Origin of the sequence: Pseudoalteromonas sp. HM-SA03 (assembly GCF_002289345.1) — a bacterium.
Lineage (GTDB): Bacteria > Pseudomonadota > Gammaproteobacteria > Enterobacterales > Alteromonadaceae > Pseudoalteromonas.
Map to the genome: position 1 here is coordinate 1 of NZ_NSDG01000014.1, position 45,520 is coordinate 45,520.

41 protein-coding genes, 1 tRNA gene and 2 pseudogenes are annotated in these 45,520 nt (G+C 43.6%); 20 read left to right on the plus strand and 24 right to left on the minus strand.

What is annotated here, in order from left to right; genetic code table 11:
- The first annotated feature begins 78 nt into the window (after positions 1 to 78).
- Positions 79 to 154 (plus strand) — tRNA-Val (locus CKO50_RS01985).
- Positions 155 to 508: 354 nt separating this feature from the next.
- Positions 509 to 2,140, plus strand: a complete 1,632-nt coding sequence (locus CKO50_RS01990) for a tetratricopeptide repeat-containing response regulator (protein WP_095726787.1) — start codon at positions 509 to 511, stop codon at positions 2,138 to 2,140.
- Positions 2,141 to 2,162: 22 nt separating this feature from the next.
- On the opposite strand, the gene msrB is transcribed toward CKO50_RS01990, so the two are convergent.
- The 6 genes from msrB to CKO50_RS02020 all read right to left on the minus strand — a co-directional run bounded on the left by msrB (position 2,163) and on the right by CKO50_RS02020 (position 10,142).
- Positions 2,163 to 2,603, minus strand: coding sequence for a peptide-methionine (R)-S-oxide reductase MsrB (gene msrB, locus CKO50_RS01995; protein ID WP_095726788.1), 441 nt, complete (start codon positions 2,601 to 2,603; stop codon positions 2,163 to 2,165).
- A 1-nt stretch (position 2,604) separates the two neighbouring features.
- A complete protein-coding gene (locus tag CKO50_RS02000) occupies positions 2,605 to 3,117 on the minus strand; it encodes a DUF2919 domain-containing protein (RefSeq protein ID WP_095726789.1) in 513 nt (170 codons plus the stop codon).
- A 4-nt stretch (positions 3,118 to 3,121) separates the two neighbouring features.
- Positions 3,122 to 5,140 (minus strand): NAD-dependent DNA ligase LigA, encoded by a 2,019-nt coding sequence (ligA, locus tag CKO50_RS02005; protein ID WP_095726790.1) that lies wholly within the window; start codon positions 5,138 to 5,140, stop codon positions 3,122 to 3,124.
- Between the two features lie 66 nt (positions 5,141 to 5,206).
- Positions 5,207 to 5,935, minus strand: a complete 729-nt coding sequence (gene zipA / locus CKO50_RS02010) for a cell division protein ZipA (protein WP_095726791.1) — start codon at positions 5,933 to 5,935, stop codon at positions 5,207 to 5,209.
- 18 nt (positions 5,936 to 5,953) lie between these two features.
- Positions 5,954 to 9,343 carry an AAA family ATPase gene (locus CKO50_RS02015; RefSeq protein ID WP_095726792.1) on the minus strand — a complete coding sequence of 1,130 codons (3,390 nt, stop codon included), beginning with the start codon at positions 9,341 to 9,343 and terminating at the stop codon, positions 5,954 to 5,956.
- A gap of 64 nt (positions 9,344 to 9,407) precedes the next feature.
- Positions 9,408 to 10,142 (minus strand): RNA methyltransferase, encoded by a 735-nt coding sequence (locus tag CKO50_RS02020; RefSeq protein ID WP_176474595.1) that lies wholly within the window; start codon positions 10,140 to 10,142, stop codon positions 9,408 to 9,410.
- A gap of 176 nt (positions 10,143 to 10,318) precedes the next feature.
- Here CKO50_RS02020 and CKO50_RS02025 point away from each other — a divergent pair, with 176 nt between their 5' ends.
- Positions 10,319 to 10,615: a hypothetical protein gene (locus CKO50_RS02025; protein WP_095726794.1), complete on the plus strand. Its 297-nt coding sequence runs from the start codon at positions 10,319 to 10,321 to the stop codon at positions 10,613 to 10,615.
- Between the two features lie 32 nt (positions 10,616 to 10,647).
- On the opposite strand, the gene gpsA is transcribed toward CKO50_RS02025, so the two are convergent.
- The 4 genes from gpsA to CKO50_RS02045 all read right to left on the minus strand — a co-directional run bounded on the left by gpsA (position 10,648) and on the right by CKO50_RS02045 (position 12,932).
- Positions 10,648 to 11,655 (minus strand): NAD(P)H-dependent glycerol-3-phosphate dehydrogenase, encoded by a 1,008-nt coding sequence (gene gpsA, locus CKO50_RS02030; protein ID WP_095726795.1) that lies wholly within the window; start codon positions 11,653 to 11,655, stop codon positions 10,648 to 10,650.
- 3 nt (positions 11,656 to 11,658) lie between these two features.
- Entirely contained in the window at positions 11,659 to 12,147 is a 489-nt protein-coding gene (gene secB, locus CKO50_RS02035) for a protein-export chaperone SecB (RefSeq protein ID WP_095726796.1), read from the minus strand.
- Between the two features lie 83 nt (positions 12,148 to 12,230).
- Positions 12,231 to 12,488, minus strand: coding sequence for a glutaredoxin 3 (grxC, locus tag CKO50_RS02040; RefSeq protein WP_176474596.1), 258 nt, complete (start codon positions 12,486 to 12,488; stop codon positions 12,231 to 12,233).
- Between the two features lie 12 nt (positions 12,489 to 12,500).
- Positions 12,501 to 12,932, minus strand: a complete 432-nt coding sequence (locus tag CKO50_RS02045) for a rhodanese-like domain-containing protein (protein ID WP_010378806.1) — start codon at positions 12,930 to 12,932, stop codon at positions 12,501 to 12,503.
- 277 nt (positions 12,933 to 13,209) lie between these two features.
- On the opposite strand from CKO50_RS02045, the pseudogene gpmM reads away from it, so the two are divergent.
- The 5 genes and pseudogenes from gpmM (at position 13,210) to CKO50_RS02070 (ending at position 18,463) form a co-directional block, all read left to right on the plus strand.
- Positions 13,210 to 14,747: pseudogene (gpmM, locus tag CKO50_RS02050) on the plus strand (2,3-bisphosphoglycerate-independent phosphoglycerate mutase).
- 12 nt (positions 14,748 to 14,759) lie between these two features.
- The gene (locus CKO50_RS02055; RefSeq protein ID WP_095726798.1) at positions 14,760 to 15,905 is read left to right on the plus strand and encodes a murein hydrolase activator EnvC; all 1,146 of its coding nucleotides are present in this window, start codon (positions 14,760 to 14,762) and stop codon (positions 15,903 to 15,905) included.
- Positions 15,906 to 15,943: 38 nt separating this feature from the next.
- The gene (locus CKO50_RS02060; protein ID WP_095726799.1) at positions 15,944 to 17,155 is read left to right on the plus strand and encodes a S41 family peptidase; all 1,212 of its coding nucleotides are present in this window, start codon (positions 15,944 to 15,946) and stop codon (positions 17,153 to 17,155) included.
- Between the two features lie 81 nt (positions 17,156 to 17,236).
- Positions 17,237 to 17,980, plus strand: coding sequence for a divergent polysaccharide deacetylase family protein (locus CKO50_RS02065; protein ID WP_095726800.1), 744 nt, complete (start codon positions 17,237 to 17,239; stop codon positions 17,978 to 17,980).
- A 9-nt stretch (positions 17,981 to 17,989) separates the two neighbouring features.
- The gene (locus tag CKO50_RS02070) at positions 17,990 to 18,463 is read left to right on the plus strand and encodes a GNAT family N-acetyltransferase (protein WP_095726801.1); all 474 of its coding nucleotides are present in this window, start codon (positions 17,990 to 17,992) and stop codon (positions 18,461 to 18,463) included.
- Between the two features lie 21 nt (positions 18,464 to 18,484).
- Here the strand turns inward: CKO50_RS02070 and CKO50_RS02075 are convergent, their stop codons facing one another.
- Positions 18,485 to 19,138, minus strand: coding sequence for a DUF2987 domain-containing protein (locus tag CKO50_RS02075; RefSeq protein ID WP_095726802.1), 654 nt, complete (start codon positions 19,136 to 19,138; stop codon positions 18,485 to 18,487).
- Between the two features lie 137 nt (positions 19,139 to 19,275).
- On the opposite strand from CKO50_RS02075, the gene CKO50_RS02080 reads away from it, so the two are divergent.
- On the plus strand, positions 19,276 to 19,695 hold the full coding sequence (locus CKO50_RS02080) for an HPP family protein (protein ID WP_095726803.1): 420 nt from the start codon (positions 19,276 to 19,278) through the stop codon (positions 19,693 to 19,695).
- Positions 19,696 to 19,748: 53 nt separating this feature from the next.
- Here the strand turns inward: CKO50_RS02080 and pepB are convergent, their stop codons facing one another.
- Entirely contained in the window at positions 19,749 to 21,044 is a 1,296-nt protein-coding gene (gene pepB / locus CKO50_RS02085) for an aminopeptidase PepB (protein WP_095726804.1), read from the minus strand.
- 76 nt (positions 21,045 to 21,120) lie between these two features.
- On the opposite strand from pepB, the gene sfsA reads away from it, so the two are divergent.
- The 10 genes from sfsA to CKO50_RS02140 all read left to right on the plus strand — a co-directional run bounded on the left by sfsA (position 21,121) and on the right by CKO50_RS02140 (position 29,323).
- Positions 21,121 to 21,840, plus strand: a complete 720-nt coding sequence (sfsA, locus tag CKO50_RS02090) for a DNA/RNA nuclease SfsA (RefSeq protein WP_095726805.1) — start codon at positions 21,121 to 21,123, stop codon at positions 21,838 to 21,840.
- 174 nt (positions 21,841 to 22,014) lie between these two features.
- Positions 22,015 to 22,458 carry an RNA polymerase-binding protein DksA gene (gene dksA / locus CKO50_RS02095; RefSeq protein ID WP_017216564.1) on the plus strand — a complete coding sequence of 148 codons (444 nt, stop codon included), beginning with the start codon at positions 22,015 to 22,017 and terminating at the stop codon, positions 22,456 to 22,458.
- 10 nt (positions 22,459 to 22,468) lie between these two features.
- Positions 22,469 to 23,416 (plus strand): tRNA glutamyl-Q(34) synthetase GluQRS, encoded by a 948-nt coding sequence (gene gluQRS, locus CKO50_RS02100; RefSeq protein ID WP_095726806.1) that lies wholly within the window; start codon positions 22,469 to 22,471, stop codon positions 23,414 to 23,416.
- 173 nt (positions 23,417 to 23,589) lie between these two features.
- Entirely contained in the window at positions 23,590 to 24,906 is a 1,317-nt protein-coding gene (gene pcnB / locus CKO50_RS02105) for a polynucleotide adenylyltransferase PcnB (RefSeq protein WP_029215927.1), read from the plus strand.
- Entirely contained in the window at positions 24,907 to 25,389 is a 483-nt protein-coding gene (gene folK, locus CKO50_RS02110; RefSeq protein WP_095726807.1) for a 2-amino-4-hydroxy-6-hydroxymethyldihydropteridine diphosphokinase, read from the plus strand.
- 21 nt (positions 25,390 to 25,410) lie between these two features.
- The gene (gene panB / locus CKO50_RS02115; RefSeq protein WP_095726808.1) at positions 25,411 to 26,205 is read left to right on the plus strand and encodes a 3-methyl-2-oxobutanoate hydroxymethyltransferase; all 795 of its coding nucleotides are present in this window, start codon (positions 25,411 to 25,413) and stop codon (positions 26,203 to 26,205) included.
- A gap of 85 nt (positions 26,206 to 26,290) precedes the next feature.
- Complete coding sequence (panC, locus tag CKO50_RS02120) at positions 26,291 to 27,139, plus strand: pantoate--beta-alanine ligase (protein WP_095726809.1); 849 nt, start codon at positions 26,291 to 26,293, stop codon at positions 27,137 to 27,139.
- A gap of 9 nt (positions 27,140 to 27,148) precedes the next feature.
- Positions 27,149 to 27,379 carry a hypothetical protein gene (locus CKO50_RS02125; RefSeq protein WP_095726810.1) on the plus strand — a complete coding sequence of 77 codons (231 nt, stop codon included), beginning with the start codon at positions 27,149 to 27,151 and terminating at the stop codon, positions 27,377 to 27,379.
- A gap of 331 nt (positions 27,380 to 27,710) precedes the next feature.
- Positions 27,711 to 28,904, plus strand: coding sequence for a porin (locus CKO50_RS02135; RefSeq protein ID WP_095726812.1), 1,194 nt, complete (start codon positions 27,711 to 27,713; stop codon positions 28,902 to 28,904).
- Between the two features lie 11 nt (positions 28,905 to 28,915).
- Positions 28,916 to 29,323 (plus strand): phosphate ABC transporter substrate-binding protein, encoded by a 408-nt coding sequence (locus CKO50_RS02140; RefSeq protein WP_095726813.1) that lies wholly within the window; start codon positions 28,916 to 28,918, stop codon positions 29,321 to 29,323.
- A 72-nt stretch (positions 29,324 to 29,395) separates the two neighbouring features.
- Here the strand turns inward: CKO50_RS02140 and CKO50_RS02145 are convergent, their stop codons facing one another.
- From CKO50_RS02145 to CKO50_RS02205, 12 genes are all read right to left on the minus strand, one after another.
- Positions 29,396 to 31,018, minus strand: coding sequence for a methyl-accepting chemotaxis protein (locus CKO50_RS02145; protein WP_095726814.1), 1,623 nt, complete (start codon positions 31,016 to 31,018; stop codon positions 29,396 to 29,398).
- A 209-nt stretch (positions 31,019 to 31,227) separates the two neighbouring features.
- On the minus strand, positions 31,228 to 32,196 hold the full coding sequence (locus CKO50_RS02150; RefSeq protein WP_017216573.1) for a PstS family phosphate ABC transporter substrate-binding protein: 969 nt from the start codon (positions 32,194 to 32,196) through the stop codon (positions 31,228 to 31,230).
- 77 nt (positions 32,197 to 32,273) lie between these two features.
- On the minus strand, positions 32,274 to 33,602 hold the full coding sequence (phoR, locus tag CKO50_RS02155; RefSeq protein ID WP_095726815.1) for a phosphate regulon sensor histidine kinase PhoR: 1,329 nt from the start codon (positions 33,600 to 33,602) through the stop codon (positions 32,274 to 32,276).
- Between the two features lie 51 nt (positions 33,603 to 33,653).
- Positions 33,654 to 34,343 (minus strand): phosphate regulon transcriptional regulator PhoB, encoded by a 690-nt coding sequence (gene phoB, locus CKO50_RS02160; protein WP_010378755.1) that lies wholly within the window; start codon positions 34,341 to 34,343, stop codon positions 33,654 to 33,656.
- Positions 34,344 to 34,644: 301 nt separating this feature from the next.
- Positions 34,645 to 35,601 carry a porin gene (locus CKO50_RS02165; RefSeq protein ID WP_095726816.1) on the minus strand — a complete coding sequence of 319 codons (957 nt, stop codon included), beginning with the start codon at positions 35,599 to 35,601 and terminating at the stop codon, positions 34,645 to 34,647.
- Between the two features lie 519 nt (positions 35,602 to 36,120).
- The gene (gene fba, locus CKO50_RS02175) at positions 36,121 to 37,185 is read right to left on the minus strand and encodes a class II fructose-bisphosphate aldolase (RefSeq protein WP_010607559.1); all 1,065 of its coding nucleotides are present in this window, start codon (positions 37,183 to 37,185) and stop codon (positions 36,121 to 36,123) included.
- A 194-nt stretch (positions 37,186 to 37,379) separates the two neighbouring features.
- On the minus strand, positions 37,380 to 38,558 hold the full coding sequence (locus CKO50_RS02180) for a phosphoglycerate kinase (RefSeq protein ID WP_095726817.1): 1,179 nt from the start codon (positions 38,556 to 38,558) through the stop codon (positions 37,380 to 37,382).
- A gap of 127 nt (positions 38,559 to 38,685) precedes the next feature.
- Positions 38,686 to 39,696: an erythrose-4-phosphate dehydrogenase gene (gene epd / locus CKO50_RS02185; protein WP_010607557.1), complete on the minus strand. Its 1,011-nt coding sequence runs from the start codon at positions 39,694 to 39,696 to the stop codon at positions 38,686 to 38,688.
- Between the two features lie 109 nt (positions 39,697 to 39,805).
- The gene (locus CKO50_RS02190; protein ID WP_095726818.1) at positions 39,806 to 40,423 is read right to left on the minus strand and encodes a 3'-5' exonuclease; all 618 of its coding nucleotides are present in this window, start codon (positions 40,421 to 40,423) and stop codon (positions 39,806 to 39,808) included.
- 3 nt (positions 40,424 to 40,426) lie between these two features.
- Complete coding sequence (locus CKO50_RS02195) at positions 40,427 to 42,265, minus strand: DUF294 nucleotidyltransferase-like domain-containing protein (RefSeq protein ID WP_095726819.1); 1,839 nt, start codon at positions 42,263 to 42,265, stop codon at positions 40,427 to 40,429.
- A gap of 90 nt (positions 42,266 to 42,355) precedes the next feature.
- On the minus strand, positions 42,356 to 44,080 hold the full coding sequence (locus CKO50_RS02200) for a sodium:solute symporter family protein (RefSeq protein ID WP_010607554.1): 1,725 nt from the start codon (positions 44,078 to 44,080) through the stop codon (positions 42,356 to 42,358).
- A gap of 11 nt (positions 44,081 to 44,091) precedes the next feature.
- Positions 44,092 to 44,355 (minus strand): DUF4212 domain-containing protein, encoded by a 264-nt coding sequence (locus tag CKO50_RS02205; protein WP_010607553.1) that lies wholly within the window; start codon positions 44,353 to 44,355, stop codon positions 44,092 to 44,094.
- A gap of 410 nt (positions 44,356 to 44,765) precedes the next feature.
- Between CKO50_RS02205 and CKO50_RS02210 the strand changes: the two are divergent.
- Positions 44,766 to 45,520 (plus strand): annotated as a pseudogene (locus CKO50_RS02210) (hybrid sensor histidine kinase/response regulator); the annotation flags it as partial.

Here is a 45,520-nt window from a genome sequence, read left to right on the forward strand (position 1 = left end):
GTACAACCCACCACTTCTACTCTTAGATTAGACTTGGACATTAAACTCGATTCAAGAGTATAAATTGAAATACAATTCGGGTTGTTAGCTCAGTTGGGAGAGCATCGCCCTTACAAGGCGAGGGTCACTGGTTCAAGTCCAGTACAACCCACCACTTTATTCTTTATTAGATAGAGTGGCCGATGCAAAGCATCGCACTAAGTCTAAAGTCACAGCTTTAAATCCATTACACCACATCACATACTCAAACAACACATCAAACTGAATAAACTTAAACCTGCCATAAAGTCCATAGAAATAAACTCGTTTTTCTCATTTATTAACTAATTAGTTACTCAACTAAGCCTCCCAAATTTTGGTTATACCCTTAACTATTTTGATACTAACTTCAGTAAATAGTTGGGATAAGCTAAATAGACTAACCTACTAAAAATGAGTTAATTTTTGTTTTCAAAACTACACCTAAGTACTAGACTAGAAGCAAAGCCATTGTCTAAAAATTGTTTCTATGTCAGCTCCATCTATTCAAAATGCCAAAATGTTAATCGTTGAAGATCAACCATTAGCATTGAGCTATATGAAACAATCTTTAGAACAGTTAGATTTCAGAAATTTAAAATTTGCAGAGAGTGCAGACAGTGCAAAAGATCTTTGTACCATCAATAAGTTTGATCTCATCGTATGCTCTTTTGGTTTAGCAAAAAAGCAAAATGGCTATCAATTTTACGAAGAGCTACGCTCCAAACAGTTAATTCGCTCAAGTACCGCTTTTATTTTTATTTCTTCTGAAACTAGCCCCGAGTTAGTCCATAGTATTATCGAACTTCAACCTGATGACTTTTTAGTTAAGCCCTTTTCAATAAAAGAACTACAAAACCGTATAGAACGAGTTTTAAAGCGTAAACAGGCTCTAAGGCATATAAACTTGCTTGTAGACGATAAGAACTACTCAAAGGCATTGAAAGCGCTAGATTTAGAACTAGACAACAAAGATCATAACTACACTTCCCTGCTTCTAAAGCTAAAAGGAGAACTTCTACTCAGGCTCAATCGATTAGAGGAAGCAAAGTCTTTTTACAAATCGGTTTTGGCTCTGCAAAAGTTTACATGGGCAAAGCTAGGCTTGGTCGAGACGCTCATTACCAACAATGAAGATGTTATCGCTCAAAAGATGTTGAAAACTTTAATAGAGCGACCGGAAACTCGTCTTCCCGCGCTCGATTTATTGAGCAAACTCGAAATAAAGCTTAACCAATATGAGAATGCCCAACAATTGTTAGAGCAAGCGATTGAGATGGCACCCAGAAACATAAATAGGCAACAGTCACTTGGTCGAGTTGCGCAAATCAATCACGACTATGAGGCCAGCTATAAAGCGCATAAAGATATAGCAAGTTTCGCGCGCTACTCGATCCATGACAAACCAGAGGTATATTTGAATGCAGCACGTGCTGGGATAGACTTTGCTCTGAGTACCGATCAATCAGACCAAGTCTCTCGTCTCACAAGGCAAACGCAACAATATCTGAATGATTTAAAACAGCAATTTCCAAACGCACAAACCCAAACGCAAATCGATGTCCTCAACGCCCGCGTCCATTATCTAAAAGATGAGCATAAAAACGCGAAACAACTGCTAGAACAATTAGAAGATGAACCAGTTATTCGCTCGGTAGATTCCACTTTAGACAAAGCAAAAGCACTACATGAGGTGGGATTAAACCACAAGGCTCAAGAGCTATTTAGTCAAGTTATTGCACACTGTGAACGCCATAACTCAAGCGCAGATCCCGTCACAATGCACTACCTTTATCAGCAGCAACAAGAGAAAAAAGAGATCACTATGGGCCCACGGGAGCTCAATAACCATGCGGTCACACAGTTTAACAAAGGACAATATGAAACCGCTTTGGAGGCATTCACTCAAGCATTTAGAATTATGCCTAAAAACTCAGGAATAGCCCTAAATTTACTGCAATGTATGAGTGATAGTTGCGCTAAGTCAGGAAGTACTTTTAATTCCAATTTAGCAAAGCGTTGTACTACCTTGCTAAATCAGTCTGAGTTGGATAGTGAACAGCAGATCCGCTACGGTAAACTCAAAGCTAAACTAAATGAAATGAAACTCGACTTTGAGTAATCACTTGTTTATCGCAATTGAACTATTTCTTTTCCATTGCAAGGGCATTAACACAATAACGCAGTCCACTTGGCTCAGGGCCGTCGGGGAATACGTGACCTAAATGGCTATCACACACGTTACAAGTGATTTCGACGCGCGTCATTCCATGACTCTTATCGCCATGATACGCCACCGCTTCCACTGCTGCAGGCTGTGTAAACGAGGGCCAACCAGAGCCACTATCAAACTTTTCTTCGGCATCGAATAACAGCTCGCCACAGCATACACAGGAGTATTTACCAGGTTCAAAAAGCTGACAACTTTGTGAGCTAAACGGTTGCTCTGTCCCCTTTTTCCTGGTGATCATGTAAGTTTCTGGAGCAAGCTCTGATTGCCATTGCTGGTCCGATTTTTCAACTCTGCGAGGAGCAACAGGATTACCATTTCTGGCAAAGTTTAGTATATCTAACCACTTTAACATCTCAATTCTCTCTCTTGTTTACTTCTGTCTTTTGCTCTTCAACAGGAAGTGGCCAATCGCCAAAAAAGCAGCTTAGATAGCGACTTTTAATTAAATATAAAAGTACCCAACTCACCAATACCATTTGTACGGCAATATAAGGAGAAAAACTATAATGGGTTTTCCCTGCTTGCAGGATCAACCACGCTAAATCGAGTACCGCTGTTAATATAAGTGGCAAACGCATATAACGCCAGACGGCTGCAAGCTTTGGAGAGCTTGTTGGCCGTCGAAGAGAAAACACAACGGTTGGTATGAGCGCGATACAAGCGATCCCTGTCGCGACAAAAAAATGAAACTTAGACTCAAAGAATAGCGACATCAAATCCAAGTCAGGGCGTCTCGCAAGTGCGGAAAACACCCAAATAAGCAACGGGCGGAGCAACACAACCAGCGCTAAATTAAAAGCGATTGGCGTACGATAAACGCCATATTTATCCCAGTATTCAGGGCCGTATCGTGTTACTGATTTCATTTTACTACTCGTATTTGTTTAACAGTGCGATCAGCGCCTCTTCATCGAACACCTCAACACCTAGCTCTTGTGCCTTAGTGAGCTTAGAGCCTGCTTTTTCGCCGGCATAAACTGCATCCGTATTTTTCGACACACTACCCGCGACCTTAGCGCCAAGCGCTTGCAATCTCGCTTTAGCATCGCTGCGGTTCAGTTGGCTCAAGGTTCCAGTCAACACATAAGTTAGCCCTGCTAAAGGCTGTGCATCCTCTGACGGTGCTGCCACATCTTGCCAAGTTACACCCACTTCAATCAATGCAGTTACCACCTCTTGATTGTGCTGCTCGGCAAAAAAGCTATGAATGTGCTGCGCAACAACAACACCAACATCACTTACTTGCTGTAGAGTATCAATGGAGGCGGCCATCACTTTTTCAAGCGTCAGGAAGTGATTTGCCAAGTTTTGTGCTGTCGCTTCACCGACTTCTCTGATCCCAAGCGAATACAAAAATTTGGCTAACGTTGTTTGCTTTGCTTCTTCAAGCGCCGCGACCAAGTTTTTAGCAGACTTTGGTCCCATACGTTCAAGAGACTCAAAATGCCCTTGTCTTAGGATAAACAGATCGGCAGGGGTTTTGATAAGCTCTCGCTCAACTAACTGCTCAACTATTTTGTCGCCAAGGCCATCTATGTCGAGGGCCTTTCTCGATGCAAAGTGCTTAATAGCTTCTTTACGTTGTGCACGGCACACTAACCCGCCTGTACAACGCGCAACCGCCTCCCCTTCAACACGTTCAACATGAGAATCACACACCGGGCAAAGATCTGGGAACTCAACTTCTTTGGCACCGTCAGGACGCCTATCTAACACGACCTGAGTTACCTGAGGGATCACATCCCCAGCTCGGCGTACAATAACGGTATCACCTATCTTTACACCTAAACGCGCAATTTCATCACCATTATGAAGCGTGGCATTCGATACCGTAACACCACCGACAAAAACAGGCTCTAAGCGTGCAACCGGCGTAATTGCACCAGTACGACCAACCTGAAATTCAACATCAAGCAGCTGAGTGATCTCTTCTTGCGCAGGGAACTTAAATGCAATCGCCCAGCGCGGCGCGCGAGCAACAAAGCCAAGCTGTTCTTGCTGCGCTTTATCATTCACTTTGATCACTACGCCGTCAATTTCATAGGGAAGCTCAGCACGGCGCGTCATGATATCTTGATAATAAGCCAAAGCTTGCTGTGCATTATCAACAAGCTTTGTTTCAGGGCTCATTGGCAAGCCCCAACCTTGTAATTGCTGTAGCTGCGCATAATGCTCGTTGGCCAGTTCACCGCCTTCAACCAAGCCCATAGAATAAGCATAAAACATCAACGGACGCTTAGCAGTGATCTTCGAGTCTAATTGGCGCAAACTTCCCGCTGCCGCATTTCTTGGGTTTGCAAAGGTCTTATCACCTTTAGCTTGTGCCGTTTCATTTAACTTAATGAAACCCGCAGTATCCATAAAGACTTCACCACGCACTTCTACTTCATGCGGAATATGTTCTCCACGTAGTTTCAGCGGAATATTGCGAATGGTTTTGACATTCTCAGTGATGTTTTCCCCAACTTGCCCGTCTCCCCTTGTCGCCGCTTGAACGAGCACACCATCACGATACAAAATAGATACGGCCAAGCCATCTAACTTTGGTTCACAGCAAAAAGTAACATCTTTGCTTGTCAGTAGGCGCTCTTTTAAACGGCGATTAAATGCCGTAAATTCACTTTCGTCGAAGGCATTATCGAGCGACAACATAGGTACTCTGTGTGTTACTTGCTCAAACTTGCTAAGCGCCTCCCCCCCCACTTTCTGCGATGGGGAATCCGGACTTTGTAACTCAGGATGCTGCTGCTCAAGCACCATCAACTGGCGCATTACACGATCATATTCCGCATCAGGCACACTTGGGTTATCTAGAACATAATATTGGTAATTGTAATCTTCGAGTTGCTGCCTAAGAGCTGCAACTTGGCTTTCAATGTTGTCTGACATTTAAACCTCTAAACGTAAAAAGCCACCAGCGGATGCCAGTGGCTTAAAAATAATTCTAAGTAGCGATTAAGCGGCGAATTCACGCACTTTTTCAACATAACCACGCACGGCTTCAACCGTTAACGGCTCGCGGTCTTTATCAAGTACGGTTGCGCCAAACTCTTCAGCTAGTTTTTTCGATGCACTGTGAAGCATATTAAATGCAGCCAAGTTATCGCCTTCACAAGGTAAGGTCATAAATAGGCTAATGCCAGCGGTGCTAAATTGTTCCATGTTATCGATATCAAACGTACCTGGGTTGTACATGTTTACCAATCTAAATAACACAGGACCGTTTCCGGACGGCTCTAAATGGCGATTAAAGAAGCCCTCATCAGAATATTTAAACCCAAGGCTTAACACGGTTGGTAACAACCTAGAACCTGCCATTTTCAGGCCTTCAGGCATATCAACGTGAAGAATAATAAAGTCTTGTGGCTCTACTAATGCACTCTCTTCAGGCTCAGCCTCTTCAGAGCCACAGCTCTCGGTTTGCGCCTCAGTTTCAGGCTCTTCCGTCGCTATAATACCCTCAGTCGCAGGCTCGTCATCCACCGCACTAAAGGTCATCTCTCCAATTTCAGGTTCGTCAGGCTCTTTATCATGATTCGGCGTTTGCTCTTTGAGTTCATTGGGCTCCTTTTTAGAAGCTTTATCGCTGCTCTTCTTACGAACAGACCAAAGTCCATGTATGAGTAACCCGCCTATGACCAACGCACTGATCACGATTAATGCCCATCTTAACTCTGTGGCCATTGCTCACCTTTTTTGTTGTTATGCCTGTGCCATTTGCACCGCTTGTTCTATATCTACGGCAACCATGCGCGATACCCCGGGTTCTGCCATGGTTACCCCCGTCAGTCTACCCGCCATTTCCATAGCGACCTTATTATGACTGATATAAATAAATTGCACTGTTTGCGACATTTCTTCAACCAAACGACAAAATCGTCCTACGTTTGCGTCATCAAGCGGTGCATCTACTTCATCCAGCATACAGAATGGGGCTGGATTAAGCCTGAATATTGAAAACACCAATGATAATGCGGTCAGCGCTTTTTCTCCACCACTTAACAGATGAATTGTCGAGTTTTTCTTACCAGGCGGCCTTGCCATGATAGAAACACCACTTTCAAGCAGGTCATCGCTAGTCAATTCTAGATATGCATTCCCCCCACCAAACACTTTAGGAAACAACTCGGCTAAATCTTCATTCACTTGATTAAAGGTGGCACTAAAGCGGGTTTTGGTCTCTTTATCAATTTTTCTGATCACCGCTTCTAACGTTTCTAGCGCATTAGTGAGATCATCCAGTTGTGTATCTAAATAGGTTTTACGTGCCTTCGCTTCTTCAAACTCTTCAATTGCCGCTAAGTTTACAGCCCCTAACTTGCCAAGATCATTACTGACTCGATTCAAATTGGCTTGATACTGCCCCAAATTTGCATCCTCAGGTAATTGTGCCAGCTCCGCTTTTAGCGTCCGACCAAGCTCCTGTAAGGGTTCAAGTGCCGCTTGCGCTTTAATCATCAAGCTTTGCTCTTCAAGTTTCACTTGTTGCAAAGACTCATTGAGTTTACTCACTTCACCTTGTGCATCTTTTAATGCTGCTTGTTTTTGGAAAAGGTTTTCCTTGGCTTGGTTGAGCGTATCCAACATCGTTTGCTTTTGTGCCTTGGCTTCTAAATGTTGGGCAAGCAATAATTCAATATCTTCATGTGCCTCCGCGAGCGGCTCTTCACAAAGTACAATATCTTCTTGTGTTTGCTCGATGCGTTGGTTTATTTCATCGCGACGATGTTGTAAGTGTTCTAGCTTAGAATTGCTGAGCTGTAGTTCACTTTCTGCCTGTTGCGACGCAAGTTTTGTGGTATGAACTAATTGCTGCGCGTCTTGTAATGCGGCGCGCCGAGATTGACTATATTGTTTAAACTCGGCCAACTTAGCCTCGGCCAGTTGTTGTGTTTCTTGTACTTGCGCTAGCAACTCATCACGTTGTAATTGCTGTTCAGTATAAAGTTCAAGTTGTTCAATGACCTCGCCTCGTTCTTGAGCAATGGCATCAAGCTGTTCCTGAATTTTCTGTCCTTGCTCGCGCCAAGCGCTCAGATTCTCATCCAGCATTTCAACTTTGGTTTTATGGCTGGCGATCGCTTGTGCTTTTTCGTGAACGCATTGCTGTATTTCTAATAAGCCAGCTTGTGTGTCTTCAAGGGCAATACGTTTTTGTGCTACAACCTGCTCGGCCTCTTCGGCGAGTTGTTGCAAATGAGGAAGTTGAGTATGGCATGACTGCAATTGGGCATAGCGCTTTAACGCGCCACTCTCTTCATTGCTTTTCGCCTTGGCCTTAAAGTTATCACCTGCAATAACGCCATGGACCGTCACACCGAGAAGGAATTGTTCACACGATTTAAAGTCTGTAGATTCAGCACATAATTTTATTTTAGTTAAAAAGCTTGGGAACAGCCCTGAGCTTATTTTTGTCGCGACGGAATCAACGGGAACTTCGAGTTCGATGGGCCATAGCGTATTCATTTCGCTTTGCTCAACGACTAAATGCGTCAACCCAAGCAGTGCCGCTTCAACGCATTCTTCATACCCTGACTCAACAGCAAGCTGCGATAACATAGTCGCAGCAGAAGTCTCCGACGTTTCTTCTGCCCAGCGTGATAACGCTTTTATTTCAGATTGCACTTCTTGTAGCGCCTGAAGCGCTTTTTGAGCATGAGTCTGCGCCTGTAAGATTTCTTCTTTATTGGTTTGCTCTTGGCCTTGCAACTTACCAGCTTGGCTTTGTAATTTAGCCATCGCTTGAACCAGCTGATGATGTGCATCCTGAGCTTCAGCCAAGTCATTTTCCAACATAGATGCGTGATGCGCGTCAGCCTGTTCCAGCAGCTCAGCCTGACGCTTATCTACGTGCAGTTTAGCTTGCTGTTGTTGCGCTAATTGGCTTGCCCCTTGCTGTACCTGAGCATGTATTTGTTGATACTGCTTCTGCGCGTCATTATACTGTGCTTCTAATTGAGTTTGCTCTGTGTCACTTTGCTCATTTGTGAGTTGAATTTCTTCCAATTGCAATAGCGCAATCTCAAGTCGCTCAGAAACTTCAGCGACTTTTTCAGCACTGCTCGCCACATACTCGGCTTGCTCGTCTTGCGCCTCAATCACTTCTTGCTGTTGTGATTTCAGTATTTGGGACTGCTCAATAAGCTGACGCTTTTTTTCAGTTAGATTGACCTTCTGTTGCTCAAGCGTTGCCAACTGGGTTTCAATTCGGTGCACGCTATGTTGTGCTTGCTCATAGCCATCATTGAAATGCTTAATTTCATGTTCTAGCGTCGCCAAAATGCTGTCATGGCCACTGTGAGCTTCATTAAAAAATGCTAATTTTTCGTTGAGTTTGGCAATTTCTTTGGCTTTTATTGCCTGCTTTTGCTCAAGGCTTTGCCACTTTAAAATTGCTATCCACGACTTTAAGTCACGCTCTTGCGACTTTAAAGACTTATATTCGCTCGCCTGTTGTGCTTGAAGTGCCAGTTTATCTAGCTGACTCTGTAGCTCTTGCCTAACATCGAGCAAACGCTCCATGTTTTCGCGAGTACTCTTGATCCGAGTTTGAGTTTCTCGTCGACGCTCTTTATATTTTGAAATTCCGGCGGCTTCTTCTAAAAAAACTCTTAACTCTTGCGGCTTACTTTCGATCAAGCGAGAGATCATCCCTTGCTCGATAATTGCGTAACTGCGAGGACCTAGGCCAGTACCTAAAAAGATATCCGTGATATCGCGCTTACGGCACTTACTACCATTTAAAAAATAAAGAGATTGGCCATCTCGCGTCACTAAGCGCTTAATGGCAATTTGGTTACGATCTGCAAACGTGCCGGGCAACCGGCCTTGAGTATTATCAAAAATCAGTTCTACAGAAGCTTGCGAGATAGGTTTACGTTTGGTCGTACCGTTAAAAATAACGTCCGTCATGGCATCGCCACGGAGGTTTTTCGCGGAGCTTTCACCCAATACCCAGCGAACCGCATCAATAACATTAGACTTACCACAGCCGTTTGGCCCAACCACACATGTCATCTGGTCAGGAAACGGGATCTTGGTTGGCTCTACGAAAGATTTAAAGCCGGCCAGTTTGATGCTACTCAGTCGCATAGCTTATTATTGTTGTTCGCGGTTACTTTTGAGAATAAGACAATTCATTAGTAAGATCTATGAGTTAGCAATGACAGCGTTTGATATTATCCAAAATGATCCCGGTAGCCATCGCCACATTCAATGATTCAGCACCGCCAAACGCGGGAATAGTCACCTTTTTATTGATGTGAGCCGCTATGGTATCGCTAATACCATGAGATTCGCTGCCCATGACCAACACGGCATTACGACTAAATTGGCACTGATGCACACTCTCACCACCAAGGAATGCACCATAGCACTCGCCTTGATATTGCTTTAAAAAGGCCTCGAGATCGGTTCTCACCACATTAACACGCACAAATGAGCCCATGGTGGCACTGATCACTTTAGGGTTAAATTGATCCGCGCAGTTTTCGCTCACCACAAGCTGCGTTAATCCATACCAATCAGCAAGACGAATAATGGTACCGAGATTACCCGGGTCTGAGACCCCATCTAATGCTAACACCAACCCTGCTGTATTGATTTCTTCTGCTGGCGGCATTGCAACGACCGCTATCGCCGCATTATTTGACACCAAAGTACTCACCTTACTCAGCACATCTTCTTGTGCTTCTACACAGGCAATATTAACGAGTTTGGATTTATACTTTGTCATGAACTCATTGGTTGCGAATAACTGTTCAACGGCCAACCCAGCATCAACTAATTCAATCACATTCTTCTCGCCTTGTACTAAATACAGGCCATGTTGTTTGCGATATTTTTTTTGCCCTAAAGCACGAAGTAGTTTTTGTTGATTCTTGGAGATCATGTGCACCTCAAAAGTTGGATTCACCATTATACCTGTTCAATATCAGATAATACCAATTTTACTTAAGGCCAGCTCCATTTGAGGGAGTAAATTGGTATAAAAGTGTTTCAGCGAGGCATTAAGCTAAAAAACTATGTTATCGTGTGCCGAAGGACACACCAGGCATAGAGGTAATCATGTCACCTGAGCTAACGCTTATTTTACTCAACTTTATTCTCCTTTTTGTAGCATATGTATTCGTTTACCCAAAGTTAAAAGAGAAAAGCCTCGCCAGTATCAGCAAACAAGATTTGTTGGTTACTGCGGTTTCTTTAATCGTGTCTGGAAGTTTGTACTATGGCAAGGATATCGAATTTTCGTTAATTTTTTTTGAGAGTAACTGGGTGGTGTTTACGATTATCGCGTTTAGCGTGATTGAAATCCCATTTTTACTGTGGTTTAAACGTCGCTATAACATTAAATTTGGAGAGTAATAGAGAGGTCACAACGCCTCTCTACTCGATTATCACTCAGCTCGCTTTTCGCGACCAAGTAACGCCATTGCGGCTTCTTTCACATCTTTTTGCTCATAAAGCACTTGATAGATCTGCTCAGTGATCGGCATTTCAATACCTGTGCGTTTAGCAAGTAGATAAACTTCTTTGGTATTGCGATAACCTTCAACCACCTGACCTATACTCAACATCGCCTCTTCGACCAACTTTCCCGAGCCAAGTGCAAGACCAAAGCGGCGATTACGCGACTGGTTATCCGTACAAGTGAGAATGAGATCACCCAGTCCCGCCATACCCATAAAGGTTTCAGAACGCGCACCTAACGCACATCCTAAACGACAAAGTTCAGCGAGTCCTCGGGTGATAAGCGCTGTTCTGGCATTCGCTCCAAAACCAAAGCCGTCAGACATGCCCGCGCCAATTGCGATAACGTTTTTGACCGCGCCACCAAGCTGAATACCAATAAAGTCTTCGTTGCTATACACCCGAAACGAGCGGCCGCAATGCAACAGCTCTGCGAGCTCTTCACGAAACTTTGCACAAACCGAAGACACTGAAATAGCAGTAGGTAATCCTGCGGCCATTTCTTTTGCAAAAGTAGGTCCACTTAGCACCGCCAGCGGCACATCGTCACCTAACACATCCAGTGCTACCTCTTGCAATAGTCGCCCAGTATTTGGTTCGAGCCCCTTGGTTGCCCAAGCTACTTTTGCATTCTCAAGTAGCATAGGTTTAATCTTCTTCAAGGTGTCTGCAAACGCATGACTTGGCACAACCACCAAAATACGCTCGCTAGACTTAACAGCCGTTTCTAAATCGGCCTCAAGTTCAAGCGAGTTTGGAAACTGGATGTCAGGAAGATAACGTTGGTTTTTGCGCTCAGCTGCTAGCGCCTCAACGTGTTCGCTATTGCGGCCCCACAGTGTCACTTGGTGACCATTTCGGGCGAAACAAATAGCAAGGGCGGTGCCATAAGACCCCGCCCCCAATACAGTTACAGCTGATTTTGCTGTACTCATCAATTATGCGTCAGCAGTTTGCTCAGGCTGTGCTTGAGCCGCACGTTGCTGCATATACTGAGCGAATAATGCATCAAAGTTAACTGGCGCAAGGTTTAACTGCGGGAAAGTACCACGGTTAACTAGGCTAGCTACCGCTTCACGCGCATAAGGGAATAGGATGTTAGGGCAGAATGCACCTAGCATGTGTGCCATTTGCATTTCTTCAAGATCGGCAATTGCAAAGACACCCGCTTGTTGGATTTCACATAGGAATGCAGTTTCATCACCAATAGTTGCCGTTACCGTTAGCGCTAGAACAACTTCAAAAACGTTGTCATCAAGCTTTGCTGAACGCGTGTCCATGTCTAGCTTAACTTCTGGTGTCCACTCTTTCTGGAAGATAGCTGGTGAGTTTGGCGTTTCAAACGATACATCTTTAGTGTAGATGCGTTGAATGTTGAACTGAGCGCCTTCTTGTTGTTGTTCTGCTGCTTGGTTTTGTTCTGCCATGATAATTTCCTAAATTCTGTTGTGTTCCTGCTAGTGCCTAGCAGTCATTATAAAAAGTAAGCTGAGCCAAAGCTCAATCAATCTTATGCTTGTAATAGCTTATCGAGTTCGCCTTGCGCTTCAAGCGCCATCATATCGTCGCAACCGCCAACATGGCGCTCAGCGATAAAGATTTGTGGCACGGTATAGCCACCGTTGGCTTTTTCGATCATCTCGTCACGAAGCTCAGGCTGTGCGCCAATATCATACTCAGTGTATGTGACACCTTTTGCATCTAATAGTGCTTTTGCACGATGACAAAATGGACAATAGTCTTTGGTGTAAATTACGACTTGGCTCATCATAGACCTCAGTTATTTTCCGTTAGAGATTGGTAAACCCGCACTTTGCCATGCGCCAATACCACCTGATAATACGTACACTTGCTCGAATCCAGCTTTGTGCATGTTATCAGCAACAGCAGATGCCGTCATACCTGTGTTACAGACCAATATAATGGGCTTAGATTTATGTTTTTCAAGACCAGCAAAATCTTTTTGCTTGAGTTTTTCCGCATTCACCTGCTCAGAACCTGCAATGTGGCCTTGGTTAAACTCTTTTGCTGCACGCATATCGAGTACCTGACCATCTTGGCGGTTAACAAGCATAGTTAACTGCTGGGGATTAATTTGTCTAATTTTAGAAAACTGACTCTTAAACCAACTACTCACTAACATCGCGGCTAACACAACCCAAATGATGCTAAGTACCGGATGGTTACCTAAAAACGCAACGTATTGTTCCATTAATTTATCAACCAAAAATTATTAAACGATAAAGTGGCAGCAAGTATACCTGCTTTATTCTCGACAAAACAGACTTGTTCAACATGAGCAAATATCAATCTCAAAGTTGATAATTCATCACTGTGGGGCTGAATATTCATACAAAAACAGGTATTCTACTTATCAGCAACCAGAGCAAACTTATCGCAGCGCTGCAGCCCAAGTTAGTTAACCTAACCTTGCAGCGTTTGCTATAAGACATCAACATCGTGCCTAATTCAGGATTTCAGGAGCGCAAATGACAGCTAAGAAAAAGCCATTGGTATTAATGATTTTAGACGGTTGGGGCTATCGCGAAGAAAGCGAGAGCAATGCTATTTTAGCAGCCAATACCCCAGTATTAGATGAACTATGGCGCTCTGCTCCGCACACCTTGATTTCAGGTTCAGGCCTTGATGTTGGTCTACCAGATGGACAAATGGGGAATTCCGAAGTTGGCCACGTTAACCTCGGTGCGGGACGTGTGGTTTATCAAGACTTCACCCGGATCACTAAAGCGATTAACGATGGTGAGTTTGAGCACAATCCAGCTCTGGTTGAGAATATCGACAAAGCCGTAGCAAAGGGTAAAGCCGTTCACCTAATGGGATTATTGAGCCCAGGAGGCGTTCACAGCCATGAAGACCACATTGTTGCAGCAATTAAATTAGCAGCTGAGCGCGGTGCAACCGTTTATTTGCACGCATTTTTGGATGGCCGCGATACACCACCTCGCAGCGCACAAGCGTCAATTGAAAAAATGGAAGCCTTGATGCAGTCACTCAATTGTGGCCGACTAGCGTCTATTATTGGTCGCTACTATGCTATGGACCGTGACAATCGTTGGGACCGTGTCGAATCTGCTTATAACCTGATGGTAAGTGGCGACGCTGATTTTACTTATCGTAATGGCGTTGAAGCGCTACAAGCAGCTTACGCGCGTGATGAAAATGATGAGTTTGTTAAAGCATCAGCGATCACCGAAGCTGGGCAACCAGCCGCAACTATCAATGATGGTGATACGGTTATCTTTATGAACTTCCGTGCAGACCGAGCGCGTCAGATGACCCGTGCTTTTGTCGATGCTGACTTTAACGGCTTCGAAAAACGCAAAGCACCGGACTTAAGTGCGTTTGTTATGATGACTGAATACGCTGCCGACATTAAAGCCCCTATCGCTTTCGCGCCTGAAGCACTTGTCAATGTGCTAGGTGAATGGCTCGCTAAGCACAACAAAACTCAGCTGCGTATTTCAGAAACGGAAAAATATGCCCATGTCACTTTCTTCTTTAGCGGCGGTCGCGAAGATCTCTTTGAAGGTGAAAAACGTGAACTCATTCCTTCTCCACAAGTCGCCACTTACGACCTACAGCCAGAGATGAACTCAGAAATGCTAACTGATAAGTTAGTTGAAGCCATTCATAGCGGTGAATTTGACGTCATTATCTGTAACTACCCGAATGGTGATATGGTTGGACACTCTGGTGTATTCGAAGCCGCAGTAAAAGCATGTGAAGCCGTTGATAAGTGTATCGGNTGGTTGCAGCGTTAAAAGAAACCGGTGGTGAAGCTCTGATCACAGCAGACCACGGCAATGCTGAGCAAATGCAAAACCCGAAAACGGGCCAAGCTCACACAGCACACACTAGTGAGCCTGTACCGTTTATTTATGTAGGTCGTGATGCAGAGCCACAAGCAGGAAAAGTACTAAGCGATGTTGCACCAACAATGCTGCATTTACTTGGTATGGAGCAGCCTAGCGAGATGACTGGCACTCCAATTATGCGTTTAAAATAACGGCCTGCCTGTATGCCGTTAAAAACGACATTTCACTATGCCGCACTTCTCGGTGCGGCGTTACTCATGACAACAGCGCCCGCTGTTGCCAACGAATCTAGAACCAAACAAGACTTAAGCGAAGTTCAGCAACAGCTTAAAGCTAGCCAACAAGCATTAGAAAAGCAACGCGGTAAAATTAACAGTCACGAAGCAAAGCTCAAAGCCTTCGAACTTGATATTGCCAAAAGTGCCAAAGCAATCTCACTCACAGAAGTGGGGATAAAAGAAAACCAAACCGAGCAGGCCGAACTTAAAAAGCAAGAAAGCACGCTGTTAAACGACAAGAAGAAATTTGAAAAGATCCTTGCGGCTCAGCTAAAAAGTGCCTACATGACGGGCTCTCATGATTATTCTAGAATGTTACTTAATCAAGAGCATGCAACAAAGCTTGAGCGCACCATTGCCTATTATGATTACCTAAATAAAGCACGCATTAAACAACTTGAACAGCTCAAATCTATCGGCCAAGAATTGGCACAGACTCAAGCTGAGTTAGCAAGAACACAAGCACGCTTGAAAGCGCTACAAAACCATCAGAATGAACGCTTGGAAGTGCTCAAGAAGGCGCAGCAAGAACGTCAAAACCAGCTTGCAAACCTAAATAACAAACTCAGTGAAACACGCTCTGCTATCGCTTATTTAAAAGAAAATGAACAAACCTTAATCCAAACGTTAGAAGAGCTTGCCAAGGCACAAAGAGAAGCCGAAGTACGTTTAGATGGATTAGCCAAACTCAAAGGCAAAATGAGTTTACCAACCAAAGGTCGAATTAAGCATAAATTCGGCCAAAGCAAACATGCTGGCATGAATTGGAAGGGCGTCCTCATTGGTGCAAAAGAAGGGGCTGAAATTGCGAGTGTCGCCCCCGGTCAAGTTGTGTATGCAGATTGGTTAAATGGCTTTGGCTGGGTTATTGTGCTTGATCATGGTCATGGTTTTATGAGCCTATACGGCCATGCACAAACGCTGCTTCGCGATGTTGGCGATCAAGTTCGCAGTGGTGAAGTGATCGCTTTGGTAGGACAAAGCGGCGGACAAAGAGATCCTGGTCTATACTTTGAAATACGGCATAAGGGAAGCGCTGTAGATCCGATAAAATGGTGCAGATCCAGTTAACTGAATAACCCGTGCTGCACCTTGATGAGGAGCAGCACATGAATAGACAAACCCGTTTTTACGCGCTTGCAGCACGCTATGTTGCATTATTAGGCTTCCTACTTTTGTTAAGTTTTAGCGCTGTTAGTCACGCGTCTACACAGAAGTTTTCGGCTCAAGAAATCGATGAGATCCTCTATCATATTCACACCTATTATGTTGAAGACTTGCCTCTGAGTCGCTACAACGCAGGCAACCTCACGAGCCTCTTTGACAATTTAGATCCCTACTCTAAATACCTCAACGAGGAAGACTTGGAATCCATCTTCAGTGCAGCAAATGGGCGATACACAGGGCTTGGTATTGAAGTCGAAGAGCAAGATAATTACGTGGTTATTTTGGATACCCTGCCCAATTCACCAGCAGCCCAAGCAGGAATAGAGAGCGGTGATAAACTCCACGCAATCAATGGCGCTAATGTCGCGGGCAAATCGATAGAAGAAGTGTCTGCCCTACTCAAAGCTGCAAATAAGAATCTCATCAATTTAGTGGTATTAAGGCAAGACGAGCTGGTTGCACTTGAGCTTAAACGCCAAGAGATAGTCATTGAAAGTGTCGCCAGTAAACTGCTAAACGACGGAACCGGTTTTTTAAGCGTCAACAGTTTTAATCATCATACCTATCATGACGTTGCAAGACACATAAATCGACTACAAGTACAGTTAGGCAGTCCATTGAAAAAGTTGGTTATTGATTTACGTGACAATCCCGGTGGCACACTTAATAGTGCAGTGGCAATCTCAGATCTTTTTTTAGATAGTGGCACAATCGTCACGACCAAAGGCCGCTTCTATGACGCCAATCAGGCTTACATTGCAAAGCGGGGAGACATTCTCAATGGTGAGCCTATTTTGGTGTTAATCAACAATAATTCCGCTTCAGCGGCCGAGATTTTAGCCGCCGCACTCAAGGATAATAAACGTGCCTTAGTCGTTGGCTTACGTTCTTATGGTAAAGGCTCGGTTCAATCCTTGATCCCAATTGGCAATGGTACTACTGCATTAAAGTTAACGACAGCGAGATACTACACACCAGCAGGTACATCAATTGAAGGTAAAGGCATAGAGCCAGATGTATATTTTACCAAACAAGCGCTTTCCCTGTTGGATAAAAGCGCTATAATCACTGGTGAAGAATCAATCAAAACAACAGGTATTGAGCAGCTAGCATCGCATTGGCCTAAGGCGCTGGCGTTAGTTCAATCACAGTAAATAAAAAACAGCCCTGTAGGGCTGTAAACTATAATAATAATTTGTGTGCTAAAAAAAATAATCGGGATAATACTGGCCTGCATGACCTTTGCAGTGCCAGCAAAACAGTTTGCCATTGTTATAGACGATATTGGCAATCACCAACGTGACTTAGAGTTGCTGTCTTTACCGGGTGGGATCACCTTTTCGATCCTGCCCCATACGCCTTTTTCTCAACAATTTGCCTTTGCAGCCAGCCGCCAACAACGCGAGCTTTTATTACATGTGCCAATGCAGGCACAAGACACGGAAAAGGCCCTTGGTCCGGGCGCATTAACCACCGATATGGAAAAATGGCAGTTGCAAATGACACTTGGCAATGCACTATCAACACTGCCTCAGGTTAAAGGCGTAAACAATCACATGGGCTCAGCATTAACCGAACAAATAGAGCCAATGAAATGGACTATGGAAATACTAAAAAAGCGCGGATTATACTTTTTAGATAGCCGTACCACTAGCCACAGTCAAGCCCAATATGCGGCCAACCTTTACGGCGTAAAAAACGTCGCTCGTCAGGTCTTTCTGGACAATGACATATCCACAGATGCACTCAACAAGCAGTGGCAACATATGCTTAAGCTACTTGATAATCACGAGCATGTTATTATCATTGCGCACCCATATAAGGAAACCGCTGCATTTCTTGCAGCCAAGTTAGCTGAGCTTGAAAGTATTGATGCCAAACTGGTTCCCGTGTCTCAACTGGTTGAACAAAAATACGTACGACTTGCAGAAATTGCTGAGCAACACGCTATTTCTGGACAATTAAGACTCCAAGAATAAAGATTAACAATGATTATCATCAGACAATTTCAAAGCGGCGAAGAAGCCGTGTTACGCAAGCTTATGTTTGACACAATACGCTCGGTAAATATACAGCATTACTCCAATAGCCAAGTTAATGCATGGGCACATAGCGACGTTGCCGATAAAGGCTGGCAAGACCGATTAAGGAACAATCAGCCCCTTGTCGCCGTACTAAATGGTAAAATTGTTGGCTTTGCCGACATCCAAGCTGACGGTCTTATTGATCACTTTTTTTGCCATGCGGAACATCAAGGCCAAGGCGTAGGTAAAGCACTTATGCTCGCACTCTTAGAACACAGCAAAATAACCAACACAACGCGCTTATTTTCCCATGTTAGCAAAACGGCTAAACCTTTCTTTGAATATTTTGGTTTCCAAGTGATAAAGGAACAACAAGTGAAGGTTCGTGGCGAAGTGTTAACTAACTACCTGATGGAAAAAGACATGCCCGCCTGCTAGCAGGCATACGAACTTTCTTCCCTAATCTATGGGCGCAAACCGCGTGGGTAAGGCACTAAATTGCAAGGATGGATTTTGCTTCATCCACTTTTTCTTATTAGGGATTTGGATCTTAAACTCATTATCCGTCACAAACTTTTGGGTTTTACCTTTTGCATCCACAAACTGAATTGATGCAGGCTCGGTAAATGTAAACTCTAGTTCATCAAAGCTTGGAGCAAACCAAGACAAGCTACCAGCCATCAACTCAACAAAAGCGTCCATATCCTCTAAAAGAATAAACAAATCGCGATACATAACCCGCTGCTTAGTCAGCGGCGCTATATCCGTATTGACCATAATCGCAACGGCATCTTTTTCTTGATTGATCACTAAATTAACTTTATCAGCACGAAACTGCTGGAGAATAGGTAAATCAATATTGCCGTCTTTGTCTATGATGCCGTTGGCAATGATATTGCCATCTTGCTCCAACCAAAGTTTAACATCCTCTAGCGCGATATCAGGCTGCTTCACTTCCACTGTAAATTTAGACAAGATATATTGCGACTGCGCTTTGTTGGCGATTAAATCTAGAATTTGATTAATTTCTCCATATTCAACACTTCGCTCAGCGGCAAAAACAGAGTTGCAAAGTAAGCTCGCAACAGCACCTAACATCAGTAACTTTTTCATTGGGTTAGCCTTTCTTATTGTTATCTTCATAAGAGCAGTTCTTCGAGAAATAGTTCAAAACTTGATCTCAATTCCATACATGCCAAATAGATCAGGCTAAACTCAACATAAACATATGGAGTGAAAAGGAGTAACAGATGACCCAAACCGTAGCTGATTTAATGACCCCAGATCCTTTTGCAGTGATTGCTGAAAATACCTTGCAAGATGCGCATAATTTAATGAAAGAAAAAAACGTTCGTCACATCCCAGTAATTGACGAAGCGGGAGTCTTGGTTGGTATGCTCACGCAAAAAATTATGATCGCCAAGGTAATGGGAATAATGGCAACCTACGGCGCCAATGCGCTTGCAAGAAAAGAGAAACAAACAAAAGTACGAGATATTATGGCGACCGATTTTGCGAGCGTGCGCCCGGATCAATCATTACAAGATGTGGTGCGCTTTTTTGTCGATAATCGCCATGGCTGTATGCCTGTGGTAGACGAGCAAAACAAATTGGTTGGAATACTAACATCATCAGACTTTGTGCGACTCGCCGCGGCACTATTGTCTTAAACGTGGTAATAAACTGAGTGTATTCCGCTGAATACACTCAGCTAACTACATGATTACGCTTTTTCTTGAAGCGTTCTCGCTACGGTTCTCATACCTAACGTCGTTGCACCCGCAGCCCATTGACCACCAGCGCTATTTTGGAAAGAAGCTGCAAGGTCGATATGCACCCAACCTTGACCTTCATTTGGTACAAAGCGAGACAGGAAACCCGCTGCATTTGATGCACCACCAAAGCCGCCACCTTTTTGCGCCCGGCTGTTAGCTGTATCCGCATAAGGCGATGGACAGTTATTTTGGTGCCACTTTTCTAGAGGCAATGGCCACGCGGCTTCAAATTCGTCACTCGCGAACTGCTGTACATCACCGACAAGCGCTTTGTCTAAACCAAATAGCGCATTGTACTCTTGGCCTACAGCAACGAGCGCAGCGCCCGTTAATGTCGCGGCATCAATGATAAGCTCTGCGCCTGTTTCACCGGCAGCCATCAAGCCATCAGCAAGCACCAAGCGACCCTCTGCATCGGTATTTACGATTTCCACTGTGGTACCATTTTTGTAGGTAAGAATATCGCCTAACTTATAGGCATGGCCTGAGATAAGGTTCTCAGCACAACACAGGAATAACTTAACACGACGGTCAAAACCACGTTGAATAGCCAGCGCTAAACCAGCCGTTACGGTTGCCGCCCCGCCCATATCACACTTCATCGTAAGCATGCCTTCACTTGGCTTAATGGAGTAACCACCTGAGTCAAACGTGATCCCTTTACCCACAAGTGCCGCACTAACTGGTGCGTCATCATTACCTGTTGGGTTGTAGTCAAGCTCAAGCAACACTGGGGGGCGCTCACTGCCGCGTCCTACTTCATGGATACCAATCCATTGCTGCTCCAACAGCGCGTCGCCTTTAATGATTTGATAACTAACATGCTCAGGTGCTAATGACTGAATAAACTCAGCCGCTTTTCCTGCAAGGCTTTCAGGGTAAATGTCTTCGGCCGTCCCGTTGATCATCTGACGCATCCATGTTGCCGACGCTTTTAATGCATCAAGTTCTTTAAGACTTGACTGGTCGTTGTCAACAAACACCACGCCATCTAATGCTTTTGGTGACACAAAACCTTGATAAAAAGCCCATTGAGATTCAGTACACCACAAGTCACCTTCTAGATGCACTTGTTTAATCCCTTGTTGTGCGATGCTACGAGCCGCTTTTTGAATATTCTTCAGCGTTTCGTCTTGTTGTAAATGGATAAAAGCACCGTCCTTTTCAAACGACAATGCAGCACCAGCAGATAAATACTCTGGTTTAGCGTCTTCACTCAGTCGTACAATAAATTTCTCTGACATTCTCTTTTCACTCTTGTGCTTGTAAGTGTGGTTAAGTGTACACTAGCCACTAAATACACCCAACCTAAAGCGACCAATGAAGTTTTCTAGGCAATTACAACAAGCAACCTTGCTCAAACGATATAAACGCTTTCTTGTCGATTTACGCGCCCCAAGTGGTGACGAATTCACCGTACACTGCGCCAATACTGGTAGAATGACCAATTGTGCAGACCCGGGATTTACGGCCTATTACTCCACCAGCGATAACCCCAAACGAAAGTACATTCATTCGTTGGAGCTGACGCAAGATAATGATGGTCATTTTATTTGTGTAAATACAGCGGTGGCGAATAAAGTGTCTGTAGAGGCCATTGAGCAAGGAAGAATAACGCAACTGCAAGGCTACAAAACACTCCAAACTGAGGTGAAATACGGGGCTGAAAATAGTCGAATTGATATTTTGTTGAGCAACGTCGAAAATGGACAATCCTCGCAATTTTGCTACGTTGAAGTAAAGTCGGTGACTTTGCTTGAGCAACAGCAAGGTTTTTTCCCTGATGCAGAAACCTTAAGAGGTCAAAAACATCTTAGAGAATTAATCCACATTAAACAACAAGGTCATCGTGCGGTGTTACTGTTTGCCGCGCTCCATACAGGGATAAATTGTGTCAAACCAGCCAGCCATATCGATCAAAAATATGCAGCGTTAGTAAAAGAAGCAATTTCTCATGGAGTAGAAATCATTGCTTACCGAGCGCATATTGACGACAACCAAGTACAATTAATTGAAGAAATTCCTTTTGATTACGCTTGACTTTTTTCATGCTGCCCACATATAGCCGTGATAGTTTTCTCCCCCAAATAGTTAAACATTGAAAAAAGTGGCTGACATTTGCAGTAAAAAAGTGTTTGCTAAGGGGTAAAGATTTTGCTATTTATACCCGCCGGCGAAAGCTGGGGTTATGTATTAAGGATTTAGGAGAATGGTATGCCAGACCAGAAAAAACTAGGGTTATTGGCTCAAGCCGGTGTAGAACCTTATCAAGAAAAGCCAGGCGAAGAATACATGAATGAAGCACAACGTGCTCATTTCAAAGCGATATTAGAAGCATGGCGTGCCGATCTACGTAATGAAGTAGACCGTACTAAGACACACATGCAAGACGAAGCGGCAAACTTTCCTGATCCTGTGGACCGTGCAGCGCAAGAAGAAGAGTTTTCTCTTGAACTGCGTACTCGCGACCGCGAGCGTAAGCTAATCAAGAAAATTGAGAAAACACTTCAACTTATCGAAGATGATGACTTTGGCTTTTGTGAGTCGTGCGGTATTGAAATCGGCATTCGCCGGTTAGAAGCGCGTCCAACAGCTGATCTTTGCGTTGATTGTAAATCTCTCGCAGAAATCAAAGAAAAACAACAAGGCAGAGGATAATCTCAGCCCTGTGTCCCCAAGCTTAAAGCAAACTGGGAGCTATCGCGGTCGATTTGCTCCCTCGCCTTCCGGTCCACTTCATTTCGGCTCTCTTGTAGCCGCCCTGAGTAGCTATTTAGACGCAAAAGCTAATCAAGGTAAATGGCTCGTTCGCATCGAAGACATAGACACACCGCGTGTAGTTATGGGTGCTGCCGACAATATATTAACCACACTTGAAGCATACGGCCTTTACTGGGATGAAAAGGTTGTCTATCAATCACAGCACCATGCCCTATACCAAGCCTATTTGGCGACACTAAAATCAGACTCTCTTGTGTATGCGTGTCAATGTACAAGAAAGCAAATTAAAGTAATGGGTGGATTTTACAACAATCATTGCAGAGCCTTAGCGCTAAATTGGCAAGATAACGCTTTGCGCCTACAGCAGCGCTGTCCAGTTACTGAATTTAATGATGCAATACAAGGCATGGTTGTCATTCCCTCAGCAATTGCGCATGAAGATTACATCGTTAAACGCCGCGACGGCTTATTTGCTTATCAATTGGTGGTGGTAGTTGACGACATAGAGCAAAAGATTAGTCATATCGTGCGTGGTGCCGATCTGCTAGAACCCACAGCAAGACAAATTAGTTTATTTCGACAGCTCAATCAGCCATCACCTGAGTACGCTCACGTGCCTCTGGCTGTCGCAGAGCCCGGATTTAAGTTATCTAAGCAAAATCATGCTCCAGCTATTGATAACCGCAACCCGCTACCAACCCTTTATGCCGCGCTGCGTTATTTGCATGTGCCGGTTGATTCTCTCCATAATTATCAAGATGTTGACGCATTACTGACTCACGCTATTGATATTTTTAGTCTAGATAGCGTTCCTAAAGTACAGGAAATTCAACTAGACTCTCTAGAAAATGGCGATTTTGCTTTTCGCCCACTGTTTTCAAGTACTTCAATTTAGTCTCATTTGAGTATATGATAGCGAGCCTTAAATGCGACCTGTTTTAAGACAAAAGCAGTGGTTCACAACGACTAGAATAGAAAACTTGATTGCTCAGGAGACGAGTTATTATTTCCAAGCTTGTAAACTTTTGCCGCCAGTTTGTAACTGGAAAAGGCGATGAGACGGTGAAAATGGCCAGCCCGACACCTGCGATAATTCCTCGCAGCGAGCATGGTATATCTCGTAAACAATTTAGCCCTAACGCTATCAAAGTGCTCTATCGCTTAAAAGACGGTGGCTATGATGCCTACCTAGTTGGTGGTTGTATCCGCGATATCATGCTAGGAATAGAGCCTAAAGACTTTGACGTCGTTACCAATGCAACACCTGAACAAATCAAAAAGCTCTTCCGTAACTGTCGCTTAATAGGTCGTCGTTTCCGCCTTGCACACATTGTTTTTGGACGGGAAATTATTGAAGTTGCCACCATGCGTGGCCATCACCAAAGTGATGACTCTTGTGCCACGACAAGTCAAGCCAGCGAACACGGGCAGCTATTACGCGACAATGTTTACGGCAGTATCGAAGAAGATGCCGAGCGCCGCGACTTTACTATCAATGCGCTATACTATTCGATTAATGACTTTACCCTACGCGACTTTGCCGGTGGTGTTGCAGACATTAAAGCGCGTAAAATTGAGCTGATTGGCGATCCTGAAACTCGCTATCGCGAAGATCCGGTGCGTATGCTAAGAGCTATTCGCTTTGCAACCAAACTAGATATGGAGATTGCTACCCCGACCCGCACTCCGATTAAAGCACTAGCGCCATTACTTGGACATATCCCCGCAGCGCGTTTGTTCGAAGAAACGCTAAAACTATTTTTAAATGGTAAAGCGGAAGAGAACTTTCTTCAGATGCGTGAATACGGCTTATTTGCCCAATTATTCCCAGCGCTAGATAAAATTCTAGCACAGCCTGATAATGACTTTGAGCGTCGCTTTATTCAGCAAATGTTTGCCAATACGGACAGCCGTATCAACGCAGATAAAAAAGTAACTCCAGCATTTATCTATGCAGCACTTTTATGGTTCCCTATTTTAGCTAAAAGCGAAGCACTTGCGGCCGAAGGCATGAATGAATACGATGCCTTTATGCAAGCCATCAATCACGTTCTTGCTGAGAATGCAAAACACGTTGCTGTGCCTAAACGCTTTACTTTAGGTGCCCGAGATATCTGGCATATTCAACAACGCCTAGATAAACGTTCAGGGCAGCGTGCATATCGCCTAAGCTTGCAGCCGAGATTCAAAGCCGCATATGATTTCCTATTATTGCGTGTTGAAAGTGGTGAACAAGAGCAAGAAGAACTTGCAGCTTGGTGGACTGACTACCTCAAGAATGACGTCACCGGCCAAAAAGACATGGTTCGCAACTTAGGTAACCAAAGCAAGCCTAAGCGTCGTTATAATAGACGTAAGCCAAAAAGAAAACCAAAAGAAGATTAAATGAATATTGCGTACATTGGATTGGGTGCAAACCTATCCGAACCGATGGCACAAATACAGCGAGCACTCGATGTGCTCGCCGCCCACCCAGACCTCTCGCTTGTCCAGCACTCTAGCCTGTATGGCTCAAAACCTATGGGCCCTCAAGATCAACCTGATTATGTGAATGCCGTAGTAAAACTAGCGACATCATTAACAGCAGAATCTTTACTCGATGTGTTGCAACAAATAGAGCGTGAACATGGCCGTGTACGCAAGGCTGAACGCTGGGGACCGCGTACACTCGATTTAGATATTCTGCTTTTTAATACCGACACCATTAACAGCGATAGACTAACGGTGCCGCATTATGGCTTGAAAGAAAGAGAGTTTGTCGTCTACCCGCTGTTAGAGATAGAGCCAGAGCTCAAATTACCTGATGGCACTGAGCTTAACTCTTTAACACAAAAGTTACCACTTAACGGATTAGCAATCCTCAAATAAACCAATCCAAGGGGTTTAACCATGGCAAAAATTTCCGTCTCAACACTTGCCAAAATGAAGCGTGAAGGAACAAAAATAACCGCTCTCACCGCTTACGATGCAAGTTTTGCAAAGTTATTTCACGACAATGGCGTAGATGTCATCTTAGTGGGTGATTCTCTGGGTATGGTTTTACAAGGTGGTGAAGACACTTTAGCCGTTACCACGGATGACATTGCCTATCATACCCGCTGTGTAAGAGCTGGTAGCAAAGAGCTATTCGTTATCGCCGATATGCCTTTTATGAGCTACTCAGAACCGCAATCAGCCTGCCAGAATGCAGCTACCTTAATGCGCTCTGGTGCTAACATGGTTAAGCTTGAAGGTGGTGAATGGCTTTACGACAGCATTGCACTGCTTACTCAGCAAGGGATCCCAGTTTGTGGCCATTTAGGTTTAACACCACAATCAGTACACGTGTTTGGTGGCTTTAAAATTCAAGGTCGTGAAGAAGCTCAGGCGCAAAAAATGATAGCCGATGCACAAGCGTTAGAACGTGCTGGTGCACAAATGATTGTGATTGAATGTGTGCCTTCAGCACTGGCTAAACGCATTACCGATGCTGTGGCAATTCCGGTCATTGGTATTGGCGCAGGTAAAGAGACCGATGGCCAAATTTTGGTTATGCATGACTTGGTTGGTATTTCTGCAGGCTATATCCCTAAGTTCTCGAAGAACTTCCTGCTCGAAACTGGCAACATGCCAGAAGCGGTGAAAAAGTTTTGTGCAGACGTGCAATCAGGTGAGTTCCCGGGGCCTGATCACGAATTTAATTAAATTTGCGATGAGCGATACTTATCGCCGAGTCTGATCCAAGCATTTTGTTTGGATTAGTATTGTTATTATTGAGTTAGAGTACAACATGCAATCAGTTACTGAGATTAAATCGTTACGAAGCCAAATTAAAGCTTGGCGCCAACAAGGGTTGAGCATTGCCTTCGTACCAACGATGGGCAACCTTCACCGTGGTCATTTTTCCTTAGTAGAAAAAGCAAAAACCCTAGCGGATAAAGTCGTTGTCAGTATCTTTGTAAACCCAATGCAATTTGGTGCGAACGAAGACCTCGACAGCTACCCTCGTACGCTTGAGCAAGACAAGCAAGGCCTTGCAGAACTAGAAACCGATATTGTGTTTACGCCTACCGTTGAGACCATATATCCTAACGGCCTAAATGCACAAAGTTTTGTTGATGTGCCGGGGGTATCTGAAGGACACTGTGGTGGCACACGCCCTGGACACTTTCGTGGCGTTGCAACGGTTGTCACTAAATTGTTTAACTTAGTACAACCTGATTTTGCCTGCTTTGGTGAAAAAGACTTTCAACAGTTACAGGTTATCAAAACCATGGTCAAAGACCTGTCTATTCCTGTTGAAGTGATTGGTGTTGCGACTCAAAGAGAAGTTTCTGGACTGGCGATGAGCTCACGTAATGGTTATCTCTCAGAATCAGAAAAAGATACTGCTAAAGTACTTTTTCAAGCACTAAAAGCAGCAGCTGGCGCGATAGAGAATGGCGAAAAGGATTTTTCGAAGGTAACAAAAGATGCAACAGAAATGCTGCATAATTCGGGTTTAAAGTTGGATTATTTTAACATTTGCCAAAAAGATAGCTTGAAACCTGCTACACTCGAAGACAATCAACTCGTCATTCTTGCCGCAGCTTTCCTCGGCAAAGTCAGACTGATTGATAATATTCAAGTCACAGCCTAAGGAATAATAATGAAAATAGCGTTCGCCTTGTTAATACTTTCTACCACCCTATTGGGATGCAGTAACTCTATCTCACCTGAGTTGAATCAGTGTGCACAACAGAATTATCAATGCGAACGCAGCTGTGAGATGCAAAACACACCAGAAACAATGTCTTTACAGATATGCACTGATAAATGTATTGAGCAGCATAATGCCTGCAAAGTACAGGCTGAGGAAATTACCGAGAGCAAACGATAGCTTGCTCTTTTTAGCAAAAAGATTTCCTTAATATTCTTTTAAATACAAGTACTTTCTAACTCCCGCCGTTATTTTTTATTCACCTTTTTAGAATATTTTGCGATACAATAAACTGGTCTGATGAGATAGGCATACAACTCCAACTTAACTTGGCTCAAGACTTGGTTTCTTAAACAATGCAGGTCGTAAGCACTAACTTTGCTTAATAACTTGTTATTTCTGGTTTTTATTCTAATCTCTAAGACAAAAGTAACACTATTGTTGAGCTCAGTATCAGCGCTTTTAATGAGTGTTACAGACACGACTCTTTGCAAAGAAAATGGGGATCAGTATGAAAAAATCTGCAATTGCATTAGCGGTAGCGCTTGGGACTGTGAGTTTTCACAGTGTCGCTGAAATCAGAATTAATGGTTTTGCTTCCATTATTGGTGGTCAAACGCTAGATAGTGACGACACACTACATGGCTATGATAATGATTTTGATATGGAGAACCGCAGCTTATTCGCCCTACAACTTTCCGCCGATCTACAAGAAAGTCTAACAGCCACAGCACAAATCGTAGGTCGTGGCCAGAATGACTTTGATGCCGAATTTGAATGGGCATACTTAACTTATGCAATTTCAGATTCTTCGCAGATAAGCGCAGGTAAAATGCGAATTCCATTCTATCGCTATTCTGACTTCTTAGATGTCGGTTATGCGTACCGCTGGGTTAAACCACCTCAATCGGTATATAATCTAAGCTTTAGCACCTATAATGGATTGAGTTATATCCATAACTCGACATTAGGGGAGTGGGAAAGCACTGTACAGTTGGCACTGGGTAGCGTAGATGACGACATTGTTGCTATCACCTATTCAGATGAAGCTGAGTTAAATAACACGGTAGGTATTAACTGGACACTAAACAGAGATTGGTTCAGTGTGCGTGCAGCTTACTTTGCTACCAAGGCAAGTATTAGCGCAGCTAATAGCCCTGAATTATCTGGATTATTAGCAGGGTTGACTGGCTATGGGCTAACTCAACAAGCGGATGATATTGCAGTCGATAAAGATGATGCTTACTTTGCCGCGATTGGTATTTCCATCGACTATAACGATATCTTGTTCGATGTAGAATACACTCAGTTCGACGTGGATAACAGCATACTTGCTAAACAACAACAATACTATGCATCTCTTGGCTATCGTATTGATGCGTGGACACTCCACCTAACCTATGAACACAATGAAGATAAAAATGAGAGCGACGAGTTTAATTCTGTTCCACTCACGATCACCGCTCCAAATGGTGTAACCATTCCGGTCACGACCGATCCAACCAATCCCAATGCACCTTATTTAAGAACACTTGTTAATAGTACACTCGCGAACGCACGTGCAGAATCAGAAACTTGGAGTATTGGTGCACGTTATGACTTCCATCCGTCAGCTGCATTCAAAATTGAACTAAACCAATTCGATAACACGCTAACAGATCAAAAAGTTGAGCTGTTGAGCTTTGGTATCGATTTAGTATTCTAATGGAGGCTAATATGATTAAAAAACTTATGACCTTAGGGCTACTGTTAGCCAGCCATGCAACTTTGGCAGATATTGCTGTTATCGTGAATTCAGCAAATGCATCTGCAGTAGATGATGGTACTATCAAAAAGTTATTCCTAGGCAAAAGCAAATCATTTGCCGATGGTAGTAGTGCAGCCCCTGTGAATCAGGATGGTAATGCGGTGTTTGACGAGTTTAACGACAAAGTGATTGGCAAATCTAGCTCTCAGCTAAATGCACATTGGTCTAAATTAGTATTCACCGGTAAAGGAACACCTCCGAAGAAGCTGGATAGCGACCAAGCGGTAATCGATTTTGTTTCGAGCAATGCAGACGCAATTGGTTATATTGATGCAAGTAAAGTAACCGATGCCGTCAAAGTGATAGGTAAATACTAATTAATATTCCTTATCAAATAAAAACAGCCACTTAATGTGGCTGTTTTTATTTATCGTTTAAAAATTAAAGCATTAGACTCTAAATTTTGAGGTTGCATCTTTCAAGTTGTCGGACAGTACATGGAGATTCTCAGCAACGTCTTGTACTTCATTCAACGCTTGCATTGTGTCTTGGAAAGACTGATGCATAGATGTCACATTGTTTACTACCATAGCGGCTACCGAGGTCTGCTCCTCCGTTGCCGCAGCAATTTGACCATTCATGCTATTTATTGACAAGATTTGTGCTGCTATCTGCTCAATCGACTGCCCAGTTTGTGCTGCAGCTTCAGCATTATTAATTGCCATACTGCTTGCACTTGTCATTGCTTTCACCGCTTGATTTGCCGCTTCTGTTAGCACATTTAAAAGTTCTCTTATCTCATTGGTCGACTTTGCTGTTCTTGAGGCTAATTCGCGGACTTCATCAGCAACCACCGCAAAACCTCGACCTTGCTCACCAGCACGAGCTGCCTCAATCGCAGCATTCAAGGCTAGTAAATTGGTTTGCTCTGCGATTGATGTGATCACATTTAAGATTTGCGTCACGTTCTGCGTATCATCAGCTAGCTTATTGATCGTCTCTGCTGCATGATTAATTTCTTCACTTAACGCTTGTGACTCGTTAACTGACACCTGAATTTGGCGCTTACTCTGCTCAACTTCTTGTTCGGCCAGCTGAGCAGCATCAGAAGCTTGTGACGCTGAATGAGAGATATCACCCACACTTAACCGCATTTCTTCCATAGATTGACGTACTACTTCCGCATCATGCGTTTGTTGATTAGTTGCCCCCTCAGCTTTTTCCATCCCCTGAACAAGACGACTTGAGTCTTTCATCAAAGGTTCAACGACACTCATCACTTCAACAACCGCCCCTTTTAGTAACGCGACAAATTCATTAAAATTTATGGATACTTGGCCAATTTCATCGTGAGAGCGCACATTGAGCGTGGTGGACAAAGAACCCTGCCCTTGCGCTAATAGTTTCAGGTTTTGCGCCGCATCCTTAGCAGAGTTACCAATACCTCTTGCAATCACAACTGCTAAGAAAACCAGCACGAGTAAAGAAATAACAGCCACAATCAACATTATCGTGAGCGCGTTTGCTGAGCGCTCTTCAGTGTTTTGTAGCAATTCGACAAAACGATCATTCGCGTTCGTTTTAGCTTTGGTAAAATCTGCAACTAGACCTTCGTAGATTTCAGTTTTCTTTTTGGCATCTTCTTGGATACGGGAGAAGTCTGCAGTACCATCTATCATTCCTCCAGCAATTTGTTGCGCAATTTTGCCGTACTGTGAGAGTTCATCATTATTATCTGAAGGCATAAAGCCGCTTTGTACCGACTCAATTTTTTGCAAGTTAGCTTGGATTTGCTGTTGATATTCTTTTGCTTTATCTAATAATTCAGCATCCCCGAAGGTTACAGCTTGAGTGAATAGCTCATCTAAATTCTGCAGCTTATTTGCGTTTTCTGTGGCGAGGTTAAGAATTTTGTATGTCTGCTCCTCTAATTCATTTAAGGCCCTTTGGTTAGAACTAATAGCGTTGTAATTAACAAACACGATAACCACAAAAGCGACAACCGCAACGAGCGTAATTGCGTGGATCTTTTTGGTGATACTAAGATCAGCAAAAGCAGTACCTAGACTCATATATACACCTTTTGAAGTAAGACGAGTTCATTATCGACTGATTTATTATAAATTTTAACTAAATATAGAATATTTCCAGCTTTTTTGCCGCTTGAGGATGAAGATTTAAACAAATTATTCAATCTGGGAACATAGAAGTGTGAAAATAAAAAATGCCGCTCAATGAGCGGCATCAATAACAACAAGTAATTAGCGGGTTGAGTAATTGATTAAAGTAAACCTAACTTTTTCAATTCACGTGTCGCCATTTCGCTAGAAAGAGGAACGTAACCATCTTTCTCAACAATCTTTTGACCTTCTTTAGACAATACCATCTTCAAGAATTCAGCTTCGATAGGTGCTAATTCTTTATTTGGGTGCTTGTTCACATATAGGTATAGGAAGCGAGACAATGGGTATTTACCCTGTGCCACGTTTTCTAATGTTGCATCAACGTAGTTCGTGCCTTTTTTCGCTAGTGGTACTGTACGTACACCTGACGTTTTATAACCGATACCAGAGTAACCAATCGCATTCACAGAAGACGAGATAGACTGTACTACTGACGCAGAACCTGGCTGTTCGTTAACATTATTGCGGAAGTCACCTTTACACAGTGCTTTTTTCTTGAAGTAACCATAAGTACCAGATACTGAGTTACGACCATAAAGCTGAATATCTTTTGCTGCCCAATCCCCCGTTAGACCAACATCACTCCAGCGATTTGCCTGTGCTGCCGAACCACACTTGCGCGTTGAAGAGAAGATTGAATCAACCTGTTCAATTGTTAAGCCTTCAATTGGGTTATCTTTGTGTACAAATACCGCTAGCGCATCAATTGCTACGCGGATTTCTGTTGGCTTATAACCATAACGCTTTTCAAAAGCTTCGATTTCTTTTGACTTCATTTTACGGCTCATTGGGCCGAAGTTCGCAGTTGCTTCCGTTAGCGCAGGTGGCGCAGTAGAAGAACCAGCAGCTTGGATTTGAATATTTACGTTAGGGTAAATTCTTTTATATTCTTCTGCCCAAAACGTCATCATGTTGGCAAGCGTATCAGAACCTACAGAAGAGAAGTTTCCTGAGATACCGCTGGTTTTATTATACTCTGGTAACTTTTCGTCTAAAGCAGATACTTGAGTAGAAACTAATGTAGTAATAGCCACACCCATTGCGGCAACTAAGCTTTTAAATTTCATTGGGGTCACTCCAGTTGTTGGTCCCAGTTATTTTACGCAGCTCATTGTGCAGCGATAAAATGACAATAAAATTACCTTTAAATTACACTTTTATGACTTTCATCGTTTGTCATAAAAATTCGCTTTTGTTTGGGAAAAGCAAACCAAAAGCGAGAACCTTCACCCACTTTACTTTCAATATGTAAAGCTGAGTCATGGCGAGACAACACATGTTTGGTAATTGCTAAACCAAGGCCCGAGCCGCCTGTTTTTCGACTTCGTGCTTTATCCACACGGTAAAAACGTTCAGTTAGTCGGTTGATGTGTTCAGGCGCGATACCATCGCCATTATCGACGACACTAAACGTCGGTAAGTCGTTTTCTAAATACCAACGTACATGAATGTGCCCACCGGGTTTGGTGTAGTGAATAGCATTAAAAATTAAATTTGAGTAAGCACTACGCAACTCATCCCCAGCCCCTTTGATATCCAAAGTCGGATCAATATCAAAAACAAGCTCATGGTCCTTTTCCTGATTAAGTGACTTCGCTTCGGTATGAATAAGATCAAGCATGGCGGGAATATTCACGGCTTTGTCATTGTCTTGCTTTCTCGCCCCTTCAATTCGAGACAAGGAAAGAAGTTGATTTACCAGACTATCCATCCGTTTGCACTGATCTATCATAGTGCCATGTGCTTTAGCCCACATCGCGGGGGGTGGCATATTATCGCTATCCATCATCTCTAGATAGCCAGCCATGACGGTTAAGGGCGTCCTTAGCTCATGAGATACATTTGCGACAAAGTCTTTGCGCATCTGCTCTAATTGCTTTAGTCGGCTAACATCACGCGCCACTAGCATAAGCTGCTCGGCATACGGCATTACACGTATTTCGAGCACTTGCTCATGTGCAAGCCCGGTCTCAAGCTCTAATGCTTCATCAAAGTGATGTTCATGCATGTATTTTACAAATTTAGGATCTCGGATAAGGTTATCCAACCTTTGACCATGATCTGTAGGCCATTGCAAACCTAACACTTTCAAAGCTAATTGGTTACACCACACAATACTGAGATCTTGTTGCAGTACAACGACCGCGTCTGGGATAGCTTCAGCCCCCTCACGAAAACGTCGGATCAGTTCAGCGAGTTCATTACGCTTTTTACGATTACGTTGCTGAAGCTGATAGATCCCTTCAAACACTTGTTCCCAAGCGCCCTTACCTTCAGGTGGATTAAAACTACGTTGGTTGAGCAGCCAGTCGCTCAAACGATAGAGTTGTTTGTAATGCCAAACTAATAAGACGAAAGCACCGATGAAAAGAAACAGAAAAGGTGCACTGACTAAATAGCCAATTAAGGCCAGTGGTAGGAAATACAAAAACAGGCGTCTCGTTAGCGCCTGTTTATCAATCACTCGATACATAGACTAAATCCATTTAGGAACCAAATAATTCAGTTCCTCTTGGAATACTAATTACAGTTTACTCGAAAAACGGTAACCTGCACCACGTACGGTTTGCACTAAGCGATCGTGACCAAGCGGTGCGATTGCTTTACGTAAGCGACGAATATGAACGTCTACAGTGCGATCTTCAACGTACACGTTAGTACCCCATACGTGATCTAACAGCTGTTCACGGCTATAAACACGTTCTGGGTGTGTCATGAAGAAATGTAATAAACGAAACTCTGTCGGTCCCATATCTAACTCAGTGCCCGCAGATGTCACTCGGTGAGAAATAGGGTCTAAACGTAATCCGTGGACTTCTATCGCTTCTTCTAGCGACGTCGGTGAAACTCGACGCATTACCGCTTTGATACGAGCCATTAGCTCTTTGGGAGAGAAAGGCTTTGTCACATAATCATCCGCACCAACCTCTAATCCTTTAACTTTGTCTTCCTCTTCACCTCTTGCCGTTAGCATGATGATTGGGATCTGACGGGTATATTCACTTTGCTTAAACTTTTTAGCAATTTGAATACCACTGCCTCCTGGCAACATCCAGTCTAGTAGCACCATATCTGGATAAGGTTCTACCATAGCAGCAACTGCTGAATCATAGTCTTCCGCTTCAATTGCTTGAAAACCATTTTGCTCTAATACGAACACCAACATTTCTCTGATAGGTGCTTCATCATCAACTACAAGTACTTTACGTGACATTCCCAATGTTCTCTCGTTACCGACGTTGTTGATGTCATTATTATGACTAACTGTGACATTTTTATGAAAGTGTAACGTGTAAACGCAAAACAAGCCAAAAAAATCTCTTTTTTGGCTACAAAGGGAATTTCTTATTTATTTATAATCACCTGATTTTAAATAAAATTCATACTAAAACGTTGGTCTCAAAATAGTGTTTTCGAAATGTGGACTACGACATCCAAGCCATACAACAAAAACTACGCTGCAATTCACTGCAAAATCAGCACACTTTTTGTAAATAGCCATACGCTTTTGTAAATTAAAAGTCATATCTCAATGTGACCGCCATCGTGTTGTGATCTTCGTTGTTATCCAAAGAAAATTTAGAATACCAAAGATACATACGAGCTTGTTTACTTAGACTTTTTTCCACACCTACTGAGGCTGCATTGCCAGAGTCTTTCAGCTTGCCAGCTGCACCATCTGAATCTTGATACTGGGCAAGCAAGGTATATGACTCAATCTGGTAAGCAGCACTCACCATAAAACTATCTACTTCCTCATTATTACTATCTATCGCTTCATTTTGTTGATACATACCACCGAGTTTAAAGTCCCCCAGCCTTCCTTGTACCGTCACGCGATTAATGTCTTGTCCCGCGACTTTATTATCATGGGCAACAGCAACATATACATTGGTTTTCTTGAGTTTGCTATCACCGTAACTTGCCGATAAAGATAAGCCATCTTCGCCGTTTTGTTTACTGTTGTCTTCGGCAATATAACTCACTGTAAACTGCAAATGATTAATCGCCGGAGTCGTATATTGCACGGTATCACCAAGGCGATTTTCACCAACAAAGAACGAATTAATATCACCAGAAAAGTCATTCATTAAGTCTACTTTACCTTGTGACTTTTTCATCGGTGTATCATCACGGCCGATCAGGAGCTGACCATAGCTCCCTTTAACCCCAAGGTACTGAGAGCGTGCTGTAAGGTTATCGCCTGACTTACCATCTTTATCTTGATCCGTGATCTCAACTTGGAATTCATATTTATAAAAAATCTCAAGTCCTTCTTGCAGCTTTGCCGATCCCTTTAACCCCATGCGAGAGTTATAACTTTCAATTGAAGTATCGCTGTCACCGTCTTTATCAGAGTTTTGCACCCCGACATGAGCTCTACCGTAAACAGATACAGTTTCGTTTGCATAACTACAAACACTCATAGAACAAAGGCTTAGAGCAACAAATGGTAGGTATTTCATTTTCATCTTTGATCACCTTGGATAGTATTTGGGCGCAGTACAACAAGGTTTGAGATGCTGAAGCCAGACAGAGAGGAGGTAGCGAACAGATCTCGTATTTTTAAAGTTAGACACTTTTAGCTGGAGATCAAGAAACTGACTACGGGATCATTATTTTATTAACTGATTAGGATCATCCATGGTCAGGATCAAATTTTTACTAACAAGATCGGCCTCAAGATCATTTTCTTACTAACCTATTGCTACTTAACGCTGGATCAAGTTGGTATAAAAATGATCTAAGCGAGGCTAACTTATTGATCTGAGGTTTTGAAATATATCTACTTAGTTAAACAATGATCTTTGTTAGTAAAGATCTGATCCCGATTTGCCTTGCTAGTAAAATGGCGATCCAAGTGTACTTTCACTCTGCAAGCTCTAGGTTTCCAATCAAGGATCAGATACAAAAAAGCCTCTATTTCAGAGGCTTTTGAAGTATCAAAGTGCGATGCACAATTTTACTTAGTCAAATTTTGATCCGATAAGTTATTTCACTTTAGGATCTAATTCACCAGTTAGATATCTCAAGTGCATATCATCAAGTGAAATTGGCTTGATCTTAGCTGCTTGACCAGCTGTACCGAACGCTTCATAGCGCGCAACACAAATCTCAGTCATCGCTTTCGTCGCTTCCGCTAAGAATTTACGTGGATCGAAATTGCTTGGGTTTTGCGCAAGATGGCGACGAATCGCACCTGTTGATGCTAAACGTAGATCGGTATCGATATTGACTTTACGAACACCGAATTTAATACCTTCAACAATTTGCTCAACCGGTACACCGTAAGTCTCGGGGATTTCACCACCAAACTCATTGATGATTGCTAACCAATCCTGCGGTACTGAAGACGAACCATGCATTACTAAGTGGGTATCGGGAATACGAGCGTGAATTTCTTTGATACGGTTAATTGCTAAGATATCGCCCGTTGGTGGACGAGTGAATTTATATGCACCATGCGATGTACCACATGCAATAGCAAGCGCATCTACATTGGTTTTCTTGACGAAGTCTGCTGCTTCTTCAGGATCTGTCAGTAGCTGATCTTCTGTTAATTTACCTTCAGCGCCGATACCGTCTTCTTCACCAGCTTCACCGGTTTCAAGAGAACCAAGTACACCTAGCTCGCCCTCAACAGACACGCCACAAGCGTGCGCCATTTCAACGGTACGACGAGTAACGTCCACATTATACTCGTAGCTTGAAGGCGTTTTACCGTCTTCCATTAGGGAGCCGTCCATCATGACTGACGAGAAACCAAGTTGAATAGAACGCTGACATACAGCAGGTGAAGTTCCATGATCTTGGTGCATTACAACTGGAATATGAGGCCATTCTTCTACAGCCGCTAAAATCATGTGGCGGATAAATGGTGCACCAGCATATTTGCGTGCACCAGCAGAACCTTGCACGATAACCGGACTATTTGTCTTGTCCGCAGCTTCCATGATCGCACGCATTTGCTCTTGGTTATTCACGTTAAATGCCGGAACGCCATAACCATGCTCAGCTGCATGATCGAGAAGTTGACGCATACTGATTAAAGCCATATTGCTTTTCTCCAATTGTTGATAGCCACCGCTATCGGTTTGAACGGATAATATGTTTACACCAGCCAACGCTGATGAGGTTAACCACTTTATTTGTTGGCTAACCGGACGCTACGCGTCATCAAGCAAACATCAAGTATGTGAGAGAGTGATGTTTACCTGATATTAAGAGGCAGCTTAACGCTACCTCAATTTTAGTCTCTAGCTCGCTGCTCAAGCATGGCGACCGCAGGAAGTGTTTTACCCTCTAAGAACTCAAGGAAAGCACCACCACCTGTAGAAATATAAGAGATATCTTGCTCAACACCATACTTGTCGATAGCAGCTAACGTATCACCACCACCAGCAATTGAAAATGCTGATGACTTAGCGATGGCATTGGCAATCGCTTCAGTACCATTACCAAATTGATCAAATTCAAATACACCCACTGGGCCATTCCAAACCACAGTGCCAGCATTTGCAATGATCTCGGCAAGTTGAGTTGCAGTATCAGGACCGATGTCGAAGATCATGTCTTCATCTGAAACTTCGCTCACATCTTTAATGGTAGCAACCGCAGATTCTGAAAACTCATTGCCTACAACTACATCAGTCGGAACAGGAATATCGCCGTCATTCGCTCTGGCAGCAGCCACTAGCTTGTTCGCTTCTGGGATCAAATCCGCTTCATACAGTGACTTACCGACAGGGTTACCCGCTGCAGCAATGAAAGTATTTGCAATACCGCCACCAGTAACAAGTTGGTCAACAACCTTAGACAATGAATCAAGCACGGTTAGTTTGGTTGATACTTTAGAGCCGCCAACGATGGCCACCAAAGGGCGAGCTGGGTTATCAAGTGCTTTGCCAAGCGCGTCGAGTTCTGCCGCAAGCAATGGACCTGCACAAGCCACTTCAGCGTACAAGCCAACACCATGTGTTGAAGCCTGTGCGCGGTGCGCAGTACCAAAGGCATCCATCACGTAGACATCACAAAGCGCTGCTAGTTTTTTCGCCAGTACTTCATCGTCTTTCTTCTCACCAACGTTAAAACGCACATTTTCGAATACGATAACTTCATTGTCTTGTACATCCACGCCATCAAGATAGTCAGTCACTAAACGTACATCTTGAGATAACGCATCATTAAGATAATCCACAACCGGCTGCATAGAGTATTGTGCATCATACTCTCCTTCGCTTGGACGACCAAGGTGAGACATCACCATCACTTTAGCACCTTTTTCTAGTGCTAATTTGATACTAGGTAGTGCAGCGCGGATCCGCGCGTCCGACGCGACTTTGCCATCTTTAATTGGCACATTTAGGTCTTCGCGGATCAACACACGCTTGCCGTTTAAATCTAAATCCGCCATCTTAATGACTGACATTGGACATCTCCTTAAAGAACGATACATTTTGTTATCTACAAGGCAGCAATCGTTTGCCACCTCGGTTTGAATTATTGTTTTAATTTTGCGCAGACAATTTGATTATAACAGCGTCTGAAACAAATGATTAGCCACGCATCATCACGCAAGCGGTATCAAGCATACGATTAGCAAAACCCCACTCGTTATCACACCAAACTAGCAGCTTAACCAAGCGCTTGTGACTCACTCGAGTTTGCGTACCATCTATAATACAAGAATGTGGATCGTGATTAAAATCAACCGACACTAACGGCTCTTCAGTGTAGCTCAATACCCCTTCTAAACGACCACCAGCGGCCTGCTTTAGAACCGAGTTTACCGCATCAATTGTGACATTTTCATTGAGCGTAACGCTCAGATCCATCGCCGTAACATTGATTGTTGGCACCCGTACCGCGATCGCCTCAAAACGACCTTGGAACTTAGGTAAAATACGTTCAATACCGCGAGCCAGCTTAGTATCAACAGGAATGATGGATTGGCTTGCCGCGCGTGTACGCCGTAAATCACTGTGATAAGCATCAATCACTTGTTGATCATGCATAGAGGCGTGAATAGTCGTAATAGCACCAGACTCAACACCAAACTTATCGTCTAGCACTTTAATTACCGGAACAATACAGTTTGTTGTACATGAGCCGTTAGACACAATGGTGTGCTCAGGTAACAATATCTCTTCGTTGATACCGAAGATCACTGTCGCATCAACATCAGCATCCGCGGGGTGTGAAAATAATACTTTCTTTGCCCCTGCCTGAATATGCGCAAGTGCGTGCTGACGAGAATGATAGACGCCAGTGCAATCAAGCACCACATCAACATCTAGCGCGCGCCAAGGCAGGTGACTTGGATCTGGCTCTGAAAATAACTGGATCTTATCCTCAGCTACTTCCAAAAAAGATTCTGTTAACGAAACTGGAAAAGCAAAACGCCCATGTGAGGTATCGTATTTTAGAAGATGCGCGATCCCTTTAGGATCCGCCAACTCATTGATGGCTACAATTTGTATTTCGTGGTGACGACCCGACTCATAGAGTGCTCTTACGATATTACGCCCTATTCGACCAAAGCCATTAATTGCAAGCTTGATTGTCATTAAATTGAAAATCCATGAAGTCGCAAGTACGAAAGTTCCCCTTCGTTTTGATGGCGCTATTGTAATCGACCTGAGTGAAATGTGTAAGGGGCTAGAGCAATTTTTTAACTCAAGCTAAGTCCGCAATTTTACATTTACCACCAGCACAAATGGCCTGAGATTGCGCCAACAGTAGTTCCGCTGTCGCTAAAGCATCGCTAAGCGCATCATGCAATTGATGAGGAGGTAAACCATAACGCATTCTACAAGCGTTTAGTGTTAATGCATCTTGCGCCAACGGATAGCCTTGCTTTAACACACGACGCTTATCTATCTGCATGGTATCTAACAACAAAGCAGGTCTTACATGTAGCTCAAAGTGCTGAAATGCCGCCTTAAGAAACGCCCAATCCATCTGTACGTTATGACATACCAACACTTTACCGTGGAGCGCGCGCTGAAGCGCCAGCAACAAAGTTTGTAAGGACTCACCGTCAGCTAATCGACTACTATCAATACCGTGGAAAACTGGACTTTGTGCAAGCATTCGCACTTCACTGTTCAAATGATACTGTGCATCTTTCACTTGGATCCGCATATTTTTAATCGGCAACCAACCAGCCGACACAATTTCATGGCGCTTAGGATCAAGACCTGTGAGCTCAAGGTCAAGCACCACCAACTCGGCTTGCGCAAACGGCAGATGTTTATAGCGCCACTTAGCAACAGAGTGAGAAAACCAGTTCATTACTTATAAACTCCCTCGAGCAAACTTAAACGCACTCGCCTGCTGTGCTTGTTTTACTAAATAAAATGCTTCTTTGAGTTGATGGCGTTCAAGAGAAGAGAGGTTTTCTGGGTTTATACAATTTCCTGGTAATCCTTCACGGTTGATTTGAGTCTTTAACCGCAATTGTGTTAAGAATCGCCAACAGTCTTTTAGATTGTCGATATCCGACTTAGCAAGTAATGGGCTTTTAGTCAGTGCTTCTAGGCGCTCTAAGGTGTTAGCTCTTGCAACCCCAACCTTTAGCGCATACAACCTAACCACATCGTTGATAATGGCAACCCCACGCTTTTTCAGATCTAAATACTTATGTTTGCTCTTGTCTTTTTCCAGCTTAAATTGTTGAAAGATCCCGATCGGTACCGAGTTTGCGTTGATGTCTGTCGCCATTGCCGCATAAAACAGCTCGTTTCGACTGATCTGATCCAAAGATTGGCGCAGGGTCGCATAGAGATCGCTGGCGCCATCAATAAAACGCATATCAAAGTAGATCTTGCAATTAAGCATCGCTTTTGGCGTAGGAGACAAGATCCACTTGCTAAATTTGGCGGTCCACTGGGCAACTGTGCCACGGCAATCTGCATTACTAGCCATGATATTTCCCGGGCAAGATTGAATACCGCACTCGTTGAGTTGTTCACAGACAAACGCGCCTAAAGCAGCAAAGTAACGACGATCGTTTTCGCTAATATTGTCTGGTAGCAACAAACCATTGTCTTGATCTGAATGTAAGGTCTGCTCTTCTCGTGCCTGAGAGCCAAAACAGATCCACGCAAAACGACATGGCGCGGCACCGTGCTGCTGTTGATATAAATAGATTAATCTTGATGTTAGCGCATCAGTGAGGCCACTTAGTAGCTTGCCAATCAGTGAAATATCTTCGATATGATAGGAAAATTGACGCAATAGATCCGGGATCTCCTGAGCGCAGTTTTTGATAGCCAGAAGATTTTGCGCTTTATAGATCCTGCCAATAAGTTGCACCGGATCACTTTTTTGCTGTCTGAGCAGATCGGTGCTGGTCAGCATGCCTAGTGGTTTATATGCTTCATTTAACACAGGCAAATGATGAATATTGTGCTTAAGCATTAAATGCAGGGCCGAAAACACACGATTGTTTTCAAAAATATGTTTTGGCTTTTCCGTCATGATCTCAGCAAGTGGAGCGCTGGGATCTTTGTCTTGCGCTAGCACTCGATTGCGCAGATCTCTATCCGTCACAACGCCAACCAAGCGCGCTTGCTCCGTGACCATAATTGATGAAACACGATGCTGGTTCATCAATTTGGCGGCCTCACGAATACTCGCTGTCGGCGCGATAGTAACCGCATCTTTGGTCATTAGTTCAGATATTTTCCGCTCTGACCAAGTTTCGCTCTGCTGTTTATAACGAGAAGAAAGTAGTCGGTTAGCATGTGCTCTAACAAAGTATTGTTCAAACGATTTGTATTCTCGGCGCAAAAAATCAAAGTTCTGCTCATTGAGAATGTAAACCAAGCCATCTTTTTGCACTTCGATACGATTTTGAATGGCATCACCGGTTAATAAAGAAGGATAACCAAAGTACTCTCCTTCACTCATACGGCCAATAACTTCGTCTTTAGCTGAGATAAGATCAACCACGCCAGAGCGCAGTAGATATAAATTAGGCTTGCCATCTTGAAGCCAATCTTGTTGATTCGTCTGGCTAAGATAAACAATTTCGATATGTTTTGAAAAGTAGCTGGCAGCCGCTTCGGGCAATTCAGAAAACGGGGCTTGTTTATAAACAAACTGAAAGACATCTTGAATTTCTGGCGTCATACCTAACTGTCCTTTTAATCGTCTACAATTTTGCACTATCAAAAACAAATTTGCCCAGCACGCTGGCTGGGCAAATTCGATTAGCATTGCTTAGTGTGCGTGAGCAGCGCTAGACCCTTTAGGGTTACGGATCCCATCAACCATCACTTTGACTTCTTCAGGTGTATCCGCGGTCACCTTCATAACCAGTGCAGCTACAACGAAGTTCACTAGCATACCTACAATACCGATCCCTTCAGGAGAAATCCCAAACAACCAGTTTGCAGGGGCATTTAGCTCAGGGCTGACAAACTTAAAGTAAATAATATAAGCCGCAGTGAAACCTATACCCGTTACCATGCCGGCAATCGCACCTTCTTTATTCATTCGCTTAGAGAATATCCCCATGATAATTGCAGGGAAGAAACTCGCCGCAGCCAACCCGAAGGCAAATGCAACCACCGAGGCGACAAACCCTGGCGGGTTTATACCAAAGTATGCCGAGATCCCAATCGCTACCATCGCTGCTAAACGCGCGGCTAGCAGTTCTTGCTTATCGTTGATATCCGGCTTAATGGTACGCTTCAACAAGTCGTGTGATACTGATGTTGAAATAACCAGTAGCAGACCAGCGGTTGTCGAGAGCGCCGCAGCAATACCACCCGCAGCGACCAATGCAATCACCCAAGCAGGTAGATTCGCAATTTCTGGATTTGCCAATACCATAATATCGCGGTCAATCTTCACTTCGTTTGCACTTGCAGGATCATCAATCTTGCCCGCAGAGTACTGCATTTTGCCATCACCGTTCTTATCATTGAACACGATTAGGCCTGTTCTTTCCCAGTTTTTCACCCACTGTGGTGCTTCTTCATAAACCGTACCACTACCATCTTTACCGTTAATCGTGTCGATCATATTCACACGAGCGAACGATGCAACAGCCGGTGCTGTTGTATACACGATAGCGATAAATACTAAAGTCCAAGCGGCTGAAATACGTGTGTCTTTTACTCTAGGAACGGTAAAGAAGCGAACGATTACATGTGGTAGACCAGCAGTACCAACCATAAGTGCAGCGGTAATCGCAAACACATCAACCATACTCTTAGAGCCTTCGGTGTACTGCGCAAAACCGAGCTCGGTACTAAGTCCATCTAGCTTATCGAGTAGATAGGTGCCCGAACCATCAGCCAACGTTGCGCCAAAACCGGTTTGTGGTAGCAAATGGCCTGTCATCATCAGGGAGATGAAAATTGCAGGAACTAAATAAGCAAAGACAAGTACACAATATTGAGCGACCTGCGTATAAGTGATCCCCTTCATACCGCCAAGTACCGCGTAGAAGAATACAATTACCATTCCGATGTAAACGCCCGTTTCGATATCAACTTCGAGGAAACGAGAAAACACCACACCAACACCACGCATTTGACCAGCAATATAGGTAAAACAGATGAAGATAGCACACAGGATCGCAACCACACGTGCAACCTGAGAATAGTAACGATCACCGATAAAATCTGGTACCGTGAACTTACCAAATTTACGCAAATAAGGTGCTAAACACAGGGCAAGTAATACATAACCACCGGTCCACCCCATGAGATAAACACCGCCGTCGTAACCAGCGAAGGAAATAATCCCCGCCATTGAAATAAAGGACGCTGCACTCATCCAATCTGCTGCAGTTGCCATACCGTTTGCAACAGGAGGTACACCGCCGCCAGCAACGTAGAATTCATTCGTAGACCCAGCTCTCGCCCAGATAGCGATACCGATATAAAGCGCAAAACTAAGGCCGACGATAATAAAAGTTAAAATTTGAACATCCATCGATTAGCTCCTCACTCATCCACGCCGTATTTTTTGTCTAACGCATTCATTTTTGAAACGTAGACAAAAATTAACGCAACAAAAGTATAAATTGCGCCTTGCTGAGAAAACCAAAATCCGAGTTTAAATCCAAAAAAACGAACTTCGTTGAGCACATCAACTAATAGGATGCCGAATCCAAATGAAACGACAAACCAAATAGCGAGTAGCTTAAACATCAAGGCGAGATTTTCTGACCAATATGCTTTCGCTTGTTCTTCACTTTTAAAAGCCATTTTAAATCTCCTATCACCCGCTCCAACATGGAGCAAGTTGTGTTAATAGACCTTAATGAGAGTAGCAACGGCTTGGTAAGTTGAAATTGAGACCTTAGTCGTAACGGCAAATTAACGTTTACGTAAACTGCAGATGCATGGTATTCATAAGAATTAAAAAGCCTTTATAAACAAAAAGATAAGTCAAAACAGGTTGGATGAAGATGTATTTTCAATGAGTGGATGCGACAGTAAGACATTAGTCTAACTTGAATGGTGAATGAACGTCTTCACTCACCAAAGAAAACTCTAACACTTTGATTTTAAATAAGATATAAATATAAAATAAAATTATAGAGTAAACTAGACTATGGGTGCCATTTGTTTGCTAAAGTATGACGATATTAATACCAAAAACTATAACAAACATTATGACTGCCATTTTACTCCTTGTTGCCGCTGCTTATATTGGTGTACTTTTTTGGCTCGCCAACTGGGGAGATAAAACCACCCCCCGCGCACTCAAAATTAGTCATCATCCGTTTGTTTATGCCTTTTCCTTAGGGATTTATTGTACCTCTTGGACTTATTACGGCTCGGTAGGTACTGCGGCCACCAGTAGCTGGCATTACTTCCCCATTCTTTTAGGGCCCATTTTACTGTTTTTGTTCGGTCAGGGTTTTTTGCGCAAACTCATATTGGTCAGTAAAAAGCAGAATATCACCACCATTGCCGACTTCATTTCAGCACGATACGGTAAACGCCAAACTACGGCCGTCATGGTAACGATGATAGCCCTATTGGCAACCATTCCATATATTGCGCTCCAGCTCAAAGCCTTGAGTAGTAGCTTTTTGTTATTACAGCAGGATGAGCAAGTGTCTGGCACTGCGCTCGCATTAGCTGGCACCTTGATCATGGCATTATTTGCGATTTTCTTTGGCACTAGAAAAGTAGATGTGACTGAGTATCGCTCAGGGTTGATGTTGGCCGTTGCTTTTGAATCTATCGTTAAGCTACTCGCACTCGGTATTGTTGCCGTGCTTGCATGGCAATCCTTAGCTCAAGTTCCCGACTCATTTGAAGCATTGAGCGAACATTGGCAATCTTTTGACTTCTTTAACTTCAACTTCGTTGGACAAACGCTTATGGCAGCGGCTGCCATCGTCTGTTTGCCCCGACAATT

Bases quoted from the DNA above. Each gene is read 5' to 3' on its own strand.
- CKO50_RS01990 (WP_095726787.1), top strand. From the start codon at position 509: ATGTCAGCTCCATCTATTCAAAATGCCAAAATGTTAATCGTTGAAGAT.
- msrB (WP_095726788.1), bottom strand. From the start codon at position 2,603: ATGTTAAAGTGGTTAGATATACTAAACTTTGCCAGAAATGGTAATCCT.
- CKO50_RS02000 (WP_095726789.1), bottom strand. From the start codon at position 3,117: ATGAAATCAGTAACACGATACGGCCCTGAATACTGGGATAAATATGGC.
- ligA (WP_095726790.1), bottom strand. From the start codon at position 5,140: ATGTCAGACAACATTGAAAGCCAAGTTGCAGCTCTTAGGCAGCAACTC.
- zipA (WP_095726791.1), bottom strand. From the start codon at position 5,935: ATGGCCACAGAGTTAAGATGGGCATTAATCGTGATCAGTGCGTTGGTC.
- CKO50_RS02015 (WP_095726792.1), bottom strand. From the start codon at position 9,343: ATGCGACTGAGTAGCATCAAACTGGCCGGCTTTAAATCTTTCGTAGAG.
- CKO50_RS02020 (WP_176474595.1), bottom strand. From the start codon at position 10,142: ATGATCTCCAAGAATCAACAAAAACTACTTCGTGCTTTAGGGCAAAAA.
- CKO50_RS02025 (WP_095726794.1), top strand. From the start codon at position 10,319: ATGTCACCTGAGCTAACGCTTATTTTACTCAACTTTATTCTCCTTTTT.
- gpsA (WP_095726795.1), bottom strand. From the start codon at position 11,655: ATGAGTACAGCAAAATCAGCTGTAACTGTATTGGGGGCGGGGTCTTAT.
- secB (WP_095726796.1), bottom strand. From the start codon at position 12,147: ATGGCAGAACAAAACCAAGCAGCAGAACAACAACAAGAAGGCGCTCAG.
- grxC (WP_176474596.1), bottom strand. From the start codon at position 12,488: ATGAGCCAAGTCGTAATTTACACCAAAGACTATTGTCCATTTTGTCAT.
- CKO50_RS02045 (WP_010378806.1), bottom strand. From the start codon at position 12,932: ATGGAACAATACGTTGCGTTTTTAGGTAACCATCCGGTACTTAGCATC.
- CKO50_RS02055 (WP_095726798.1), top strand. From the start codon at position 14,760: ATGCCGTTAAAAACGACATTTCACTATGCCGCACTTCTCGGTGCGGCG.
- CKO50_RS02060 (WP_095726799.1), top strand. From the start codon at position 15,944: ATGAATAGACAAACCCGTTTTTACGCGCTTGCAGCACGCTATGTTGCA.
- CKO50_RS02065 (WP_095726800.1), top strand. From the start codon at position 17,237: ATGACCTTTGCAGTGCCAGCAAAACAGTTTGCCATTGTTATAGACGAT.
- CKO50_RS02070 (WP_095726801.1), top strand. From the start codon at position 17,990: ATGATTATCATCAGACAATTTCAAAGCGGCGAAGAAGCCGTGTTACGC.
- CKO50_RS02075 (WP_095726802.1), bottom strand. From the start codon at position 19,138: ATGAAAAAGTTACTGATGTTAGGTGCTGTTGCGAGCTTACTTTGCAAC.
- CKO50_RS02080 (WP_095726803.1), top strand. From the start codon at position 19,276: ATGACCCAAACCGTAGCTGATTTAATGACCCCAGATCCTTTTGCAGTG.
- pepB (WP_095726804.1), bottom strand. From the start codon at position 21,044: ATGTCAGAGAAATTTATTGTACGACTGAGTGAAGACGCTAAACCAGAG.
- sfsA (WP_095726805.1), top strand. From the start codon at position 21,121: ATGAAGTTTTCTAGGCAATTACAACAAGCAACCTTGCTCAAACGATAT.
- dksA (WP_017216564.1), top strand. From the start codon at position 22,015: ATGCCAGACCAGAAAAAACTAGGGTTATTGGCTCAAGCCGGTGTAGAA.
- pcnB (WP_029215927.1), top strand. From the start codon at position 23,590: ATGGCCAGCCCGACACCTGCGATAATTCCTCGCAGCGAGCATGGTATA.
- folK (WP_095726807.1), top strand. From the start codon at position 24,907: ATGAATATTGCGTACATTGGATTGGGTGCAAACCTATCCGAACCGATG.
- panB (WP_095726808.1), top strand. From the start codon at position 25,411: ATGGCAAAAATTTCCGTCTCAACACTTGCCAAAATGAAGCGTGAAGGA.
- panC (WP_095726809.1), top strand. From the start codon at position 26,291: ATGCAATCAGTTACTGAGATTAAATCGTTACGAAGCCAAATTAAAGCT.
- CKO50_RS02125 (WP_095726810.1), top strand. From the start codon at position 27,149: ATGAAAATAGCGTTCGCCTTGTTAATACTTTCTACCACCCTATTGGGA.
- CKO50_RS02135 (WP_095726812.1), top strand. From the start codon at position 27,711: ATGAAAAAATCTGCAATTGCATTAGCGGTAGCGCTTGGGACTGTGAGT.
- CKO50_RS02140 (WP_095726813.1), top strand. From the start codon at position 28,916: ATGATTAAAAAACTTATGACCTTAGGGCTACTGTTAGCCAGCCATGCA.
- CKO50_RS02145 (WP_095726814.1), bottom strand. From the start codon at position 31,018: ATGAGTCTAGGTACTGCTTTTGCTGATCTTAGTATCACCAAAAAGATC.
- CKO50_RS02150 (WP_017216573.1), bottom strand. From the start codon at position 32,196: ATGAAATTTAAAAGCTTAGTTGCCGCAATGGGTGTGGCTATTACTACA.
- phoR (WP_095726815.1), bottom strand. From the start codon at position 33,602: ATGTATCGAGTGATTGATAAACAGGCGCTAACGAGACGCCTGTTTTTG.
- phoB (WP_010378755.1), bottom strand. From the start codon at position 34,343: ATGTCACGTAAAGTACTTGTAGTTGATGATGAAGCACCTATCAGAGAA.
- CKO50_RS02165 (WP_095726816.1), bottom strand. From the start codon at position 35,601: ATGAAAATGAAATACCTACCATTTGTTGCTCTAAGCCTTTGTTCTATG.
- fba (WP_010607559.1), bottom strand. From the start codon at position 37,185: ATGGCTTTAATCAGTATGCGTCAACTTCTCGATCATGCAGCTGAGCAT.
- CKO50_RS02180 (WP_095726817.1), bottom strand. From the start codon at position 38,558: ATGTCAGTCATTAAGATGGCGGATTTAGATTTAAACGGCAAGCGTGTG.
- epd (WP_010607557.1), bottom strand. From the start codon at position 39,696: ATGACAATCAAGCTTGCAATTAATGGCTTTGGTCGAATAGGGCGTAAT.
- CKO50_RS02190 (WP_095726818.1), bottom strand. From the start codon at position 40,423: ATGAACTGGTTTTCTCACTCTGTTGCTAAGTGGCGCTATAAACATCTG.
- CKO50_RS02195 (WP_095726819.1), bottom strand. From the start codon at position 42,265: ATGACGCCAGAAATTCAAGATGTCTTTCAGTTTGTTTATAAACAAGCC.
- CKO50_RS02200 (WP_010607554.1), bottom strand. From the start codon at position 44,080: ATGGATGTTCAAATTTTAACTTTTATTATCGTCGGCCTTAGTTTTGCG.
- CKO50_RS02205 (WP_010607553.1), bottom strand. From the start codon at position 44,355: ATGGCTTTTAAAAGTGAAGAACAAGCGAAAGCATATTGGTCAGAAAAT.